General features: G+C 63.3%; 58 protein-coding genes and 1 pseudogene (1 of these 59 cut by a window edge). 23 read left to right on the forward strand and 36 right to left on the reverse strand.

Annotated elements, in window-relative coordinates:
• Positions 1 to 327 precede the first annotated feature (327 nt).
• Both V6M61_RS00160 and V6M61_RS00165 read left to right on the forward strand, forming a co-directional pair.
• Positions 328 to 1830 (forward strand): FAD-linked oxidase C-terminal domain-containing protein, encoded by a 1503-nt coding sequence (locus tag V6M61_RS00160; RefSeq protein WP_332774524.1) that lies wholly within the window; start codon positions 328 to 330, stop codon positions 1828 to 1830.
• A 198-nt stretch (positions 1831 to 2028) separates the two neighbouring features.
• Positions 2029 to 2385: a nuclear transport factor 2 family protein gene (locus tag V6M61_RS00165; RefSeq protein WP_332774525.1), complete on the forward strand. Its 357-nt coding sequence runs from the start codon at positions 2029 to 2031 to the stop codon at positions 2383 to 2385.
• 113 nt (positions 2386 to 2498) lie between these two features.
• Here the strand turns inward: V6M61_RS00165 and V6M61_RS00170 are convergent, their stop codons facing one another.
• Complete coding sequence (locus V6M61_RS00170) at positions 2499 to 3026, reverse strand: bactofilin family protein (protein ID WP_332774526.1); 528 nt, start codon at positions 3024 to 3026, stop codon at positions 2499 to 2501.
• Positions 3027 to 3350: 324 nt separating this feature from the next.
• Between V6M61_RS00170 and V6M61_RS00175 the strand changes: the two genes are divergently transcribed.
• From V6M61_RS00175 to V6M61_RS00185, 3 genes are all read left to right on the forward strand, one after another.
• The gene (locus V6M61_RS00175) at positions 3351 to 4223 is read left to right on the forward strand and encodes a pirin family protein (protein WP_332774527.1); all 873 of its coding nucleotides are present in this window, start codon (positions 3351 to 3353) and stop codon (positions 4221 to 4223) included.
• A gap of 73 nt (positions 4224 to 4296) precedes the next feature.
• Positions 4297 to 4707 (forward strand): OsmC family protein, encoded by a 411-nt coding sequence (locus V6M61_RS00180; protein WP_332774528.1) that lies wholly within the window; start codon positions 4297 to 4299, stop codon positions 4705 to 4707.
• Between the two features lie 114 nt (positions 4708 to 4821).
• Positions 4822 to 5190: an SPW repeat protein gene (locus V6M61_RS00185; RefSeq protein WP_332774529.1), complete on the forward strand. Its 369-nt coding sequence runs from the start codon at positions 4822 to 4824 to the stop codon at positions 5188 to 5190.
• 290 nt (positions 5191 to 5480) lie between these two features.
• On the opposite strand, the gene V6M61_RS00190 is transcribed toward V6M61_RS00185, so the two are convergent.
• From V6M61_RS00190 to V6M61_RS00210, 5 genes are all read right to left on the reverse strand, one after another.
• Positions 5481 to 5924 (reverse strand): host attachment protein, encoded by a 444-nt coding sequence (locus V6M61_RS00190; protein WP_332774530.1) that lies wholly within the window; start codon positions 5922 to 5924, stop codon positions 5481 to 5483.
• A 168-nt stretch (positions 5925 to 6092) separates the two neighbouring features.
• The gene (gene phnE / locus V6M61_RS00195) at positions 6093 to 6929 is read right to left on the reverse strand and encodes a phosphonate ABC transporter, permease protein PhnE (RefSeq protein WP_332774531.1); all 837 of its coding nucleotides are present in this window, start codon (positions 6927 to 6929) and stop codon (positions 6093 to 6095) included.
• Positions 6930 to 7019: 90 nt separating this feature from the next.
• On the reverse strand, positions 7020 to 7862 hold the full coding sequence (locus V6M61_RS00200; protein ID WP_332774532.1) for a PhnE/PtxC family ABC transporter permease: 843 nt from the start codon (positions 7860 to 7862) through the stop codon (positions 7020 to 7022).
• Between the two features lie 3 nt (positions 7863 to 7865).
• Positions 7866 to 8699: a phosphonate ABC transporter ATP-binding protein gene (locus tag V6M61_RS00205; RefSeq protein ID WP_332774533.1), complete on the reverse strand. Its 834-nt coding sequence runs from the start codon at positions 8697 to 8699 to the stop codon at positions 7866 to 7868.
• 62 nt (positions 8700 to 8761) lie between these two features.
• Positions 8762 to 9628, reverse strand: a complete 867-nt coding sequence (locus V6M61_RS00210; RefSeq protein ID WP_332774534.1) for a putative selenate ABC transporter substrate-binding protein — start codon at positions 9626 to 9628, stop codon at positions 8762 to 8764.
• A 168-nt stretch (positions 9629 to 9796) separates the two neighbouring features.
• On the opposite strand from V6M61_RS00210, the gene V6M61_RS00215 reads away from it, so the two are divergent.
• Positions 9797 to 10102, forward strand: coding sequence for a hypothetical protein (locus V6M61_RS00215; RefSeq protein WP_332774535.1), 306 nt, complete (start codon positions 9797 to 9799; stop codon positions 10100 to 10102).
• Between the two features lie 186 nt (positions 10103 to 10288).
• Here the strand turns inward: V6M61_RS00215 and V6M61_RS00220 are convergent, their stop codons facing one another.
• The 3 genes from V6M61_RS00220 to V6M61_RS00230 all read right to left on the reverse strand — a co-directional run bounded on the left by V6M61_RS00220 (position 10289) and on the right by V6M61_RS00230 (position 12241).
• Positions 10289 to 11092 (reverse strand): hypothetical protein, encoded by an 804-nt coding sequence (locus V6M61_RS00220; RefSeq protein ID WP_332774536.1) that lies wholly within the window; start codon positions 11090 to 11092, stop codon positions 10289 to 10291.
• Between the two features lie 155 nt (positions 11093 to 11247).
• Positions 11248 to 11595 (reverse strand): hypothetical protein, encoded by a 348-nt coding sequence (locus V6M61_RS00225; RefSeq protein WP_332774537.1) that lies wholly within the window; start codon positions 11593 to 11595, stop codon positions 11248 to 11250.
• Between the two features lie 91 nt (positions 11596 to 11686).
• Entirely contained in the window at positions 11687 to 12241 is a 555-nt protein-coding gene (locus tag V6M61_RS00230) for an AacA4 family aminoglycoside N(6')-acetyltransferase (RefSeq protein ID WP_332774538.1), read from the reverse strand.
• A 717-nt stretch (positions 12242 to 12958) separates the two neighbouring features.
• Here V6M61_RS00230 and V6M61_RS00235 point away from each other — a divergent pair.
• Positions 12959 to 14203 carry a NupC/NupG family nucleoside CNT transporter gene (locus V6M61_RS00235; RefSeq protein WP_332774539.1) on the forward strand — a complete coding sequence of 415 codons (1245 nt, stop codon included), beginning with the start codon at positions 12959 to 12961 and terminating at the stop codon, positions 14201 to 14203.
• A 181-nt stretch (positions 14204 to 14384) separates the two neighbouring features.
• On the opposite strand, the gene V6M61_RS00240 is transcribed toward V6M61_RS00235, so the two are convergent.
• Positions 14385 to 14870, reverse strand: coding sequence for an adenosine-specific kinase (locus V6M61_RS00240; protein WP_332774540.1), 486 nt, complete (start codon positions 14868 to 14870; stop codon positions 14385 to 14387).
• Between the two features lie 111 nt (positions 14871 to 14981).
• Positions 14982 to 15209, reverse strand: coding sequence for a hypothetical protein (locus V6M61_RS00245; protein ID WP_332774541.1), 228 nt, complete (start codon positions 15207 to 15209; stop codon positions 14982 to 14984).
• A gap of 230 nt (positions 15210 to 15439) precedes the next feature.
• Here V6M61_RS00245 and V6M61_RS00250 point away from each other — a divergent pair, with 230 nt between their 5' ends.
• Together V6M61_RS00250 and V6M61_RS00255 are read left to right on the forward strand one after the other, a co-directional pair.
• The gene (locus V6M61_RS00250; RefSeq protein WP_332774542.1) at positions 15440 to 15622 is read left to right on the forward strand and encodes a hypothetical protein; all 183 of its coding nucleotides are present in this window, start codon (positions 15440 to 15442) and stop codon (positions 15620 to 15622) included.
• A gap of 139 nt (positions 15623 to 15761) precedes the next feature.
• Entirely contained in the window at positions 15762 to 16049 is a 288-nt protein-coding gene (locus tag V6M61_RS00255; RefSeq protein ID WP_332774543.1) for a GYD domain-containing protein, read from the forward strand.
• Between the two features lie 97 nt (positions 16050 to 16146).
• Here the strand turns inward: V6M61_RS00255 and V6M61_RS00260 are convergent, their stop codons facing one another.
• A complete protein-coding gene (locus V6M61_RS00260) occupies positions 16147 to 16845 on the reverse strand; it encodes a dienelactone hydrolase family protein (RefSeq protein ID WP_332774544.1) in 699 nt (232 codons plus the stop codon).
• Positions 16846 to 16875: 30 nt separating this feature from the next.
• Positions 16876 to 17955, reverse strand: coding sequence for an AmmeMemoRadiSam system radical SAM enzyme (amrS, locus tag V6M61_RS00265; RefSeq protein WP_332774545.1), 1080 nt, complete (start codon positions 17953 to 17955; stop codon positions 16876 to 16878).
• Positions 17956 to 18575: 620 nt separating this feature from the next.
• Between amrS and V6M61_RS00270 the strand changes: the two genes are divergently transcribed.
• On the forward strand, positions 18576 to 19472 hold the full coding sequence (locus tag V6M61_RS00270; protein WP_332774546.1) for a recombination-associated protein RdgC: 897 nt from the start codon (positions 18576 to 18578) through the stop codon (positions 19470 to 19472).
• Positions 19473 to 19506: 34 nt separating this feature from the next.
• On the opposite strand, the gene V6M61_RS00275 is transcribed toward V6M61_RS00270, so the two are convergent.
• A complete protein-coding gene (locus V6M61_RS00275) occupies positions 19507 to 20370 on the reverse strand; it encodes a patatin-like phospholipase family protein (protein ID WP_332774547.1) in 864 nt (287 codons plus the stop codon).
• Positions 20371 to 20514: 144 nt separating this feature from the next.
• Here V6M61_RS00275 and V6M61_RS00280 point away from each other — a divergent pair, with 144 nt between their 5' ends.
• Complete coding sequence (locus V6M61_RS00280; protein WP_332774548.1) at positions 20515 to 21726, forward strand: NAD(P)/FAD-dependent oxidoreductase; 1212 nt, start codon at positions 20515 to 20517, stop codon at positions 21724 to 21726.
• 9 nt (positions 21727 to 21735) lie between these two features.
• Here the strand turns inward: V6M61_RS00280 and V6M61_RS00285 are convergent, their stop codons facing one another.
• From V6M61_RS00285 to V6M61_RS00320, 8 genes are all read right to left on the reverse strand, one after another.
• Positions 21736 to 24723 (reverse strand): L-glutamate gamma-semialdehyde dehydrogenase, encoded by a 2988-nt coding sequence (locus V6M61_RS00285; RefSeq protein WP_332774549.1) that lies wholly within the window; start codon positions 24721 to 24723, stop codon positions 21736 to 21738.
• Between the two features lie 121 nt (positions 24724 to 24844).
• Positions 24845 to 25450 carry a MarC family protein gene (locus V6M61_RS00290; protein WP_332774550.1) on the reverse strand — a complete coding sequence of 202 codons (606 nt, stop codon included), beginning with the start codon at positions 25448 to 25450 and terminating at the stop codon, positions 24845 to 24847.
• 106 nt (positions 25451 to 25556) lie between these two features.
• Positions 25557 to 26963 (reverse strand): DcaP family trimeric outer membrane transporter, encoded by a 1407-nt coding sequence (locus V6M61_RS00295; protein ID WP_332774551.1) that lies wholly within the window; start codon positions 26961 to 26963, stop codon positions 25557 to 25559.
• Between the two features lie 118 nt (positions 26964 to 27081).
• Complete coding sequence (locus tag V6M61_RS00300; protein WP_332774590.1) at positions 27082 to 27819, reverse strand: amino acid ABC transporter ATP-binding protein; 738 nt, start codon at positions 27817 to 27819, stop codon at positions 27082 to 27084.
• Between the two features lie 77 nt (positions 27820 to 27896).
• A complete protein-coding gene (locus tag V6M61_RS00305; RefSeq protein ID WP_332774552.1) occupies positions 27897 to 28685 on the reverse strand; it encodes an amino acid ABC transporter permease in 789 nt (262 codons plus the stop codon).
• Between the two features lie 37 nt (positions 28686 to 28722).
• Positions 28723 to 29487 carry an ABC transporter substrate-binding protein gene (locus V6M61_RS00310; RefSeq protein ID WP_332774553.1) on the reverse strand — a complete coding sequence of 255 codons (765 nt, stop codon included), beginning with the start codon at positions 29485 to 29487 and terminating at the stop codon, positions 28723 to 28725.
• Positions 29487 to 29699: a hypothetical protein gene (locus tag V6M61_RS00315; protein ID WP_332774554.1), complete on the reverse strand. Its 213-nt coding sequence runs from the start codon at positions 29697 to 29699 to the stop codon at positions 29487 to 29489. The genes V6M61_RS00310 and V6M61_RS00315 overlap by 1 nt, the downstream gene beginning before the upstream one ends.
• Positions 29700 to 29754: 55 nt before the next feature.
• The gene (locus tag V6M61_RS00320) at positions 29755 to 29943 is read right to left on the reverse strand and encodes a hypothetical protein (protein ID WP_332774555.1); all 189 of its coding nucleotides are present in this window, start codon (positions 29941 to 29943) and stop codon (positions 29755 to 29757) included.
• Between the two features lie 125 nt (positions 29944 to 30068).
• On the opposite strand from V6M61_RS00320, the gene V6M61_RS00325 reads away from it, so the two are divergent.
• The 3 genes from V6M61_RS00325 (at position 30069) to V6M61_RS00335 (ending at position 31686) form a co-directional block, all read left to right on the forward strand.
• On the forward strand, positions 30069 to 30494 hold the full coding sequence (locus V6M61_RS00325) for an Lrp/AsnC family transcriptional regulator (protein WP_332774556.1): 426 nt from the start codon (positions 30069 to 30071) through the stop codon (positions 30492 to 30494).
• A 55-nt stretch (positions 30495 to 30549) separates the two neighbouring features.
• Entirely contained in the window at positions 30550 to 31023 is a 474-nt protein-coding gene (locus tag V6M61_RS00330; RefSeq protein ID WP_332774557.1) for an Lrp/AsnC ligand binding domain-containing protein, read from the forward strand.
• Positions 31024 to 31125: 102 nt separating this feature from the next.
• A complete protein-coding gene (locus tag V6M61_RS00335) occupies positions 31126 to 31686 on the forward strand; it encodes a DUF3617 domain-containing protein (protein WP_332774558.1) in 561 nt (186 codons plus the stop codon).
• Between the two features lie 112 nt (positions 31687 to 31798).
• Here V6M61_RS00335 and V6M61_RS00340 read toward each other — a convergent pair whose 3' ends face one another.
• Entirely contained in the window at positions 31799 to 32506 is a 708-nt protein-coding gene (locus tag V6M61_RS00340) for a YggS family pyridoxal phosphate-dependent enzyme (protein WP_332774559.1), read from the reverse strand.
• Between the two features lie 65 nt (positions 32507 to 32571).
• Between V6M61_RS00340 and V6M61_RS00345 the strand changes: the two genes are divergently transcribed.
• From V6M61_RS00345 to V6M61_RS00355, 3 genes are all read left to right on the forward strand, one after another.
• A complete protein-coding gene (locus V6M61_RS00345; RefSeq protein WP_332774560.1) occupies positions 32572 to 33615 on the forward strand; it encodes a type IV pilus twitching motility protein PilT in 1044 nt (347 codons plus the stop codon).
• Positions 33616 to 33764: 149 nt separating this feature from the next.
• Positions 33765 to 34901 (forward strand): PilT/PilU family type 4a pilus ATPase, encoded by a 1137-nt coding sequence (locus tag V6M61_RS00350; protein ID WP_332774561.1) that lies wholly within the window; start codon positions 33765 to 33767, stop codon positions 34899 to 34901.
• Between the two features lie 146 nt (positions 34902 to 35047).
• A complete protein-coding gene (locus tag V6M61_RS00355; RefSeq protein ID WP_332774562.1) occupies positions 35048 to 35962 on the forward strand; it encodes an NAD(P)-dependent oxidoreductase in 915 nt (304 codons plus the stop codon).
• Between the two features lie 230 nt (positions 35963 to 36192).
• On the opposite strand, the gene V6M61_RS00360 is transcribed toward V6M61_RS00355, so the two are convergent.
• From V6M61_RS00360 to V6M61_RS00370, 3 genes are all read right to left on the reverse strand, one after another.
• Positions 36193 to 36855, reverse strand: a complete 663-nt coding sequence (locus tag V6M61_RS00360) for a BON domain-containing protein (RefSeq protein ID WP_332774563.1) — start codon at positions 36853 to 36855, stop codon at positions 36193 to 36195.
• Positions 36852 to 37451: a phosphoheptose isomerase gene (locus V6M61_RS00365; protein WP_332774564.1), complete on the reverse strand. Its 600-nt coding sequence runs from the start codon at positions 37449 to 37451 to the stop codon at positions 36852 to 36854. The genes V6M61_RS00360 and V6M61_RS00365 overlap by 4 nt, the downstream gene beginning before the upstream one ends.
• Before the next feature lie 100 nt (positions 37452 to 37551).
• Positions 37552 to 38001, reverse strand: a complete 450-nt coding sequence (locus V6M61_RS00370) for a YraN family protein (RefSeq protein ID WP_332774565.1) — start codon at positions 37999 to 38001, stop codon at positions 37552 to 37554.
• A 50-nt stretch (positions 38002 to 38051) separates the two neighbouring features.
• Here V6M61_RS00370 and rsmI point away from each other — a divergent pair, with 50 nt between their 5' ends.
• Both rsmI and V6M61_RS00380 read left to right on the forward strand, forming a co-directional pair.
• Complete coding sequence (gene rsmI / locus V6M61_RS00375; protein WP_332774591.1) at positions 38052 to 38891, forward strand: 16S rRNA (cytidine(1402)-2'-O)-methyltransferase; 840 nt, start codon at positions 38052 to 38054, stop codon at positions 38889 to 38891.
• Entirely contained in the window at positions 38888 to 40120 is a 1233-nt protein-coding gene (locus V6M61_RS00380; RefSeq protein WP_332774566.1) for a multidrug effflux MFS transporter, read from the forward strand. The genes rsmI and V6M61_RS00380 overlap by 4 nt, the downstream gene beginning before the upstream one ends.
• Positions 40121 to 40128: 8 nt before the next feature.
• On the opposite strand, the gene V6M61_RS00385 is transcribed toward V6M61_RS00380, so the two are convergent.
• The 10 genes and pseudogenes from V6M61_RS00385 to V6M61_RS20990 all read right to left on the reverse strand — a co-directional run.
• The gene (locus V6M61_RS00385; RefSeq protein ID WP_332774567.1) at positions 40129 to 40623 is read right to left on the reverse strand and encodes a hypothetical protein; all 495 of its coding nucleotides are present in this window, start codon (positions 40621 to 40623) and stop codon (positions 40129 to 40131) included.
• 86 nt (positions 40624 to 40709) lie between these two features.
• On the reverse strand, positions 40710 to 41795 hold the full coding sequence (locus tag V6M61_RS00390; RefSeq protein ID WP_332774568.1) for a 3'-5' exonuclease: 1086 nt from the start codon (positions 41793 to 41795) through the stop codon (positions 40710 to 40712).
• 271 nt (positions 41796 to 42066) lie between these two features.
• Entirely contained in the window at positions 42067 to 45183 is a 3117-nt protein-coding gene (locus V6M61_RS00395) for a pilus assembly protein (RefSeq protein ID WP_332774569.1), read from the reverse strand.
• Positions 45184 to 45226: 43 nt separating this feature from the next.
• Positions 45227 to 45694, reverse strand: coding sequence for a PilX N-terminal domain-containing pilus assembly protein (locus V6M61_RS00400; RefSeq protein WP_332774570.1), 468 nt, complete (start codon positions 45692 to 45694; stop codon positions 45227 to 45229).
• A gap of 2 nt (positions 45695 to 45696) precedes the next feature.
• The gene (locus V6M61_RS00405; protein WP_332774571.1) at positions 45697 to 46764 is read right to left on the reverse strand and encodes a PilW family protein; all 1068 of its coding nucleotides are present in this window, start codon (positions 46762 to 46764) and stop codon (positions 45697 to 45699) included.
• The gene (gene pilV / locus V6M61_RS00410; protein ID WP_442957710.1) at positions 46761 to 47351 is read right to left on the reverse strand and encodes a type IV pilus modification protein PilV; all 591 of its coding nucleotides are present in this window, start codon (positions 47349 to 47351) and stop codon (positions 46761 to 46763) included. The genes V6M61_RS00405 and pilV overlap by 4 nt, the downstream gene beginning before the upstream one ends.
• The gene (locus tag V6M61_RS00415; protein ID WP_332774573.1) at positions 47351 to 47836 is read right to left on the reverse strand and encodes a GspH/FimT family pseudopilin; all 486 of its coding nucleotides are present in this window, start codon (positions 47834 to 47836) and stop codon (positions 47351 to 47353) included. The genes pilV and V6M61_RS00415 overlap by 1 nt, the downstream gene beginning before the upstream one ends.
• A gap of 30 nt (positions 47837 to 47866) precedes the next feature.
• Positions 47867 to 48283 (reverse strand): type IV pilin protein, encoded by a 417-nt coding sequence (locus tag V6M61_RS00420; protein ID WP_332774574.1) that lies wholly within the window; start codon positions 48281 to 48283, stop codon positions 47867 to 47869.
• 305 nt (positions 48284 to 48588) lie between these two features.
• Positions 48589 to 49053: a PIN domain-containing protein gene (locus V6M61_RS00425; RefSeq protein ID WP_332774575.1), complete on the reverse strand. Its 465-nt coding sequence runs from the start codon at positions 49051 to 49053 to the stop codon at positions 48589 to 48591.
• Positions 49053 to 50159 (reverse strand): annotated as a pseudogene (locus V6M61_RS20990) (HAD-IC family P-type ATPase); the annotation flags it as partial. The gene V6M61_RS00425 and the pseudogene V6M61_RS20990, both read right to left, overlap by 1 nt.
• A 154-nt stretch (positions 50160 to 50313) precedes the next feature.
• Between V6M61_RS20990 and V6M61_RS00440 the strand changes: the two are divergent.
• From V6M61_RS00440 to V6M61_RS00455, 4 genes are all read left to right on the forward strand, one after another.
• On the forward strand, positions 50314 to 50532 hold the full coding sequence (locus tag V6M61_RS00440) for a cupin domain-containing protein (RefSeq protein WP_332774576.1): 219 nt from the start codon (positions 50314 to 50316) through the stop codon (positions 50530 to 50532).
• Between the two features lie 494 nt (positions 50533 to 51026).
• Complete coding sequence (locus V6M61_RS00445; RefSeq protein WP_332774577.1) at positions 51027 to 52466, forward strand: ABC transporter substrate-binding protein; 1440 nt, start codon at positions 51027 to 51029, stop codon at positions 52464 to 52466.
• 29 nt (positions 52467 to 52495) lie between these two features.
• The gene (locus tag V6M61_RS00450; RefSeq protein WP_332774578.1) at positions 52496 to 53473 is read left to right on the forward strand and encodes an ABC transporter permease; all 978 of its coding nucleotides are present in this window, start codon (positions 52496 to 52498) and stop codon (positions 53471 to 53473) included.
• Positions 53470 to 54157, forward strand: the 5' portion of a protein-coding gene (locus V6M61_RS00455; RefSeq protein ID WP_332774579.1) for an ABC transporter permease. The gene runs 161 nt beyond the window's last position; only the first 688 of its 849 coding nucleotides appear in the window; the start codon lies at positions 53470 to 53472; the stop codon falls past the right edge of the window. The genes V6M61_RS00450 and V6M61_RS00455 overlap by 4 nt, the downstream gene beginning before the upstream one ends.

A 54157-nucleotide genomic window follows, 5' to 3' on the forward strand; every position in this document is an offset into this window, starting at 1 on the left:
AGGCGCAAAACGCCGTCGGGGTGGCGTTGCGCAGCGTCCGTGCGCGAAGCTGTACAGCGCAGCAACGCCAATGCCGCCCTTCGCCTGGTTCGCTTCGCAGACCAACGGCTACGGGCGGCCCCCGACAAGGCTTTGCAACGCCGCGCATGGCCTTTTTGATCGCAACCCGAAGGGAAGGGGTCCCATCGGGCGCAACTCGGCGTTGCCCACCTTGCCCGCACATCAGTGCGGGCGGCGGCAGGCGCCTTGATTTGCGCCCGATGGAACCCCTTCGCACCTCCAGAATCAGTGTGAACAGACCCTAGATTCAGACATGGATTCAGACACATGAACGCACCCGTTTCCTCCCGGCAGCAGCATCAGCTTGAAAGAGCAGAACGACAGGCCCAGATCGTGCAGGCCCTCCAGGCTGTGCTGCCTTCGCACGCCCTGCTCTGGAACCGGGAAGACACCACGCCCTATGAGTGCGACGGCTTGACGGCCTACCGCGAGCGCCCCCTGGTCGTGGCCTTGCCGGAGTCTTATGCCCAGGTGCAGGCCGTTCTCCGGGCCTGCCATGCGCTGGACGTGCCCGTGGTGGCACGCGGCGCCGGCACGGGTCTGAGCGGTGGCGCCATGCCGCACAAGCTCGGCGTGACGCTGTCGCTGGCCAAGTTCAACAACATCCTCAAGGTCGACCCCCTCAGCCGCACCGCCCTCGTGCAGGGCGGCGTGCGCAACCTCGCGATCAGCGAGGCCGCTGCGCCGTATGGCCTGTATTACGCGCCCGACCCCTCCAGCCAGATCGCCTGCACGATTGGCGGCAATGTGGCGGAAAACTCCGGCGGCGTGCACTGCCTCAAGTACGGCCTGACCGTGCACAACGTGCTCAAGGTCAAGGGCTTCACCATCGAAGGGGAAGAGGTCGAGTTTGGCAGCGACGCGCTCGACGCCGCCGGTTACGACCTGCTCAGCCTCATCATTGGCAGCGAAGGCATGCTGGCCGTGACCACCGAGGTGACCGTCAAGCTGGTGCCCCAGCCGCTGCTGGCGCGCTGCATCATGGCCAGCTTTGACGACCTGCGCAAGGCCGGTGACGCCGTGGCGGCCGTGATTGCCGAAGGCATTATTCCGGCAGGACTGGAAATGATGGACAAGCCCATGACGGCTGCCGTCGAAGACTTTGTGCATGCAGGCTACGATCTGAGCGCCGAAGCCATCTTGCTGTGCGAAAGCGATGGCACGCCCGAAGAAGTCGAGGAAGAAATTGGCCGCATGAGCGCCGTGCTGCGCCGCTGCGGCGCCACCGCCCTTGCGGTGAGCCAGGACGAGGCCGAACGCCTCAAATTCTGGAGTGGCCGCAAGAACGCCTTCCCGGCGTCCGGGCGCATCAGCCCCGACTACATGTGCATGGACTCGACCATTCCGCGCAAACGCCTGGCCGATATTTTGCTGGCAATTGCCCAGATGGAAAAGAAGTACGGGCTGCGCTGCGCCAATGTGTTTCACGCCGGTGATGGCAACCTGCACCCGCTGATCCTGTTTGACGCCAACGATGCCGACCAGCTGCACCGCTGCGAACTGTTTGGCGCCGACATCCTGGAAACCAGCGTGGCCATGGGCGGCACGGTCACCGGCGAGCACGGCGTGGGCGTGGAAAAACTCAACTCCATGTGCGTGCAGTTTTCCGCCGAGGAAAACGAGCAGATGTTTGGCGTCAAGCGCGCATTTGATGCCCGGGGTTTGCTCAATCCCGGCAAGGTGATTCCCACGCTGCAGCGCTGCGCCGAGTACGGAAAAATGCTGGTGCGCGGCGGGCAGATGGCGCACCCCGAATTGCCCAGGTTCTGACGCCTGGCTGCGCAGGCGGCCTGCGCCAAAAACGTGTTGCAACGCTGCGCGACAGGGCGCGCGCCGGACACAAAATAAAACAAAACAGACCGCAATTTTGCGGCCTTGCCGCCGGTCCTGGAGGTTGCCACACCACTGCCACCGTGGCAGCATACGGTCATGCCATCAACCGTCAACCGTTAACTCAAGGAGACATTCATGACAACGCAAGAGCTGGCAGTCGCCTTCACCGACCTGTGCAAGAAAGGCGAATTCGAAGAGGCGGGCAAACGCTTCTGGTCCGACGAGGTGGTGTCGCGCGAGCCCATGGCGGGCGAGATGGCTGAACTGAAGGGCCGCGCCGCGGTGGAGGCCAAGGGCGCCTGGTGGTATGCCAACAACGAGGTGCACGGCGTCAAGGTCGAAGGCCCCTATGTGCATGGCAACCAGTTTGTGGTGCGCTTCACCATGGACGTGACGCCCAAGGGTCAGGCTCGCCTCACCATGGACGAAGTGGGCGTCTACACGCTGCAGAACGGCAAGATTGTTGAAGAGCGCTTCTTTTACGGCACCTGATGCCAGTGTCTGCGTGGCCCGGGCGCTGGCCAGACAGCATCAAACACCGCAAGGCTTGCCCTGCGGTGTTTGATGGTGGGGCGGACAGGTCGCTTGAGAGTCAAACCTGAGCGTCAGACCGCCTGCAACCCAGGCTTGACCGCTTTGGGGCTGGCCAGGGCGCCGAACAGGATTTCACCGGCCAGTTGGCCGCCCTCTTCGATCACCAGCTTGCCATAACGAATCGTGCCGGTGACTTTGCCCGTCGAGTAGATCACCAGCTTCTGGCGCACCGTGAGGTTGCCATTGAACTCGCCGTGAATTTCCGCCAGGTCGATTTCAGCCGAACCCTTGAAGGCCCCGCGCTCCGCAATATGGATCACTCGCGAGTCCATGGTCGCCTCCACCAGGCCCTCCACCACCAGCGTATCGCAATCGGTGATCTCAACGCCTTTGAGCTTGATGTTGGGCCCTACGGTGAGCTTGCTGCCGCCTTCCTTCGCAGCCACCGCTGCCGCAGGATTCGTCGTGGCCGGTGGATTGACGGCAGGCGTGCTGGCCTGCGCCTGACTGGATGCACCGTTTGCACCCAACTGGTTGGGACTGCTGTGGCGCAGGGGAGATGAATCAATGTCGCGTTTTCCGAAGAATGGTGTTGCCATGAGCTTTCCTTAAAAAAGTTCATGGTACGGGCGAGCACTCTCACAAGCTCCACTGCCAATGCAAGATGAGTAACGAAATTAATTCTTACATTCGGCCTTGCTTGGTCACGGCGTTGGCTCGCAGCGCTGTCTTCAGCGTCTTCTTTTTAATCTCCCGAAACGAAGACCCGGCCGCCCGGGTGGTTCATGGCATGGGACAGTGTTTCCTGATTTCACCCTCTAGCAAATCATCGTCCCAGTCAGTACATTGGGGTTAGGGCCTGTTAACGCTATTTCCGGGGGTGCGGAAATAGTGTTAACAGGCCCTAAACAAGGAACTACCCCATGAAAAAACTTTCTTTTATCCAGCGCAGCAGCGGTAGCCACTGGGTGGGCAACGGATTTCCCGTGCGCAGCATTTTTTCCTACAACGACATCCACGAGGAAATGTCGCCCTTCCTGCTGCTGGACTACGCCGGGCCGACCCACTTTCCACCCACCGAGATGCGGCGCGGCGTGGGCCAGCATCCGCACCGCGGCTTTGAAACCGTCACCATCGTCTATGACGGCGAGGTGGAACACCGCGACTCCGCGGGCGGTGGCGGCCTGATTGGCCCGGGCGATGTGCAGTGGATGACAGCAGCGTCCGGCATCGTGCACGAGGAATACCACGGCGCGGCATTTGCCCGGCGCGGCGGGCCTTTCGAGATGATCCAGCTGTGGGTCAACCTGCCGGCCAAGGACAAGATGGCGCCACCTGGCTACCAAGGCATTACCGATGCCCAGATTCCCAGAGTAGAGCTGCCTGCGGGTGCCGGCCTGGTGCGGGTGATCGCCGGCAATTACAACGGCACCCAGGGGCCGGCGCACACCTTCAGCCCCATGAATGTCTGGGATGTCCGCGTGAAGGCCGGGCAACGCGCCGAATTTGCATTGCCGGCGGGCCATACCAGCGCACTGTTCATTCTCAAAGGTCGCCTGCGGCTGGCCGGCGGCGAGACCGTGCAGGAAGCGGAGCTGGCCGTGATGGCGCGCGAAGGTGCAGAGCTGGCTTTCGAGGCCCTGGAAGACACGACGCTGATGCTGCTCGGCGGGCAGCCCACCTACGAGCCGATCGTGGGTCATGGGCCGTTTGTCATGAACACGGACGCCGAGATCGAGCAGGCCTTTGTCGACTTCCAGAGCGGCCGGATGGGGCAGATCGCGCCGGCGGCCTGAATCGGCCCAACGCAGGCGACCGGGCAGGCCCTCCGTTCCGGTATAAACACCGGATCTTTCGAAAGACTTCACGATGAGCATCCAGATCACCCGGGACCGGTCGGCCGCCATGCGGCACATCATCCACATCAACGGGCAAGCCATCGCGGCCGACGCGACACTGGCCGAGGGCGGCGAGGGTTCGGGCGCCAGCCCGCACGACCTTTACGATGCGGCGCTGGGGGCCTGCAAGGCGCTGACCGTGCTGTGGTACGCCCAAAAGCGCAACATTCCGGTGGAAGACATCGGCGTCACGGTCACGCGTGACGACTCCGGCGAGCGCGCCGGCATCTATCGCCTGGACACGCAGCTGACGGTATCGGGGGCCCTGAGTGAGGAGCAAACGGCTGAACTGCTGCGCGTTGCGCGAAAATGCCCGGTCCACAAGCTGATGACGGAAGTCAAAACCGAAATCACCACCTCGCTTTCGCTGTCGAGCCGTTAAAGCGGGCCCGGGCGCAGAGTTCAGTGGCTTTCGGGCCACAAATTACCCGACATTGCACATTTCACACGGAAGTCTATACTGGATTTCCCTTAGCTCTTGAAGACGGAGGTTCCTATGGACACCCTCAACCGTTGGCAGGACAGAATCGAGATCGGGGCCGGGCTCTGGTTATGCATCTCGCCCCTGGTTCTGGGACTGCCGGAGCCAGCGGCCTGGAGCGCTGTGGTGGTGGGCATTGGCGTCATCCTGCTGGCCACTGAAGACCTGCTTCTGCCGACCCAGATTGACGACTGGGGCAATACCCTGCTGGGCATAGGCCTGATGGTCTCGCCGTGGGCTTGGAGCTACACCGACCACCAGTACGCCATGATCAACGCCCTGGCCGTCGGCTTGCTGATCACCCTGATGTCGGGCTGGGCCCTGGAGCGCGTGCTGTACGCGAAATTCAAAGACTGGAAAGAACATCGCCACGCCCATGGCTAGGTGGCGGGTTCCCGGCTCTTTCGCCTTAATCGCAGCCTAAACCGCGCATTACTCAGCAGTCCGTAACGAAGGTGACGCCACCCATGCTGTCATTCTGAGCAAGGCGAAGAATCTTGCCAGCAGACCGAGATCCTTCGCTGCGCTCAGGATGACAAAGTATGTCGCACTACTTTCGGACCGCTGAGTAACGACGGCGCGACCGTGAACTGGTCGCAGGCCGGATGGCCTGTTTCAACACCCGCAGCCTGAGGCTTTTCGGCCACGGGTTGCGGGGCATCCCGCCAGTTCGTTTAAAGGTAGAGGCAGGACTCCAGATGTCCGGCGAGCTCTTTTTCGCTCGCCTTGGTGTAATCCTTTTCAAAGTGGTCGCTGACCAGGCTGGCGGTCTGGCCGTCCAGCTTGTCGTTGATCAGGCCCATGAAAGAGGGCGGGGCGATCAGGATGGCGCGTGCGAACTGATTGGTGGTGCGACCATGGTTGAACTCGCGCGCCAGTTCCTGGGCGAAATGCCGCGCGGCGTTGAGCTTGGGGTCGGTCTGAGGCTGGAAGGCACCGTGGCCGTTGCCGACGCTCTGCATGTGCCCGGGGCGGTCGGTGACCAGATCGGCATTTTTTTGCCGGCTCTGCGGGTGTTCGATCTCCTTCAAAACTTCGAGCCCCTTCCTGGGGCCGTGGTTGGCATAGATTTTGGCGAGGCTTGCGTTGGCGACCAAAATCCAGGTGGTATTGGCCATGTGTGTCCTCCTTTGAAGTAAACAGGCAACCAGTCACGTTGATTTATTACTTTACGCCCGGCGCTGCTGAATGCAAGCGGGCTGACAAATCAAGCCCCATGCCCATCTTCCCAATGGGGCCGCAGGCCCATCCGGCAAGGGCCGGAGGCCGGATTACGTGCCCGAAACCTAGGCTGCCATCCGGCGTCTGGCGATATAGCTGACCGCATCGACCATCCCCACCAGCACAATCATCGCGGCCAGCACCGAGCTGGTCTCGGCCATCTGGAACAGGCCGAGGTGAAAGGCCAGCATCTGGCCCAGACCGCCCGCGCCCACCACGCCCAGCACGGCGGCGGCGCGGATGTTGTTCTCCCAGCGGTACAGCGCATAGCTCATGAGCTGCGGCAGCACCTGGGACAGCGTCGCGTAGAGGAACACCCGCGTTTCGTCCACGCCGCGCAGACGCAGCGCGAAGGCGGACTCCTGGGGCGCGTTTTCCAGGCTTTCCGCGAACAGCCGACCCAGCACGCCGCTGGTGTGCGCGGCCAAGGCCAGCGTGCCGGCCAGGGGGCCCAGCCCCGCAGCGATCAGCAGCAGGGCCGCCCATATGAGTTCGGGCACGCTGCGCAGCGCATTGAGCAACCAACGGGTGGCACGACGCCAGCGCGCCGGATCGGCGCTGTGGGTCTTGCTGGCCGGCAGCGCCAGCAACAGGCCGAACAGCGTGGCGAGCAAGGTGCCGACCACCGACATCGCCAGCGTCTCCAGCGTGGCCGGCAGCAGCTTACTCAGGAACGCAGCCTCGGCGTTGGGCGCCAGCAGTTCGCCGACAAACCTGCCCATGCGCTGCAGCGAATCGACCGAGACAAAGCGCGCCCACTGCAGGTCCAGCGACCAGAAGCTCAAGCCCACCAGCACCAGCACGGCCACAACGAACCAGCAGGCGCGGCAGCGCGCGTCGAACAGCGGCGGCGGCAGGCGGAAGACCTCGTTGGCGGCGGTTTTGGGCGGCGCGCGGTTCATCCCGCCTCCCGCCGAGCCGCCTCAAGGGAGGCGGCGGCCCCCTCGGGGGGCAGCGAACGAATGTGAGCGTGGGGGCTCATGGTTTGTTCCTCAGGCCAGCACGCGGCGCAGCCAGGCGCTCAGACGGTCGGTGGCCGCGACCAGGGCCACGAAGACCAGCAGCATGGTGCTGACCTCCGAGCCGTTGAACATCTTCATCGACGAGTCGATCTGCTGGCCCAGGCCCCCGGCCCCGACAAAACCGAGCACTGCGGAGGAGCGGATCGCGCATTCCCAGCGGTAGACGGTGTAGCTGATGAGCTCGCCGGCGTTCTGCGGCAGCAGGCCGTAGAAAAAGGCCTGGATGCGGCCCGCGCCGTTGCGCAGCAGGGCCGTGGTGGCATGGGTTTCGCCGCTGTCCAGGATTTCGCCGTAGACCTTGCCCAGCATGCCGGCGTAGGTCAGCGCGATGGCCAGCACGCCCGCCGTGGCGCCCAGCCCCACGACACGCACGAAGACCAGGGCCCAGACCAGCTCGGGCACGCTGCGCAGCACCACCAGCATTGCGCGCACCGCAAAATGCAGCGCTGCCGGCAGCGCCGCCATCCGGCCCGCCAGGCCGGAAATCGACAGCGCGCGCACCGACAGCAGGGTCAGCGGCAGCGCCAGCACCAGGGCCAGCGTGAGGCCGGCGGTGGCGATCGCCACGGTGCGCCAGGTCTCGCGCGCCACCAGGCTCAGGAATTCAAGGTCCAGGCGCGGCGGCACAAAGCCCGCGAGGAACTGCAGCGTCGGCTTGAGGCTTTGCGGCGCCAGCAGCACCCAGGGCTTGAACTCGGCCAGCACCAGCAGCGGCCACAGCACGACCAGCGCGGCCAAGGCCCAGAACACCCGGCCCGCCCAAGCGGGGTCGCGCCGCGCGGGCAGGGTCGAGGCGGCGACCAAAGCTTGCATGGCTCAGCGGCAGGAAATGGGCACCGGGCGCGGCGCGGGTGTGGGTTGCGGCTCGGCGGCGGCGCCCGAGCCTTCCAGTTCCGCCGGGCTCTGCGCATACAGCTCGCGCAGCAGCGAGGGTGTTACGGCTTGGGCCGGCAGGTCGAACAGCAGCTGCCCCTGGCGCAGGCCCACGATGCGCGGGAAATGCTGCAAGGCCATGGCCACGTCGTGCAGCGTGGTGACCAGCGTGGCGCCGCTTTCGCGCGCGGCCTCGGTCAAGGATTCCACGGCCTGGCCGGCACGCGCCGGGTCCAGCGCCGACAGCGGCTCGTCCACCAGCAGCAGCCGCGCCTGAGCCAGCAGGGCGCGCGCCAGGCCCACGCGCTGGCGCTCGCCGCCCGACAGGCGGTCCACCCGCGCGAACAGCTTGTCGCTCAGGTCGAAGCGGGCCAGCGCGGCATCGGCCTGGGCAATGCCAGTCGGATAGAACAGGCTGCGCAGGCTGTGCAGCAGGCCGATGTGCGGCAGGCGGCCCGCCAGCACGGCTGTCACCACGCGCTGGCGCGGCGGCAGCGGCGGCACCTGGGGAGCCAGAAACAGCTCGCCGCGCAGGCGCTGCAGCTGCTGCATGGACAGCCGCCACGGATCGCGCCCGTCGAGCTTCAGGCCGCCCGCGGCAGGCTTGAGCGCGCAGGCCAGCAGGTGCAGCAGGGTCGTCTTGCCCGCGCCCGAGGGGCCGATCACCGCCAGCTGCTCGCCGCTATCAATCTCCAGGCTCAGGCGCTGCAGCGCGGCCGGCGTGGCGCTGAGCGCCGCCGGGTGCCGGCCCGAGATCGCCTCCAGCTCGACTCTCATGACGAAATATGCCTCCAGTCCATGTGATACGGGCGCTATGCGCTATTATTTTTATAGCAAAATCACTTCAGCAGCCCGGCGCTGCGGGCCGCCGCCTCGATGCCCTTGTAATTCTCGGCCCGGGTCGGCACGAAGCGGGTGGCGCGCTGCAGTTCCAGTATCTCGCGGCCCTCGGGTGTGGCCCTGCTCAGATCCAGGAAGGCCTTGGTGAGCTTGTCGCGCTGGGCCGCCGGCATGTCGGCGTGCACCGTCCAGTTGTAGTCATAGTAGGGTGGCGTGGTGTAGAAGATGCGCACTTTCGTGGTATCGACCTTCTTGTCGGCCACCAGCTTGTCCCACACCGAAATGTTGAGCGCGCCGGCGTCGACCTTGCCCGAGGCCACGGCGGCCACCGTGGCGTCGTGCGCGCCCGAGTAGGCCACGCGCCTGAAATCGCGGTCGGGGTCGATGCCGGCGGCCAGCAGGAAGCTGCGCGGCATCAGGTGGCCCGAGGTGCTGGACTGCGAGCCGAAGCTCACGTTGCGGCCCTTGAGGTCGGCCAGCGACCTGATGGTGGTGTCGGTCGTGATGAAGACCGAGCGGAACTTCTCGTCCTCCTCGCGCTGCACCAGCGGCACGGCCTTGCCGCCCGAGCGCTGGCTGGCCTGCACATAGGTGAATCCGCCGAACCAGGCCAGGTCCACCTGCTTGTGGGCCAGAGCCTCCACGGCGGCGGCGTAGTCGGTGACGGGTGTGAATTCGACCTTGGTGCCGAGCTTTTGCTCCAGGTACTTCACCAGCGGCGCGGCCTTGCGCGCCAGCTCGGTGGGCGACTCGTCGGGAATCGCGGTGAGGCGAAACACGGACTGGGCCGGGGCCTGGGCGGCCAGGACCAGCAGCGCACAGGCGGCCAGCGCCTTGAGGGTGCGTGAAATAGACAGACTGAACATGGGGCATCTTCCTCGGGAACGACAGACACCCCGGATTAGACCCGAAGAAGCCGATGCCCGCCACGCGGCCTGCGTTCGTTCGCGCTCTGTTGCACTCGGGCCGCCTGCACGGCTTGAACCGGAGGAGCTATCCCGTTAAGCTGGCAATAGAGTCGAAAGTGACCGTCGATGGAACTCCCTTTCCACGCGCTGCTGTACCGGTATTTCTTCTTCGCCTGGCTGTTCAAGGACCTCAACCAGCGCGACCTGCTCGCGCGCGCGGCCGCCTGGCGCTACAACAAGGGCCAGGCTCATTGGCTGCCGCTCTACATACGGCGCTACCTGGTCAGCGGCGCCCTGCTCTTCGCGCTCGGCTGGCTGATCGAACAGGCCAGCCCCCTGCTTTCCGCCTTCTTCTACCTGCCCAGCGTGATGTCGGTCCCCTTGGCAGCCGTCGCGGGCGTGGCGTGGATTGGGTTTCAGGTCTGGGATTGAGGGCGCCGGGCCATCAGGAGGGCGGTATCGCGCCTCTGGGGCAGTGTGCGGTGCTCCGCAAGGCCAAATCGGCCCCGCAATGCATGGGCGCTATCGGCCAGCTGCGGTCATTCGACCTTCTCGATAGCAGTCGTTTAACGTCTGAATTAAGGGGCGCGCTTTAGCGCGTCCCGCTTGAATGATGGGTTAGCGGGAGGCAAGTCGGCGAAATACACTGTCGTCTATCTCGAACGACTCAAGAAAATCGGAAAAAGCCTCAGCGTTCACAACGAACACCGTATGCTCTTTGGCGCGCACTAGATGGCTTAATCCATCTGAAAAGTTGGGCTTCAATGGTTGGGTTGAAAGTTGTTTCCTGAACCTGACATACGGGACGTCTTGGAAGGACGACGCGGAGACCTTTCCGTCAAATAGGGAAATTTCTTTTGGATCAAAGGTGCAAAGCTTAAGGCGGGCGGTTGTAACAATAACGCTGAAATACATGCGAATAGAATCTTGGCGGCGAGCGTGATAGGGGTTTTCTTCTTCCGCTACTCCTTCGGTTGCGAAAACTAACTCGGCGCCGACCCGCTCAAGCATAGGCTTTGACTTCGCATCCTGCCCAAAAATCACGCAATACTGCGACTCTGGACAGCTAGGCTCAAGGGTTAAATCTGTCCAACCGAAGCAGCCAGTACTGCCGGATATGTAACAGGTAACCCATGCCTTGGCTTGCCTCCGATTCTTTACGCCTGTGTCTGCATTCAAGAATACCCACGAGGATTCCAAGACGCGCTTGCATTCCACGATCATCACCGATGTACCGTGCTCATCCTCTAAAACGATATCGATGAATCCGTCAGTGTTACTTGCAGCGTTCTTCCATGAGTGCTCCGTGTAAAGCACCTTCCATCCATGATTCGCGCTGGTTTCCCGAACGTGGTGCGCGACCCCAATTTGAAGCGGAAAACCAGATTGGTTAACGATGTCAGATAACTTGTGTTCGTTCATGTCGGTAGTAGAGATGGTGGCCTCTAACGACAAAGGTGGGGAAGCCCTTGTAGTGAAGATGACCGGACCACCAACACCAGCGGCGAAGCCGCCTTCTGCTGTTGCGGGTCCGCGTCGATTGACATGTTAGAGCTCACTTTGAAATGCGTAGCGTGTCAGCCGCGCAGAGTGCGCATGGTTCCGACGATGTCGAGGGCGTACTGCCCGATCTTCTTCGGGTCGTACTGCATCTTGACGCGTGTGCCCAGGTTGCTGAGGAAGATGCCAACCATCTCTTCGCGCTGCTCCGGTGAGGCCGCTTCCATCGCCGCGTGAACATCTTTTTCCAACGAAACTGCAACGTGAGTTCCGACGTGATGGGGATCTGCGTTCCCTTCGATGGGACCTCGAAACAGCAATCCGCCATCTTCTGACTGAAAGGGTTTCACGGTCGCCGCAAACGTGCCTCGCAGTTCGTCTGCCATCCGGCGATTGAAGTCGCCGAGGTTTTCTGTCAGGTTCATGTGTGACCTCTCGCGTGAGCTCTAACGTTTGAGTTCACCCGCGGACGGAAGCGGGCGAAGCCCGCTGTAGGCCGTCGGGTGCAACGAAGGGTTAGGCAGCACTGTTTGGACTTTCGAAGGCCTGACGTGTTTGAACCATGTAGACGGCCGGTCCGTCCGGAGTGGTGATGATCTTCTGCTGCACAAACCCGGCCTTCTCGTAGCAGCGGATCGCGCGATGGTTGTTCGGCTCCGGGTCGGTCTGAATCTTCGTCACCTGCGGGTCTGAGAAGAGCAACTCAACGAGCGCACGGACGAGCTTGGTGCCAAGGCCTTTGCCCAACTGCGTGGGATTGGCAAGCGACTGATCGATTCCGCGAACTCCAGGGTCGGTCTCGTCCTCCCACCAACCGTCTCCGCTTCCAAGAGCGACGTACGACTGGGCATACCCAATCGGTTCGTCACCAAGCATGGCGATGTAAGGCGTGACGGACCCTCTTGCGAGAACTCCGGGCAGGTAGTGCTCCCGCACTTCAGCAAGTGTTGGTCGTGCTTGTTCGCCGCCCCACCACTCGACGATATGGGGCCGGTTCAGCCAATCGTGGAGCATGGGTAGGTCGTGCTCGGACATGAGGCGCAGGCTGACGGTTTGGGTGGTTCCGGGCACGGCAGTCGTTCCTGTGCTGCCTAACGTAATTTATACCGCAAGGTGCTGCGGTATAACGTGGCGACATCAACTACAAAAACTGGCATTTAGGCTTGCCCCGCATGGATAGTTTGCTCCATTAAAAATAGCGACAAACCCGGCAACTTGTAAGAAATGGCTCGTTCCGCATTTGGAGCGATTCTCGACTAAACGTTGTGGTTTGACCATCCCCCATGTGAGGGAGGCTGCCGAAAGACCGCTGCTGCAATCCAGTCCTTCATATCTGAATCATCGATGACTGCAACGGGTCGTAACCCGCCGATGACCAGCCTCAGGCAAAGGCCAGCCGCGACGGGGCGGTTGCCGGCCACGGGGATCACGCCGCATCCATCCGTGCACTCAAAGCGTCATGCCTGTCGTGGCTCGCTGCTTGCCGCGCACCCCGGATCTCGTCCATGCTGTGGACATACCCCACAGACAAGACTCGTTCTTGCCAGATCAATGCCTGCTGTTGTACCCTTGCTGTCGAACGCTCCTGTCTGTTCAAGTGGCAAGTGCTTGCTACGCAGCGCCACTGTGGCGCATCGCGATGCCATTGAGGGTGGGGCGTCCATCCGATTGCTTACCTTCTACTTTGCACGAAGGGGACATTGCGACGTTGCGCTGACAGGCGCGTCGCGGCGCTTGCCGCACCGCGACGACTGATGCACAGTGCCGCGGTTCCCGGGGGAGCCGGTCATGCAGTTGCTGCATCAGGCGGTGGGGCTCGGCGGGTTGCTGCTGCTGGCGTGGCTCGCGTCGGAGAACCGGCGCGCGATCGCGTGGCGGCCGGTGGTGGCCGGCTTGGCACTGGGTTTCGTGCTCGCCGCCGCGCTGCTGAAACTGCCGCCGCTGCAGCGCGCGCTGGACGCGCTGAACGACGCGGCCAACCAGCTCGCGGTCGCCACCATCGCCGGCACATCGTTCGTGTTCGGCTACCTCGGCGGCGCGCCGCTGCCGTTCGCTGAAACCGGGCCCGGCTCGAGTTTTGTGCTGGCGACGCGCGCGCTGCCGCTGGTGCTGGTGGTGGCGGCGCTGTCGGCGCTGCTGTTTCACTGGCGCATCCTGCCGGCCATCGTGCGCGCGTTCGCCTGGCTGCTGCAGCGGACGATGGGCATCGGCGGCGCGGTCGGCGTGTCGGCGGCGGTCAACGTGTTCGTCGGCATGGTCGAGGCGCCGCTGTTTGTCAAGCCCTACATCGCCCGTATGTCGCGCGGCGAACTGTTCATCGTGATGAACTGCGGCATGGCCACCATCGCCGGCACGGTGCTCGTGCTGTACGCGACCGTGCTGGGCCCCGTGGTGCCGGGGGCGCTGTCGCACCTGCTGGTGGCCTCGTTTGCCGCCACGCCGGTGGCGATCGCGGTCGCGGCGTTGATGGTGCCGGGGCCGCTGGCCGACGACGGGCGCGTGGAGCTGCCGCGCGAGGACCCCAACAGCGTGGCCGCGCTCACGCGCGGCGCGCAGGAAGGACTGCAGTTGCTGCTGTCGATCGTCACGCTGCTGGTGGTGTTCGTTGCGGTGGTGGCGCTGGCCAACGCGCTGCTGGGCACGCTGCCCGCGATCGCCGGCGCACCGCTGGCGCTGGAGCGCATCTTCGGCTGGCTGTTCGCGCCGCTCGCGTGGCTGGTCGGCGTGCCGTGGAGCGAGGCGGTCGCCGCCGGCAGCCTGCTCGGCAAGAAGGTCGTGCTCAACGAACTGCTGGCCTACCTCGACATGGCACGGATGCCGCCCGAGGCGCTGGCGCCGCGCAGCCGGCTGCTGCTCACCTACGCGATGTGCGGCTTCGCCAACTTCGGAAGCCTGGGCATCATGCTCGGCGGCATGGGCGCGATGGTGGCGCCGCAGCGGCGCGGCGAAGTCGCGCAGCTGGGCCTGAAGTCGATCGGCGCGGGCTTGCTCGCCACCTGCATCACGGCGGCGATGGTCGGGCTGCTGGTCTGATTCTTTCGCGGCGCGGTCGCGGCGCCGGCGCCCCGCACCCCAGACCACTTCCATGCTGTGGGCATACACCCCACGCTGGACCGCGATCTCGCGCTCGGCCATGATCAGGGCATCTCCGCTCCCCAGTCACGAACTCAAGCCCGTCGGGTGGGGCCAGGGCTTGGGTGCGGCTGTTCTTCAATCAAAGCTTGTAGCCGATTTGTCGCAACAGATTCTTGCGCCACGCGATGTCGCCCTCGTCCTCGATCCCTTGGGGAGGAAAGCCGTCCACCACGCCCAGGATGCCGCGCCCCTGCTCCGTCTCTGCAAGAATCACTTCGGTTGGGTTGGCTGTTGCGCAGAAAATACGGCAGACCTCCGGCACCATCTTGACGGTGTTCAACACGTTCAGCGGGTAGAAGCCGTCCCCGAGGAAAATGATGAAGCTATGGCCGGCAGACAGGGCTTTTGCGTTGCTTTGGGCCAGTTCGATCATGGCGGGATCGGTGCCCGACCATCGCACCAGGCATTTGCCGGAGGCTTCGCAAAAGGCCAGCCCAAACTTGATGCCCGGCACGGCGGCCACCAGCGCTTCGTGGATGTCCTCGACCGACTTGATGAAGTGCGTCTGGCCCAGAATGAAGTTGGTCGCTTCCGGCTTGTCGATTTTCACAGTGATGAGTTGCATGGCGAACTCCTGCTTTGCCTGAGTGCAAGTATCGTAGCCCTTGGCCCATCCGGCAAGCGCCGATTCCCGTTTGCGAAACCTGGTTTTCTGCGGAGCGGCTTGCAGACAGCGTCACAGGCCCCGCGCGCTGTACATCGTCATCTCCCACTCGCCCGATGCTTCATCGTGGCGCAGGATGTAGGTGTTGCCGTCATCCCCCTGTACCTTGAAGTAGCGGTGGTCCGGCGCAAGCCACCGGTCCAGGATGGCCTTCACCTCGATGCGACGCTCGCCGAGATGAAAGGCGCGCGGCTCTTGTTCGCCGCGGTAGCCGGCATAGCACTCCACACGAATCCCCATCGCTTCATAATAAACGCATACCGTTTCAGGCTGCATTACTCAGCAGTCCGAAAGTAGTGCGACATACCTTGTCATCCTGAGCGCAGCGAAGGATCTCGGTATGCTGGCAAGATTCTTCGCTGCGCTCAGAATGACAGCATGGCTTTATTTGGGGTCGCGTTGCCGACGCTGGCCTTGCCCAGCGTGGCCGCCAACTTCATGAGCCATCCACGTTCCATACCGCCCCCGCAGTGCCCGCAGCGAACCAGACGTCGGACCTGGCCGCGTTGACCGGGCGATTGCAGGCCCACGTTCGCCATCTGGCGGGCGAGATCGGCGAACGCAACGTGTTCCAGGCAGCCCTGGCGCGAGTCGTGATGGGACTGCAGGCTGCGCTGACCGCCATGGCGTCGCGGCCGGACCGTTCCCAGTGAATGGCGAAAAACTGACCTCATTTTGGCGAGCGCTTCCTATAATGAAATTTACGGGGCCCATCCCCGTTTGCCGGGATGGCTCCCGTGCCCTGCGCACGGTCCTGCGAGTGCGCTCACCACAGCACAACGGAGGTGTTCCATGGCAAGTTACGTGATTCTCAGCCGTTTCTCTCCGGACGCATTCCGCGATCCGGGCGAATTCAAACAGTTGGCCGCGACAGTGGCCGAGAAAATCAAGAGCGGATGCCCCGGCGTCACCTGGAAGGAAAGCTACGCCACGCTGGGGCGCTTCGATGTGGTCGATATCGTGGAGGCGAGTGACATCAAGCAGGTTGAGAAAGCCGCCATGATCATCCGCGCTTACGGGCATTCGACGACCGAAACCCTGCAAGGCACACCGTGGAACGAGTTCCTCGGTACGCTGTAGCAGGCAAACCCTCATCCTCCTTGGGAAGACGAAACATCACCGGAGCCTGAATCGAGGCCAGGGAGCGGGCATGGCGGAGGGGGAAACGAGGAGCTGATCAGCCTGCTGAGCGGGGATCCTGGGGCGCCGTCCGACCGAACCAGCGGTTGAACCAATGCACGGCGTGGTGCGCCGCTTGCTCGAGCGTGCCGGGCTCCTCGAACAGATGGGAGGCGCCGGGCACGATGGCGAGCTCTTTCTCGCAGCCGCCTGGCCGGCCGTTTTCACTGCCGATCAGCGCGTACGCCTGGCGGTTGAGCTGCAGCACCACGTGGTCGTCGCCGCCGACGATCAGCAGCGTCGGGCTGACCAGGCGCCCCAGCGACTCGGGGCCGGCGAGATCAGGACGGCCGCCACGCGAGACGATGGCGCGAACCTCGTCGCCCAGCTCGGCCGCCGCGCAGATGCAGGCCGCCGCGCCGGTGCTGGCACCGTAGTAAGCGAGTGCCAGGCCCGCGCATTCCGGCCGTTCCTTGAGCCAGGCAGTGGCCACCAGCAGGCGCTGCGCGAGCAGCTCGATATTGAAACGCGCGTCGGGGTGCTGGTCTTCCTGGCTCGTCAGCAGGTCGAACAGCAGGGTGGCGATGCCCTCGCGCTGCAGCAGGCCGGCAACATAGGTGTTGCGCGCGGAGAGGCGATTGCTGCCGCTGCCATGCGCGACCGCGACCACGCCGCGGGGATTGTCCGGTAGGGTCAGCGTGCCCGGCAGCCGCGCCTGGCCGGCCGGGATGTTTGCCGTGATCTCTTGTTGCCGCATGTTTTCACTCGGAATATTGAGCCACCGGCCTCACGCCTTGTGCGCATGCACGCGCACCGGGATCCGCCGCCGGCCGAACTGACCCGGGGAAGCCGCGTAGCGGCCGGGGATCGCCGTGCCGCAATGGCCGCAGCAGCCGCCGGCGGTCACTTCGTAGGCGCGGATCTCGTGCCAGTCGCGCACAATCAGCGGTTCGCCGCAGCCGTGGCAGAAGGTGGTGCCGCCCTCGCGGTCGTGCAGCACGTTGCCGGTGTAGACGTACTGCAGGCCGTTGGCGAGTGCGATCTCGCGCGCCCGCGTCAAGGTCGCCGGCGGTGTCGGCGGCGTGTCCAACATCTTGTAATCCGGATGGAAGGCGGTGAAGTGCAGCGGCACGTCGGTGCCGAGCTCGCGCGCTATCCAGCGGCATTCGGCCTCGATCTCCGGGTCCGAATCGTTCTTGCCGGGGATCAGCAGGGTCGTGATCTCGAACCAGACCTCGGTCTCGTGCCTGAGATAGACCAGCGTGTCGAGCACCGGCTGCAGCCTGGCCCCGCACAGGCGGAAGTAGAAATCGTCGGTGAAGCCCTTCAGATCGACGTTGGCCGCGTCCATCTTGGCGTAGAACTCGCGTCGCGGCTGGTCGTGGATGTAACCGGCGGTGACCGCGACGGCGGCGAGTCCCTGCTCGTGGCAGGCGTCGGCCGCGTCCATCGCGTACTCGGCGAAGATCACCGGGTCGTTGTAGGTGAAGGCGACGCTCTTGCAGCCGAGCCGGGCGGCGGTGCGCGCGATCGTCTCGGGGCTCGCCCGGTCCATCAGCGTGTCCATCTCGCGCGACTTGGAGATATCCCAGTTCTGGCAGAACTTGCAGGCGAGGTTGCAGCCCGCGGTGCCGAAGGAAAATACGCTCGATCCCGGATAGAAGTGGTTGAGCGGTTTTTTCTCGATCGGGTCGATGCAAAAGCCCGAGCTGCGGCCGTAGGTGGTGAGTACCATGCGGTCGCCGGTGCGCTGGCGCACGAAACAGGCGCCGCGCTGGCCCTCGTGCAGCCGGCAGTCGCGCGGACAGAGGTCGCACTGGATGCGGCCATCGTCGAGCATGTGCCAATAGCGTCCCGGGTAGTCCATTGCATTCCTCTCCTTGTGGCCACCACGGATAGGAAATTCAACCTAGAAACCGCAGTTGGACGCGCCCGAGTGGGCCGCCATGGGGTGGGCTGGCAAGGCGTGACGACGCTGCGGACTCCTGTCCGCAAGGAGGAGCAACGCCGCCAGCGCGCGCCAGGGCGGCTCAATCGGGTGCGTAGCGCTGTCACCCACAAGATGAACTCGCGCGTGAGCGAATAAGTGTGTGTTCATGCGATCTTGCCAGCGGTTAATGAGCGGTCAACTGCGGTTTCTAGGTTCAACCGTCTAAGTGTAAATATCGTAGCCCTTGGCCCATCCGGCAAGCGCCGATTCCCGTTTTCGAAACATGGTTTGTGCGAGACAGCGGCAAGCCCTGCAGCCCCATGGCCCGCGGGTGATGGTTTGTAAAGTTGTGTGAGCGGCGCGGCGGTGGTTTGCGGCCGGGTTCGGAGCCAAATCGGCACTGCGCCCACGATTATCAAGCGTCATTAGCTATCAAAACAATAGCATTTCTCAGCTTGACCTGAAGCCCGGGTGGCGCAGGCCGTGGCGGCGGCGAAGATACAGGCCGGCTTGCGCCGACAATCAGCAGCCCAATCAACAATCAGCAAAGGGTGTTCGTGTTCAAGAACGTGATGGTGTATCGCATCGGGGCCGCTTGGGCCCCTTCCGTGGCGCAGGTGGAAGACGGCCTGGCCCAGGCCCGCTTCGTCGAATGTGGGGCCACCCAGGAAAAATCGGTGGGCTGGATCGCGCCGCGCGGCGAAGCCCATGGCGCCCTGGTCGAGGCGGTCGGCGGGCATTGGATTTTGAAGCTCATGATCGAGAGCAAGGCCGTGCCCGCGGGCGTGGTCAAGCGCAAAGTCCAGGAGCGGCTGGCCCAGATCGAAGCCACCGAGGGCCGCAAGCCCGGCAAGAAGGAAACCCGGGAAATCAAGGAAGACGCCAAACTGGTGCTGCTGCCTATGGCCTTCAGCAAGCAGGCCTCGGTCACCGTCTGGATAGCCCCGGCGGCCCAACTGCTGGTGATCGACGCCGCCAGCCAGGCCAAGGCCGACGAAGTGGTGACCTGCCTGGTGAAGTCGCTGGACGGCATGGCCGTGACCCCACTGCAAACCACCAGTTCGGCCGCGGCCGCCATGTCGCAGTGGTTGACCAGCCAGGAACCGCCCGCAGGCTTCAGCGTGGACCGCGAGTGCGAGCTCAAGGCGAGCGACGAGTCCAAGGCGGCCGTGAAGTATTCGAAGCACCCGCTCGACATCGACGAGGTGCGGCAACACATTGCAGCGGGCAAGCTGCCGACCAAGCTGGCCATGACCTGGAACGACCGCGTGTCCTTCCTGCTGACCGAGAGCATGCAGCTCAAGAAGCTCGCGTTTCTGGACGTGGTATTCGAAGGCGCTGCGGCCCAGGAAGACGATGGATTCGATGCCGATGCCGCGATTGCGACCGGGGAGATGAGCCGGCTGATTCCCGAGTTGATGGAGGCCTTGGGCGGTGAGGTGGTGCTGGGGTGAGGTCCTGGTTGAGCAGGGGGCCAGAGGGCTGGATTCAATGGCTGTGCGCCAGTAGCGCAGAGGGGATCCGCTGGCGCGTGAGGCCGCCGCGTTCGAGCCAGTGCTGCGTCTGGTCGGCCGCACGCTCGATCAGCTCGCCGGCCCGGGAGAAGTCGTAGGGCGAGGACGCCAGCGGGCACAGCGGCGGCACGGTGATGATCTCGGCTTGCTCGCGGTAGCGCTCGACCTCCATGACCAGCTGATGCGCGATCAGCAGGGTGACCGCGTGCAGCGCGCTGGCGATGGCGCCGCGCGGCGGTGACTCAAGCGCGCAGGCGAAGCCCGTGGGCAGCACGATCACGCGCCTCGCGCCAAGTTCAACCGCGACGCTGACCGGCGTGTTGCTGGCGATCGCCCCGTCGATCAGGTAGCGCTCGCCGATGCGTACCGGAGAGAACACAGCGGGAATCGCGCAACTCGCGAGCACCGCGTCGACCACCGGGCCGCTGGACAGCCGTACCGTGCCGCCGTCGAGCAGATCGGTGGCCACCACATGCAGGGGCACGGTGGCGCGTTCGAAGGTCTGGTACGGCAGGCATTGTTCAAGAATGCGGCGCAGCCCTGAGGAATCGACGGCACCGCTGCCGTTAGCCAGCAGTCGCAAGACGCCGCGCCAGGCGATAGGGAAGACCTCGCTGCGGCGCAGGCCGCGCCAGATCGCTTCGAGCCGCGCGACGCCGTCCGCGTTGGGCGCGCCGGCGAAGTAGGCGCCGTTGATCGCGCCCACGGAGGAGCCGATCACCAGATCGGGCGCGATGCCGTGCGCGACCAGCGCGCGCAGCATGCCGACCTGCACAGCACCGAAGCTGCCGCCGCCGGCCAGCACCAGGGCTGTGGCTTGGTTCGTGCTCTTGTCCATGGGGCTATGTGAACGGGTAGGAAATTCAAGCGCCTGAATGCAAGTATCGTAGCCCCGAACGGACCATTCGGGCTACCATTGAACTCGAAGCCCAACGTAAAGCGGTCAAGCGCAGATCCTGAATCTTTGACGGGAGGCAACGAGGTGAATTCCGATCACGCGGCGCAAGTCCTGGTCATAGGCGCCGGCCCGGCCGGCTGCGCTGCGGCGATGACGCTGGCGCGGGCGGGAATCGACACGGTCCTGGTGGACCAATCCCGCTTCCCGCGCGACAAGGTGTGCGGCGACGCGCTCATCCCCGACGCGCTGCGGGCGCTGGACAGGCTGGGCTTGGCACGCGAGGTGCTGTCGGCAGCGCGGCCGCTGCAACGCGTGCGCATTTTCGCGCCCAACGGCAGCCATGTGGAACTCGACGGCCAACTCGCCAGCCTGCCGCGGCTGCGGCTCGACGATGCGCTGCGCGCTGCCGCGGTGGCGGCCGGGGCGAGGTTTCTTGCACCCTTGCGCCTTGCCCGCTTCATGGAGTCGGACGGCGCCCTGCACGGCGCCTGCTTCAAGGCGCCCGGGGACCGCACCGAGACCACCATTCGCGCCGAGCTCTTGCTGCTCGCCACCGGCGCCGCCAGTGCGCCGCTGGAACTCGCCGGCGTCTGCGAGCGCAAGGAAGCGAGCGGGATCGCCGTGCGCGGCTATTTCCACAGCGAGACGCTGGCGCGCGAACTCGACGCCCTGTGCATTTCCTTCGACCGCAGCATCTGCCCCGGCTACGGCTGGATTTTTCCCGGCCCCAACGGCGTGTTCAATGTCGGCGCCGGCTATTTCTTCGATGCGCCACGCCGCCCCGCCGTCGGGAACGTGCGGCAGGTGTTTGCATCCTTCGTGGAGCGCTTCCCGCTGGCGCGCCGGCTGCTCGCCGAGGCAGCACCGCTGGGAGAGCTCAAGGGGGCGCCGCTGCGCACAGCGCTGAAGGGCGCGCGCCTGGCACGCCCCGGCCTGCTGGTCGCGGGCGAGGCGGCGGGCAGCACCTACTCGTTCAGCGGCGAAGGCATTGGCAAGGCATTGGAAACCGGGATGCTCGCCGCCGAGCACGCCTTGGACTTCTTTGGCGGCAAGTTCACCGCCACGACACTGGTCCCGGCTTACCAGCAATCGCTGACCGAGACCCTGGCGCCCCGCTTCGCGGCCTATGAGACGGCGCAGCGGTGGCTGTCCCACCCGGCGGCCTGCGATTTCATCGCCGCCCGCGCGCGCCGCGGACGCTACGCCAAGGCGCAGCTGGAGGGACTGTTGGCCGAGTCAGGCGAGCCCGGCGAGCTTTTTTCGTGGCGCGGGCTGCTCAAGGCGCTGGTGGCCTAGGCCTGCGCCTTACGCCAGCAAGGCCACATTGCCACCGGCCGCCGTGGTGTTGACCGTGACGGTTTGCTCCGCGCAGAAGCGGTAGAGGTAGTGCGGCCCGCCGGCTTTGGGGCCGGTGCCGGAGAGGCCTTCGCCGCCAAACGGCTGCACGCCGACCACCGCGCCTATCATGTTGCGGTTGATGTAGATGTTGCCCACATGCGCCCCCGCCGCCAGCGCCTGGGCACGCGAGTCGATGCGGGTCTGGATGCCCAGCGTGAGGCCGTAGCCGAGGGCGTTGATCTGCCCAATCACCGCTTCCGGCTCCTTCAGCGCGCCGCTGCCCCAGCGCACGATTTGCAGCACCGGACCAAAGATTTCCTCCTTGACGCCGGCCAGGCTGGCTACTTCAAAGGCACTCGGCGGAACGATATTTGCTACCGATTTAATAGCTGTCGGCGCAGATTTGGTACCGGCCAGCAGTGCTTTTGACTCTGTAGTCAGGCGCTGAACGTGTTGCCGGATGTTGTCAAAGGCTTCGCGGTCAATCACCGGGCCGACGTCGGTGCTCAGCTCGGAAGGCTGGCCGGCCACCAGTTCCTGCGCGGCGCCCTGGATCATTTCAATCACGCCGTCGGCGATGGCCTCATGCACGCACAGCAGGCGCAGCGCCGAGCAGCGCTGGCCGGCAGAGCGGAAGGCGCTTTGCACCACGGCGTCGGCCACCTGCTCGGGCAGCGCAGTGGAGTCGACCAGCATGGCGTTGATGCCGCCGGTCTCGGCAATCAGCGGCACGATGGGGCCGTCCTTGGCGGCCAGCGCGCGCTGGATGATCTTGGCGACCTGGGTGGAGCCGGTGAACACCACGCCGGCCACCTGCTTTGCTGCCACCAGTGCGGCGCCCACGGTCTCGCCAGGGCCGTGCAGCAGTTGCAGCGCCTCGGGCGGCACGCCGGCCTCATGCAGCAGTTTCACGGCCTCCCAGGCCACGCCGGGCGTCTGCTCGGCCGGCTTGGCCAGCACCGTGTTGCCGGTGGCCAGCGCGGCGGCGACCTGGCCGGTAAAAATCGCCAGCGGGAAATTCCAGGGGCTGATGCAGACCCAGACGCCGCGCGCGGTCAGGCGTAGCTCGTTGGTTTCGCCGGTGGGCCCGGGCAGGCTGATGGGCGCCATGATGCGCTCGGCCTCGAGCGCGTAGTAGCGCAAAAAATCCACCGCCTCGCGCACTTCGGCCACCGCGTCGCCCCAGGTCTTGAAGGCTTCCTTGACCAGCAGCGCGCAGAACTTCGGCATCTGCTGCTCCAGCGCATCGGCCGCCCGGCGCAGGATGGCGGCGCGCTCGGCCACCGGCTGCTTGCTCCATTTTTGATAGCTGCTCACGCCAATTTGTATAGCTTCAGCGGCCAATTTGGCATCAAACTCCGGCACCACCGGCACCCGGACCGTTTCCAGGGCCGCCAGCAGCGGCGCGCGCATGGCGTGCACCGTCAGGTCCAGCCCCGCGCTGTTTTGGCGGCTCGCGCCGTAAAGCGCCAGCGGCAAGGGCAGCGAGGGCTGGGGCTCCAGCCGCAGCGGCGATATCAAGAGTTCGTCCATGCCCACCGATTCGTCGGCCAGCTGGTGCACAAACGAGGAGTTGGCACCGTTTTCCAGCAGGCGCCGCACCAGGTAGGCCAGCAGGTCGCGGTGCGCACCGACGGGCGCATAGACGCGGCAGCTGATCAGCGGGTTTTTGAGCACCTCGCGGTAAATGCCTTCGCCCATGCCGTGCAGGCGCTGCAACTCAAAGCTCGAACCATTGCGCGCCGCCATCTGCAAAATCGCGGCAATGGTGCCCGCGTTGTGCGTGGCGAACTGCGGGTAGATCGCGTCGGGTGCGTCCAGCAGCGCGCGCGCGCAGGCCAGGTAAGACACATCGGTGTGGTGCTTGTGCGTGAACACCGGGTAGTGCGGCAGGCCCAGCTCCTGCGCGCGCTTGATTTCCGAATCCCAGTAAGCGCCCTTGACCAGCCGGCACATCAGGCGCAAGCGGTATTTGCGGGCGATCGCGGTGATGTGGGCAATCAGCTCCAGCGCACGCGTCTGGTAGGCCTGCAGGGCCAGGCCAAAGCCCTGCCACTGCGGGTAGTGCCGCGCCACCTGGGCGGCCAGCGCCTCGAACACATCGAGCGAGAGCTCGAGCCGGTCCACCTCTTCGGCGTCAATCGTCAGGTTGATATTGGCCTGGGCGGCCAGTTCGCACAGCCCCCAGACGCGCGGCACCAGCTCGGCCATCACGCGCGCATGCTGCGCGTCTTCGTAGCGCGGGTGCAAGGCGCTGAGCTTGATGGAGATACCATCGTTTTGCTCGGTAGTCGCCGTCACATTTGCACGAGAAGCTATTGATTTGATAGCATTCATGTAGCTGTCGAGATAGCGCAGCGCGTCGGCATCGGTGCGTGCGCCCTCGCCCAGCATGTCATAGCTGAAACGCAGATTGGCAATTTTCTTGCGGGCGTCATCGGCCTCGGCCATGGCATCGCCAATCGTCTGCCCCAGCACAAACTGCCGGCCCAGCAGCTGCACGGCGCGCAGCGTCGCGGCCACCACGGTGCGTGCGCCCAGCTTGGCCATCAGACCGGGCTCATGGTCAGCTTGTCCCGAGCCTGCCGAAGGGGGCAAAAACTTCTTGGACATGGCAATCGCCGACGAGGACAGGCGCTGCAGCACGCCATCGCCGGCCGCGTCGAAATCGGCGCGCCCCAGTTGGTCGGCGGTCAGGGCAATCGCGGTCTCGGCGTCCGGCACGCGCAGCAGGGCTTCGGCCAGCCGCATCAGGGCCAGGCCTTCGGCGCTGGAGATGGGGTACTCCTTGAGCAGGCTTTCCATGGCCCAGAACGGCGGCGGGTTGTCGCGCACGGCCTGCACCCAGGGACGGGCGGCATGGGCGGCAGCGGCCCAGTCGAGCGCGCCTTCCAGCGATTTCAGGCGGCTGGAAACGACCTGGTCTTCGGGCCGGTAAGGAAAAGGCAAACGCATGATGATCTCCATGTATTAAAGACAATACATCTATGATTAATTAAGCAATATAGATTTATTCACTATATTTTGTTGATTTATCAGATAAAAATTAGCCCCATCCAACCACCAGGCACCCTGTTCACCCCGCCACGCCCGGAAAGGCACGGCGCAGTCCGGAAATCAGCATGTCCACGGCCATCGCCGACAGCAGCAGACCCATGAGGCGTTCCAGCGCGACCAGGCCCGACTTCCCGAGCCGCCGCGCCAGGGTGCTGGCCGACAGCAGGACCAGCCAGACCAGCCCCATCGACAGGCCGATCGCGGCCGCCCAGGTCCAGCCCCGGTCGGGCTGGCGGGCGGCCAGCAGCAGCACGGTGGCCAGCGCCGACGGGCCGGCGATCATGGGAATGGCCAGCGGCACCAGCAGCGGCTCCCCGCCCTGATCAGGGTCGGAAAAGCTCACACCCATGCCTGGGAAGGCCATGCCCATCGCAATCAGGAACAGGATCACTCCGCCAGCGATCTCCAGCGACGCATCGGTCAATCGCATGGCGTGCAGCAGCCGATCGCCGGTCACCATGAAGACCAGCAGGACCAGCATGGCAAACAGGCACTCGCGCGTGATGATGCGGACACGGCGGTGCCCCGGCACATCGCGCAACAGACTCAGCACCACCGGCACGTTGCCCAGCGGGTCAAGCACGATCAGCAGGACGATCAAGGCCGAGAAGAAGTCATGTTGCACGGCAGGCTCCGTTCAGGATGGGGTCGGAATCTAGTACCGCAACCCGCGCAGCAGGACCGGCGCGCCGCCCGTCCCACCGGGCGGGCGCGCACGGCCCGCGTTCCGCTCAGTTGAAGTAGTACTTCGCAGACAGGTTCACACGCGACAAATCACCCTTTTGGCCGCTCAGCGTCTTGCGCTGGCCAAACACATACTCGGCGCCGAAGTCCACGTTCTTGATCGGGTTGTAGATAAAGCCCAGGTGCGCCTGATAAACGCTGCGATTGATGCCGAACTGCCCCGTGTCCAGGCCGTTGGCACGGGCAAAGGCGGTGTAGGCGTTGTCGTAGTTCTTCTGCCAGCCCAGCACGAAATTGGCGCGCAAGGTGTCACTCGCCTTGTACTGGTAGCCCACCACCACACCCAGCGCCTTTTCCAGCAGAATGTCGTTCGCCGCCGGGTCGTGGATGGCGCCTTCGATGTAGTTGAGATAACGCCCGATGCCTTTGCCATAGGTCAGCGCAAAGCTCGCGAAGTCCTTGGCGTCACGCATCTTGACCAGGGCCGTCGCGCCCAAGCCGCTGCCACGCCGGGACACATTGACCCCGGCGCCGTCGTTGATGCGCAGCTCATGGCTCACCCCGCGCAGGCTCATCGCGCCCCAGCCGAAGCTCTTGTCCCAGCGGGCGATGAAGTCCGGCACCCGGGAAAAGCCGGCCGGTGTCACCACACCCGTGTTGTCAAGCACGTAGCTCGCCGAATTTTCGGCCGCCACCGTGAACGTGCCCATGTCCTTGGTGTTGTAGGCATAGCGGACCTGTGGCTGGCGAATGAAGGTCGAGCCGATCGGGCCATTGAAATCCACCGTCTCCGGCGAGTTGTCGACGTCCATGAACGTCGACCAGGTCTGCCCGACCAGCAGCCCGCCAAACTGGCCGTAGGCGTGGCGCAGGCGGAAGTTGTAGGAGTTGGACGCCTGCTGGGTATAGATGTTGCCGACCGTTCCATACACGGCACTGTTGCCGGTGCGGGGTTCATTGTTGAAGTCCCCCTCGACCTTCACCGCCAGCGGACCGTAGGGGGTCGGGGTGGAGGCTTCGATGCCGATGCGGGACGTGCGTGCATGCAGGTAGGTCTGGCCGGTGCGTGTGGTCGATCCATTGATAGGCGCGTACGGGGCAAATGTCGAGTAGTCGTTGCCCGAGTTGTCGCCCTTGAACTCATGCACGCCGTTGAGTTCTGCAAAACCATACAGGCGCAGCGAAGTGTCCGAACCCGGCAGCCGGAAGCTGCCGGGAATGTCACCCAGCACCACCGCATCCTTTTGCTTGAGCTCCAATTGCTCGATGCGCTCGGTGGTGGCGCTGCTGGCCGTGGGCGCGGCGGGCGGCTGGGCCTTGAGTTGGTTGAGTTCCTGCCGCAAGCGCAGGAGGTCCTGGCGCAGTTCCTCGAAATCCTTCGGGGTCTGGGCCAGGGCCGGCAGGCTGAGGGTGCCGGACGCCAGCAGCATCAGGGTGATTGCAGATCTTTTCATGTTGTCTCCTGTTAAAAAATCAGATGAAGTTGACCAGCGGGTTCGCGCGGCGCGCGCCCGATGGGAGTCGATCGGAGTCGATCGGAGTCGATGGGGGTCGAGGGGCTCGGTGCCCCGGCTAGCGGATCACTTGCCCCAGAAAGGCCCGGATGCGGGGGTTCGCCTGCGCGCCAAAGAACTCGGCCGGCGGCGCGTCCTGCGCCACCTGCCCCTGGTCGATGAACAGCACGCGATCGGCCACTTCGCGGGCAAAGCCCATCTCGTGCGTGACGATGATCATGGTCATGCCCGACTGGGCCAGCTGTTTCATGACATCCAGTACTTCCTTGACCATTTCCGGGTCCAGCGCCGAGGTGGGCTCGTCGAACAGCATCACCTTGGGCTGCATGGCCAGCGCCCGCGCAATCGCCACGCGTTGCTGCTGGCCGCCGGACAGCGCAAACGGGTACTTGTGCGCATGTGCTTCCATGCCGACCCGCCTGAGCAGCTCCATCGCCTGGGCACTGGCCTCGCTGCGCGGCGTCTTGCGCACCCGCCGCGGCGCCAACGCCACGTTGTCGAGCACGGTCAGGTGCGGGAACAGGTTGAACTGCTGGAACACCATGCCGAGTTCGCGGCGCAAGGCGTCCAGGTGCGTGAGGTCGTCATCCACCTCGATGCCATCGACCCGGATGCGGCCCGAGTCGTGCCGCTCCAGCCGGTTGAGCATGCGCAGCAGCGTGCTCTTGCCCGAACCGGAGGCGCCGACGATCACGGTGACCTGGCCGGCCTCGAAATGCGTGGAGACGTCGCGCAGCACATGGTGGGCGCCAAACCGCTTGTTAACCTTCTCCACGGTGATCAGGCTGGCGCTCATGTGGCCCCCACGCCCGACGATGTCGGGCTGCCCCCCAAGGAGGCGCGAGCTTGCTTGAAGCGGTTCTGCGCGGGCGCTCATGGCTGGCGTCCTTCCACGTCGTAGCGGCGTTCCACCGCGCCCGAGATCTGGGTCAACACGGTGGTGAGCACCAGGTAGATGATCGCCGTGGTCACCAGCGTGGGCAGCGGCTGGAAGGTGGCGGCCTGAATGCGGTTGCCCACATTGGTCAGTTCCACCACGCCGATCGCATAAGCCAGCGACGAATCCTTGAGCAGGGCCACCGTGTTGTTGACCAGCGGCGGCAGCGAGATCTTGAAAGCCTGCGGAAAAGTCACGTCGATGAAGGTGTACCAGCTCGACAGCCCCAGGGAGCGGGCGGCTTCGATCTGCCCCCTGGGCACGGCAAGAAGGCCGCTGCGGATGGCCTCGGCGTTGTAGGCCCCGGCGTTGAAGGCCAGCGCCACACAGGCCGATGCGAAATCGCTCAGCTGCAGCGCCGGCACCAGCGTCGGCAAGGCCAGAAAGACGAACAGCACCTGCACCAGCAGCGGTGTGCCGCGCACCACCCAGATGTAGAGCGAGGCAATCCAGCGCAGGGGCGGCACCCGTGATATCTTGCCCAGGGCCGCCAGCACACCGATGACAATGCCGACCAGCCCGGCGATCACGGTGAGCTGGACCGTGACGCGAGTGCCTTCGGCGAAGGACTGCGCGTTCGCGCCTATGGGTTCGGGCGCGAGGGCCAGCGGGATGGCCATCAGCCACAGCACCACCATCAGCACCACGGTGGCCAGCACCATGGTCGCGCTGCTGCGCTGCTGTCGGCTCCAGTCACCGGGCCATTGGGGAAACACAAACTTCATGGGGTTCTCCGGCAACCAGCTGAGCGACCGCATGCGCTTACTTGCAACGCACGTCTTCATTGAAGTACTTCTTCGACAGCACGGTGTAACTGCCATCGGCCAGCACGTCCGCCAGCGCCTTGTTGTAGCCTTGCGCCAATGACGCATTGCCCTTGCCGACGGCGGCCGCGATGCGCTCGATGAAGACAAAGTCGCCCAGCTTCATGCCGGCACCGGGGTTGGCGGCAATCGCGATAGCCGCGACAAACTTGTCGGTCACCCAGGCGTCGACGCGGCGTGACACCAGGGCGCTGCGCGCATCGGTGTCCTGCGGGAAGTTCTTGACCTCCTTCACGCCTGTCAGCTTCTTGACGTTCTCGAGGTAGGTGGTCCCGGTCTGGACCGAGATCACCTTGCCGTTCAAATCGGCGGCGGTGCGAATCGCGGGGTCGAGCGACACAATGGATCCGCCCGAACAGTAATGGGGGTCCGCAAACGTCACCGCCCGGGCCCGTTCGTCGGTGACACCGTGGGACGCGATCACCAAGTCCCAGCGGTCCTGGCGCAGACCCGCCAGCAGCGCATCGAAGCCCAGGGCTTTCCATTCGACGCTGACTCCCATCTTTTTGGCCACCAGTTCAGCCAGCTCGACCTCAAATCCCGACAATTTTGAGCCCTGAAAGTAATTAAAGGGCGCGAACTGCCCTTCGGTGGCAATGATGATCTTGCCCTCCTTCTTCACCTCATCGAGGCTGCGTGCCTGTGCCGTGATTGCCGCCAGCAGCGTCAGGCCGAGCAGCGCCCACATCTTGAATCGTTTCATCAAAGTCTCCTTTTATGGTTAAAACAGTCGAAATTCATTTTTAAAAAGTGGCGCTGGCGCCGCTGTGCTTTCCGGTCTGTAAGCCCGCCGCCCAAGGTCGTGCGGACGTGGGCCACGATGTCGGAGGTCGAGAAATCGCCATCGAGACGGAGGCGCCCATCGGTTGGCGCACCGCTCAGGCAGACACCCTGCACCGTGGCGCGGGCGCTCATTGGGCAACCTCCGCGCTATGCGCTGCGGTATTCGCCTTGGGAACGGCCCGGCGGCTCATGCGGCCAGCGGCAGGAAGGGGGTGGCTAGGGCAAAGTCATCGCAGACCCTGCGCCGGGACAGGTGTTGCGCCAGACCCATCCGCTGCACATCGCTTTTGATCCGGATCTGCGGTTCGTAGTCAACGACACGGGCGGCATCTTGCGCACTCAGGAATTGGGTTTCGGGGGTCGAGGGACGTTTCATGAAGCGCTTGCTCTGTTGGAATGAAAGCAGTGTCCCAAGGCGGCATTTCAATAGAAATCGTCAACATTGATAGTTTTTTGTCATATTTCTATCAATTCGCCATCAAAAAATGGCAAAATAGCAGAATGGATGCACTCGATCAGCAATTGCTTTCTCTTTTGCGCAAGGATGCGCGCATGAACGTGGCCACGCTGGCCCAGAAGTTGGGGGTGTCGCGTGGCACGGTCACCAATCGCATCACCAAGCTGGAAGACGCCGGCATCATCGTCGGCTACACCGTGCGCCTGCGACCGGATGCGCAACCCAATGAGATCAAGGCCTGGATGAGCATTGCCGTGGAAGGCAATGAAGCACGCAAAGTGATCGCCAGCCTGCTCGGTGAGCCCGGGATCGCCATCCTGCATGACACCAATGGCCGCTGGGACCTGCTGGCCGAACTCCGGGCCCAAAATCTGTCCGAGCTGTCCAAGGTGCTGGAGCGGATTCGCCTCATCCGGGGCATCAGCAACACGGAATCCAGCATCCACCTCGAAACCTACCGGCTGTCGTGAAAGTGGCTGCAACGGGTCCGCGAATCCGGCGCCAGGGCTGCCTTGATTGAATTGCATGAGCGAACCAAGCATTGACATCGACCGCATTGACCTGAAAATCCTGAATGTTTTGCAGCAGGACGGGCGCGTCTCCAACCTCAAACTGGCCGAAAGCGTGGCGCTGTCGCCCACGGCCGTGCTGGCCCGCGTGCAGCGCCTCACGCGCGATGGCTACATCCTGGGCTACGAGGCCCGGCTGAACCCGCTAAAGCTGGGCGCCGGCATGATGGTGTTTGTGGAGGTGCTGCTGGATCGCACCACGCCGAATGTCTTTGAAGCCTTCAAGGCGGCCGTGCAGGTTCACCACGAAATCATGGAATGCCACATGGTGGCCGGCGGCTTTGACTACCTGCTCAAGACCCGCATGGCCGACATGGCCGCCTACCGCCACTTTGCCGGCACGGTGCTGTGGCAACTGCCCGGCGTGCGCGAAACCCGCACCTATGCGGTGATGGAAGAAGTCAAAAACACCACGCAACTGCCTTTGTAACTGTCTCGCAAGGAAGTCAAAAAGCTTTATCTGCCGGCCGTTTGACATCACAATGTGGCACCACAACTTGGCACCCCCCATCATATTTTTGAGGAGCTTTCCATGAACCCGAACATCACATTGACGGCTGCCGCGCTCACGCTGGCCATGGCCGCTGGCGCTAGCGCGCAAACCATGAAGCCCGGTTTGTGGGAGATCCACAACAAAATGCAATCGGGCTCGGGCGAGATGGAAAAAGCCATGGCCGACATGCAAAAGCAGATGGCCGGCATGCCGCCTGAACAGCGCAAGCAGATGCAGGACATGATGGGCAAACAAGGCATGGCCATGGGCCAAGGCGGCGCCGGCGGCATGAGCGTGAAGATGTGCATGACCAAGGAAATGGCCGAGCGCAACGAAATGCCCGCGCAACAGCAAGGCGACTGCAAAACCACGCATTCACCGCGCAGCGGCAACACCATGAAGTTTGCCTACACCTGCGCCCAGCCACCGTCCAGCGGCGAGGGCCAGATCACCTATGTGAGCGACACCGCCTACACGATGAAGATGGTGACCACCACCACGGTCAAGGGCAAGGCCGAAAAGATGAACATGGACGCTTCGGGCAAATGGCTGTCGGCGGACTGCGGCAACGTCAAACCCATCGCCTCTCCGAAAAAATAGACCGAAGAGCTCTCTTCACCAGCAGGGGCCGCGGAACCGGCTTTGCCGGGCCGCAGGCGCAGCGGCCCCCTCGGGGGGTAGGGAGCTACACGCAGTGAGCGACCGTGGGGGCCTATCTCTTTCCGAAGATCGCGGTGCCCACGCGAACCATGGTGCTGCCGGCATGGATCGCCGCCTCCAGGTCGGCCGTCATGCCCATCGAGAGCGTGTCCATCGCCTGCGGCAACACACCCGCTGCATTGATCTGGTCAAACAGGGCCTTGGCCCGGGCGTGGACTGCGCAGGCAGCTACAAAATCGATAGCAGGCTCCGGAATGGACATCAGGCCGCGCAGCCGCAGCCGCGGCAGGCCCGCGACTTCGGCGGCCAGCGCCAGCGCCTCGTCGGGGGCGACGCCGGACTTGTTGGCGCCACCGTCGATATTGACCTGCAGGCAGACCTGCAGCGGCGGCAAATGCGCCGGGCGCTGCTCGCTGAGCCGCTGCGCGATTTTCAGGCGATCCACCGACTGCACCCAGTCAAAATGCTCGGCCACCTGCCGGGTCTTGTTGCTTTGCACCGGGCCGATGCAATGCCATTCCAAAGGTCCGGACAGTCCAGTCACATGGTTACGCACTGCAACAATCTTCTCAACACCTTCCTGAATGTAGTTTTCGCCAAACAGCCGCTGGCCATCCGACACGGCGGCCATCACCGCCTCCGGGCCAAAAGTTTTGGACACCGCCAGCAGGCGCACGCTGGCAGGGTTGCGCCCGGCGGCCACGCAGGCCGTGGTAATGCGGTCACGGACAAGCTGGAGATTGCGCACAATCATGGTCATAATCGAACTGTAAACCCAGACTCAAACCCTCAGGCTTTTAACCTCGACTTCCAAGGATTCCCGGGATGGACATTACCCAGCTGCTGGCTTTTAGCGTCAAGAACAAGGCTTCTGATTTGCATTTGTCGGCAGGCTTGCCGCCCATGATCCGGGTGCACGGCGATGTCCGCCGCATCAATGTCGAACCGCTGGACCACAAGCAGGTGCATGCCATGGTGTATGACATCATGAACGACACCCAGCGCAAGGCCTACGAAGAGTTTCTGGAAGTCGACTTCTCGTTCGAGATTGACGGCCTGGCGCGTTTTCGCGTCAATGCCTTCAACCACAACCGTGGCGCCGGCGCGGTGCTGCGAACCATCCCGTCCAAAATCCTGACGCTGGAGCAGCTCAACGCACCCAAGATTTTCGGCGACCTGGCCCTGAAACCGCGCGGCATGGTGCTGGTCACCGGCCCCACCGGCTCGGGCAAGTCCACCACGCTGGCGGCCATGGTCAACTTTTTGAACGAAACCGAGTACGGCCACATCCTGACGGTGGAGGACCCGATCGAGTTTGTGCACGAGTCCAAGAAATGCCTGATCAACCAGCGCGAAGTCGGGCCGCACACCCTGAGCTTTAACGCCGCGCTGAAGTCCGCGCTGCGCGAAGACCCGGACGCGATTTTGGTGGGCGAGATGCGCGACCTCGAAACCATTCGCCTGGCCATGTCGGCCGCCGAGACCGGCCACCTGGTGTTCGGCACTCTGCACACCTCCAGCGCCGCCAAAACGGTGGACCGGATCATTGACGTGTTCCCGGCCGAAGAGAAGGAAATGATCCGCGCCATGCTGTCGGAATCGCTGCAGGCGGTGATCTCGCAAACCCTGTGCAAGACCAAGGACGGCCAGGGCCGCGTGGCGGCGCACGAGATCATGCTGGGCACCAGCGCCATTCGCAACCTGATCCGCGAAGCCAAGGTGGCGCAGATGTACTCATCGATCCAGACCGGCAACAGCGTGGGCATGCAAACCCTGGACCAGAACCTGACGGACCTGGTCAAGCGCAACGTGATCTCTGCCGCCGAAGCGCGCGGCAAGGCCAAGATCCCTGAGAACTTCCCGGGGTAGAAATGGGCGACACTCGCAACACGGGCTTGCTCCCAGCAAGCAGGGGCCGCGGAACCGGCTTCGCCGGGCCGCAGGCGCAGCGGCCCCTCGGGGGCAGCGCAGTACACGAAGTGACAAGCGTGGGGCATCAATGATTAAAGGAGCCGTTCATGGAACGCGACCAGGCCAGTAAATTCATCAATGACCTTTTAAAGCTGATGCTCACCCGCAATGGCAGCGACCTGTTCATCACCGGGGATTTTCCGCCGGCCATGAAGGTGGACGGCAAGGTCACGAAGGTGTCGCCGCAGCCGCTCAACGCCGGGCACACCCTGGCGCTGGCCCGCGCCATCATGAACGACAAGCAGGCTGCCGAATTTGAGCGCACCAAGGAGTGCAACTTTGCCATTTCGCCGCCGGGCGTGGGGCGCTTTCGCGTCAATGCATTCGTTCAGCAGGGCAAGGTTGGCATGGTGCTGCGGGTCATCCCCGCCGTGCTGCCCACCATTGACGGCCTGGGCGTGCCGCAGGTGCTCAAGGATGTGGTGATGTCCAAGCGCGGGCTGTGCATCCTGGTGGGCGCCACGGGCTCGGGCAAATCCACCACGCTGGCCGCCATGGTGGACTGGCGCAACGAGCAGTCTTATGGCCACATCATCACGATTGAAGACCCGGTGGAGTTTGTGCACCCGCACAAGAACTGCGTGGTGACGCAGCGCGAAGTCGGGCTGGACACCGACAGCTGGGAAGCCGCCCTCAAAAACACGCTGCGCCAGGCGCCCGATGTGATTTTGATGGGCGAGATCCGCGACCGCGAGACCATGGAGCACGCGATTGCCTTTGCCGAAACCGGCCACCTGTGCCTGGCCACCCTGCACGCCAACAGCGCCAACCAGGCGCTGGACCGCGTGATCAACTTCTTCCCCGAAGAGCGCCGCGCCCAGCTGCTGATGGACCTGTCCCTCAACCTCAAGGCCATGATCTCGCAGCGACTGGTGCCCAAGCAGGATGGCAAGGGCCGCGCCGCGGCCGTCGAGGTCATGCTCAACTCGCCGCTGATTTCCGACCTGATCTTCAAGGGCGAGGTCTCCGAGATCAAGGAGATCATGAAGAAAAGCCGCAACCTGGGCATGCAGACCTTTGACCAGGCGCTGTTTGATGCCTATGAAAGCCACGTGATCAGCTACGAAGACGCACTGCGCAATGCCGACTCGGTCAATGACCTGCGACTGCAGATCAAGCTCAATTCGCAGCGGGCCAAGTCGACGGACTTGGCCGCCGGTACCGAACACTTCGCCATCGTTTAGAGGGCTGCTGCGCGGGCTTGATGCGTCGTTGGGCGGTGCTCGCAATCCTCACGTACCTGAAAGTACGTTCCGGTTGCTGCGCTCCGTCCGCCTAGCCTGAAGCCCGCTCGCTACGCCCCGACACCTCTCTTTTCGCCCTGAACATCATGCGCAATACCAACCCCAAAACCTACGAGCCCACCCCTTCCCGAAAAGTCGCTTTTCTCGGCCTTGGCGTCATGGGCTACCCCATGGCCGGCCACCTGGCGCTGGCCGGGCACCGGGTCACGGCCTACAACCGGACTGCTAGCAAATCAATAGCATGGTGCGCAGAATTTCCGGGCGCTGGAAGCTCAAACCATGCGGACACCCCGCGCCTGGCCGCTCAAGACGCCGACGTCGTGTTTTGCTGCGTCGGCAATGACGATGACCTGCGCAGCGTCACCCTGGGTGCCGACGGTGCGTTTGCCGGCATGAAACCGGGTGCCGTGTTTGTCGATCACAGCACGGTATCGGCCCACGTCGCGCGCGAGCTCTACGCCGTCGCCAAAAACCTGGGGCTGCAGTTTGTCGACGCCCCGGTCTCGGGCGGTCAGGCCGGGGCCCAGAACGGCGCGCTCACGGTCATGTGCGGCGGCGACGCGGCGTCCTTTGAGGCCGTCAAGCCTGTGGGCATGGCCTTTTCGAAGGCGTTCACGCTGATGGGCGCCAGCGGTGCCGGCCAGCTCACCAAAATGGTCAACCAGATCTGCATTGCCGGCCTGGTGCAGGGCTTGAGTGAAGCGGTGGCGTTTGGCCAGAAAGCAGGTCTTGATGTCCGCCAGGTGCTGGACGTCATCGGCAAGGGCGCCGCGCAAAGCTGGCAGCTCGACAACCGCGGCAAGACCATGCTGGCCGACCAGTTTGATTTTGGCTTCGCGGTGGACTGGATGCGCAAGGATCTGGGCCTGGTGCTCGATGAAGCCAAGCGCAACGGCGCACGCCTGCCCGTGACCGCGCTGGTGGACCAGTTTTACGCCGACATACAAGCCATGGGCGGGCAGCGCTGGGACACGTCCAGCCTGATCAAACGGCTTAGATAATCAGGCCCCCACGCTCGTCACTGCGTGTACTTCGCTGCCCCCCCGAGGGGGCTGTGCTTGCTTGGGGCGGCCCTGCGCTGCGCACGGCCTTCTACACACTTTTCATATCTCCGCTCGCCCTGAGCTTGTCGAAGGGTCGTCCTGAGGTATTCCCGTTCGTCCTGAGGTATCGAAGGATGCCCCCTGAGGGGGTTGTGCTTGCTTGGGGGGGCGTCGAAAAATGGCGCCTATCAATTCGCTGGCGATTTGGCGGCATCGGGCTGCGGTTTGGCCGGTGAGGGCAGCATGCGTGTCAGCTCTTCCTCGCTGATGATTTCAAAAATCCGCACGACTTTCTGAACCCCCGGCGTGCCCCGCACCACCTCGGTCCCGCGGTCCGCTTCGCGCTGGGTCACGCGCCCCATCAGGTAGGTCGTTCCGCGCTCGGTCACCACCTTGAACGAGTTGGCCTGCAGATCCCGGGCGTCGATCAGCATGGCCTTGACGCGGCCGGTCACCAGCACGTCGGAGGAGCGCTGGGTCAGCGTGGAGTTGCCGCTCACGACCAGCTCATTGACGGTGGACGCCACGTTTTCAACCCGCGACACGACCTGCTCGACCAGCTGCTTGTCCTGGGCGCTGGGGACTTCACCCGTCAGCAGCACTTGCCGGTTGTAGCTGGTGACATTGATATGGCCACGCTCGCCCACATTGTCGCGAAGACGGCTGGCGGCGCGCAATTCAATGCCTTCATCTTCCAGCTGCATGCCGGAGGTGCGGCGATCGGTCGCAATCAGCACGGAGCCCCCTGCCGCACCGCCCACCACGAGGGGCACGCAGGCCGTCAGGGCGCCGGTCAGGGCCGCGGCGGCACAGGCCGCCCAGGTCAGTCGTTTCATCACGCCATGTTTCATGCAGAGGTCTCCTGATCACCCAGTAACTGGGCATCCACACCATCACAAATACAGTGGAGCACCAGCAGGTGCACCTCCTGAATACGGGCCGTGCGCTCATGCGGCACACAGATATGCACATCGGTTTCGCGCAGCGCATGGGTCATCTTGCCGCCACCCCGGCCGGTCAGGGCGACCACGGTCATCTCGCGCTCGTGCGCCGCTTCAATCGCCGCCAGCACGTTGGCGGAGTTGCCGCTGGTGCTGATGGCCAGCAGCACGTCGCCGGCGCCCCCCAAGGCACGCACCTGCTTGGAAAAAATCACGTTGAAGTCGTAATCGTTGGCGATCGCCGTGAGGATGGAGCTGTCGGTGGTCAGGGCAATCGCCCCGAGCTCGGGACGCTCGCGCTCATAGCGCCCGACAAACTCGGCCGCAAAGTGCTGGGCATCGGCGGCCGAGCCCCCATTGCCGCAGGCCAGTACCTTGCCGCCACTGGTCACACTGGCCAAAATGGCCTGCACGGCCGCCGCAATGGGCTTGGATAAAACCTGCGCCGACTGGTATTTGAGGTCGGCGCTGTCGATAAAGTGCTGTTCAATGCGTTGTTCAAGCATGGGCCAATGATAGCGGGTCAGGGTTTCCGATAGCCGCAAAAGGGGCTTGCACCCCTTGATACGCCATACATCGTTACAAATTCCAGACTGAAAACCGTCCTCAGGACGCATCAAATGCGGCGCGCAGCCATTCCAGACTGACGCCCCCGGGCTGCGCCGGCGAGCCCTGCACCAGCACCACATCAAACCGGCAGGGCGGCGGGCTGGCAAAGCGCATCAGGTAATGCCGGGCCGCCAGCACAATGCGCTGCTGCTTGGCGGCGCTGATGCTGGCTGCGGCACCGCCATGCGACTGGCCGCTGCGCTGGCGCACCTCGACAAACACCAGCGTGCCATCCGGCGCGCCCATGATCAGGTCAATCTCGCCGCCGCCGCGCCCGGGTGTCCGATAATTGCTCGCGATCGGCTTCAAACCGGCCCTGACCAGGTAGTCGCGCGCAGCCCGCTCGGCCGCATCGCCCAACCGCTTGGTGGTAACCTGCTCCTTCCCTGCGGCGCTGGCGCTACTTGGCGGCGGCGATTGCGCAACCTGTTTTCTGGAAAACCACATTGAACGCTTCTTTCGACTTGGCACTGGCTGCGGCACGGGCCGCAGCAGGCATGCAGCATTATCCGGAAAGCGCGCTGTATGTGGTGGCCACACCGATTGGCAACCTGGCCGACATCAGCCTGCGGGCGCTGCATGTGCTGCAGCTGGTGCAGGCCATCGCCTGCGAAGACACACGCCACACCCAAACCCTGCTGCGCCAGTACGGCATTGAAAAACCGCTGCTGGCCGTGCATGAACACAACGAAGCGCAGGCCGCCGGGCTGGTCATCGAACGCCTGCAGCGCGGCGAGCGCGTGGCCTACGTCAGCGATGCCGGCACCCCCGCCGTCAGCGACCCCGGCGCCCGTCTGGTGGCGGCCGTGCGCGCGGCAGGGCTGGCCATCATGCCCCTGCCGGGCGCCAGCAGCGTGACCACGGTCCTCAGTGTGGCGGGCATCACGGGCGGCCCCGGTTTTGTGTTTGCAGGCTTTTTGCCCAGCAAGGCTGGCGAGCGCGATCAGGCCGTGGCAGCGCTGCACACCGAGCCGCGCGCCGTCATCCTGCTCGAAGCGCCGCACCGCATTGAAGCGCTGGCGCGTGCGCTGGCGGTGCTGGCGACCCGGCCCGTCACCGTTGGCCGCGAGCTGACCAAGCAGTTTGAAGAAATCGCCACCGTCGCCGCCGCGGACCTGCCGGCCTGGCTGGCCGCCAACCCCCAGCGCACCCGCGGCGAATTTGCGCTGGTGCTGCATGCCGTCACGCAAGCCGGCCCCCGGGAAGACGGCGTTCATGTGCTGCAACTGCTGCTGGGCGAGCTGCCCTTGAAAACGGCCGTGAAGCTGGCGGCCGAAATCACCGGAGCGCCCCGCAACGACCTCTATGAAGCCGCCCTGAAGCTCAAGAAAGAATGAACCCCAACGCCGCACAACTCTGGCGCGCACCGCGCTGGGCCCTGGCCGCCCTGCTGGCCGTGCTCGGCATGCTCGGGCCGTTTTCGATCGACACCTACATCCCGGCGTTTTCCGGTATCGCCCAGGCGCTGGGCGCCGCCCCGGTGGAGATGCAGCAAACGCTGTCCGCCTACCTGTTCGGCTTTGCCTTCATGAATTTGTTTCACGGTGCGCTGGCCGATAGCTTTGGCCGGCGCCCGGTGGTGCTGTGCGGGCTGGCCATGTTCACGCTCGCTTCGGCCGGGTGCGCGCTGTCGCAAAGCATCAGCCAGCTGGTTTTCTTCAGGGCTTTGCAGGGCTTGTCCACCGGCGCCGGCATTGTGGTGTCGCGCGCCGTGATCCGCGACATGTTTCCACCCGCCCAGGCCCAGCAGGTAATGAGCCAGGTCACCATTTATTTCGGCGTAGCCCCGGCCATTGCGCCCATCATCGGCGGCTGGCTGTTTGTGCACGCCGGCTGGCACAGCGTTTTCTGGTTTCTGACGGCGGTGGGCGTGGCGCTCTGGGTCGCCAACTACCGGCTGCTGCCCGAAACCCTGCACACCAGCCAGCGCCAGCCCTTTGAGGTCAGGCACCTGATGCGCGGTTATTGGGAGCTGGGGTTCAGCCCCCGGTTTTTGCTGCTGGCGCTGGCCAGCGGCGTGCCTTTCAACGGCATGTTTTTGTATGTGCTGGCGGCCCCGGCTTTTCTGGGCAATCATTTGTCCTTGCAGCCGACCGAGTTCTTCTGGTTTTTCATCCTGACCATCAGCGGCATCATGGCCGGCGCCTGGCTCAGTGGCCGGCTGGCGGGCAAGATCGCCCCCAAGCAGCAGATCCGCCACGGCTTCGTCATCATGCTGGTGGTGTCGGTCATCAACCTGATGGCCAATCTGTTTTTCACGCCGCACGTGTCATGGGCTTTGTTTCCGATTGCCGTGTTTGCGTTTGGCTGGGCCCTGATGGTGCCGGTCATCACGCTGCTGGTGCTGGACCTGAACCCCGAGCGGCGCGGCATGGCATCGTCCCTGCAGGCCTTCATCGGCTCCACGGCCAATGGCCTCGTGGCCGGCGTGATCGCGCCGCTCATCATGCAGTCCACGGTCGGGTTGGCAGTGGGCTCGCTGGCCATGATGTGTGTCGGCCTGCTTGCCTGGCTTTACCTGCACCATCGCTGGCCGGAAATCGGCCGCGCAGTGTCGCGGGAATAGCGGTCCGCTCAGTTGTCGTCCTTCCTTCTGATGCGAATCTCACGAAACTCAAATCCTTGGCCAGTGCGCTGCACCACATTGCCCGCATCCAGATAGACCCAAAAGAGCTTGTCGGCGCCCGCATCATGCCAGCGGTAGTTCATGATGTCGCCAGACCACGATGCCACGCGATCTATACGGGCCGGGCGGCCGAACTCGCGCTCCACGTCGGCGCGCGTCCACTTGCCGACTTCAATTTTCGAGAATTCTGCCAGCGTCAATACCTCGCGCGCCCGCACCACCTTACCGGCAGCGTCCAGATCAACCATCACAGCGGTCTGGCCCGCGGGTTGCCCGGAATATTGCAGGCGGGTTCCCGCCCCCAGCGGCAGCACGCGCGATGGCGCGCCAAAACGGGAAATGACGTCTTCGCGTGACATGCCGGGCTGCGCCATCTGCACAGCACAGGCGGTTGTAAGCAGCACGGAAACAAGAACACCGGCAGCAGCTTGAAGGGCTTGCATGGCGCACTCCTGTGAAATTGACGGCCTCGATACCCTTCGACACTGTTTGCCCCGCAACGTTCCCGCCATGTAGCGTCGGCTGCGTCTTACAACTGCGCCCAACCGATCGTTCCCGCACGGCTAGAGTAGCGGCTTTTCGCATCGTGCCGCTCCCACTGAAGCCGCACAGCCCGCCCGGCGTACACAGCCTCTTTGAGCCACGCGCATTCCGCCTGCAAGGCCTCGTCACTGCCCAGCCGCGTGTGCCAGAACTTGCCTGTCGCATCCCAGCGATAGCCGCGGGTTTTGAGCAGGTCTTTGGCATCAAAAGGCGCGCCCGTGGCCTGCAGGCGATAGCTCGGGGTTTGGGTAGAGGCGAGCAGGCGCGCCAGTCCGCTCTGCCCCAGGCCGGGCAGCTCGGCCATCAGCACCGTCAACAGCGCATGGCAGTCCACTTCAGCCCGGTGCGCGTCATAAAACCAGCCCAGTTCGTTGGCCAGGTAGCTCAGCTTGGCAGAACCACGCCCTTCCGACTTCCAGTCAATGTCTGCAAACGAACAGGCCCAGTTCACGTTGGCAAACTGCGGCAGGCGGGCTTCGACAAACGGCCGGTCAAAACCGGCGTTGTGCGCCACCACCAGGTCAATCCCCTCGAGCATGGCCGCAATCCTGGCTTCATCGAGCTGCTGGCCTTTGACCATCTCGTCAGTGATGCCCGTGATCTCGCGCGCTTCTTTGGGAATGGATAACCCCGGGTCCTGCAGGCCATCGTAAACCGTCACCGCGCCGGTGGGCAGCCCCGTCGCGGTGTCAACGTCCACACGCAGCAGCGCCAGCTCGATGATTTTGTCGCGGCCGTGGTCCAGCCCGGTGGTTTCGGTATCCAGGATCAGCAGGCGCGCCACCGGGCCCAGCGCCTGATGCGCAAACGCCTGCACCGGCACCAGGCGGCGCAGCACGCGGTAATCGGGGTGCTGTTCCAGCTGCCGCGCCATGCCCTCGGCATCCTGGCTGGCCACGCCGGCGGGGACCGGCGAAGCCGGCGCAAAGACGCCAAGATCAAGCATGGGAGTGGCAAGAGGAGCAGGCGGCAACGTGGATTTGGTTTTGCGTCGTTTCGGCGCAGCTGCCGGAGCTCCTTCAATCGGGTCGTCAAAACCAAAGCCAAGCTGGCTGGCCATCGAATTACTCATGTGATGTTTTCTTCCTGAAGCTGGCCTGCCAGCCAGAAAAAACCGCCACCCGAAGCATCTCGCCGGTGGCAGTGGCTGTCAAGTTTGGCCAAGACACCTGATGCCTTCAGCGCAAACGGGCATGAAACGCGAGTCAATAGGCGATTCAGCGAGCCAACTTCCAGAGAGTTTAACCGGCGAAAACCCGGGCGGAGAGTGCCACGGGTTTCATATCAACCCGTAACACTCTGTTGTTCGGCACGACTGCCAGCAGGTGGTCGCGCGAGGTCGGTTAATTCTTGTCAATCAGCCGTTGCCAAAAAGTCCGATACCGGCGGCCCAGGGTCGGAGCCGGTGGATTAAGCACTTGGGTTCCGGTAATGGCGCCCTGGTAGTTGCGGCCATTGATGACCACTGAAATGGGCACCGGTGTAGGTGGATAGCCACCGCCGGCTCGCGTGTAAGAGCGATCCACCGAGGTCAATATACCGTTTTGATTCTGGTCAATCGTAGCGGAAGCGTTGAGATAATTGAGACCGTAGATACGGGCTTCTCCCAGGTTGCCCACACAAGCATTGGCCGCCACTGAAGTGGGTGTATTGGTGCCGAAAAAGACGGTGCCCGCCAGCGTGGTCGAGCCTCCCACAATCTTCTCGCCACTGCCCAATGTGACATACCATCCGCTGGCAATGGAGAAGGCTGTTTTGGCAGCCCCAATTTGCGCCGATGTTCCTACTTGAACGAGATTAGAGGTAGCGTCGTACAGGGTCCCTGCAACGCCAGTCGTCGATCCGGCTGCCCCCTCGATGATCGGTGTCACTCGGGTCGCTGTCAGGCCATGATCGTCCTTGATCATGTAGTAGCGATTCTGGATGCTGGTGTCGAACGGATGCTCCCTGTCACCCGAGCCGATCAACAGCGAGTCGAAATTATTGGTCGGATCCGCCGGAATGATGTCCGGTGGAAAGAGAAACTTGCGCGCATTGGCACCCGTACCGCCTAGCAATGCCAGCTGGTTCACCGTCCAGTTGGTCGGATCGGCGTCGTTGACATTGATGCGCCAGACATTGGCACCGGTATCTCCGGTGTAAATGCGGTCTATGTTGCCGTCCCCGTCGGAATCGTACAGTGAAACTGCAGCGGGAATGGCATAGGCCATGCCGGCGACCGTCTTGTTATAAGTGGCGCCTGCGGGCGCTGGGCCGGCCTGCCAGATCGGACTGCCGGTCGTGGCATCGAGCACCATCACGCCGCGGCCCATGGTGGCTGCGCCTTGAATGGTCGGGTCGTTGGCACCGGCGTCATAGCCCAGGCCGAAGATCAGCACCGGATTGGCTTGATAGCGCAATTTGGCCACCCGCATATCCGACCAACTCTGGCCCAGCTCACCGAATCCGGTGTCGGCATTGCTGCGTTTCCAGAGCAATTTGGGCGTCAGGGGATCACTCACATCCAGGGCGTACACAAAGCGGCCACCACGGCGCATGGTGATGAAAAGATAGGCTTTGTCGCCGCGAGTTGAATCGATCTTGCCATCGTTGACGGTCGAATAGGTGTAGACCGTCGGCGAGCCATCCATGAAATACGGTTTGGTATTGCTGGACGAGATGGTCGGTGCATGATCACGCATCCGTTTGAACTGCGGAAAATGTTCCGCCGCAACAAACCCCCAGAGCTCATTGCCGTCCCCGTTGGCCAGCGTCTGGCCGCCCTTGACGGCATGCAGGATGCCATCGTTGGCGCCGTAATAAACCACGATATCGTCAGCGTTTCGGTTGTAGTTGATCACCGCAGGACGGGAGTGCAACACATCGCCGTGCAAGAAGCCGCGCACATTGGTTGTCGCGGACGAGGCGTTGGCCGGATTGTCGAGGTTGACATTGCCGCCGCGCACCCAGTTGATGATGGCGTCCCGCTCTGTCGTACTGGCCGCGCCCAGGGAGGCGCTTGTGATCGAAGTATTGGTGGTGCTGAATGGGGTGGACGAGAGGGGCGAGCCGCTCGCGCAGGTTCCCGTGCAGCTGTAGAGGTTGCGCGCTGCCTGGCTGGTGGCGAAGGTCGTGCGTATGTATTGCGCGGCGCCACCCTTTTCCACCAGGTCACCGTCCGGCGAGTCTGAACTACCCCCGATACCCTGAGACGAGACGTAGTACAACGGATCCCAGAAAGTGGAAGCCTGCGTCCAGTAGCTGATGGCGCCTGGGTTGACGAAACCCGTGCTTGGGTTTTCCGCCGGTGCGCCCGTGCTGTCCGCCAGGAACAGGGTGGGCGGGGTCACCGTGGTGTCGACGCCGAGTTTGTACTGCTTGAGGTTGCCCACCCAATTGGGCTGGGCGACAGGGTCCGGCCGGAACACGCCCAGATAGACCTGGTTCAGGTAGGTGCCGCGCACGCTGACCGACACCGGCAGCGAAGCGGATGCGAAAACCGAGTTCACCGCCTGGATTTGATCCAGGATATTCCTCAGGGCCGCCTCCAAATCGGTATCGCTTCCTGCCTGGTAGTACCGACCGCCTCCGCTCAGGGCCATATTCTTCAAAATATTCGTGTAACTCAGCGTCTGCTGGCGGTTGTAAGCATCAATGGTGAAGGTCGTCACAGAGCCATTCGCGGCTGCAACACTGCCTAGCGGCAGGTCTGGCCGCAAACGAAGAAACCGGGCCCACGCCGATTGAACGTCAGGCGTCGAGGGATAACTATAGGTTGAGAGCGTCGTAACGGCGGGGTCTGTGGCGGCCGGTCCAGCGAACGACGCATTGGGGCCGTTGTTGCCGATGAAAATAATGTATGTTTTGGCGCAGTCGACGCCAAGAGGACTGTTGTATAGGGAGCCGGCACTTGCCCCTTGATAGGCGAAGCCGCTGGTTAATCCCTGGTTCGCGGCGGTGAGGGAGGCCGTATTGCCTGCGTAGTCGGCCTTCGCATCCATGCCTGCCCAACTGCTGCTGCCGTTCAGATAGCGCCATGTTTCGTAAAAGGTGTTAGCAGCGTTGCCGCTGGACGCGTTGACTTTCTCGGCGCTATCGGTCACGGTAATCGAGGCGACAATATTTTGCAGCGCCGTATTATTTGCGGCCACGCTCATGCTGCGAATCCCGTAACGCACATAACCCCCGGTATGTCCCTGGACTGTGTACATCATCAGCCCGACATTGGCCGGTTTGGTCAAACCAGCGACGAAGTTCTTGATTGCTTTAAGTTCCGCAATCCCTTGTTTTTCGGATCCCACCCATTGCTGCGAGGCCCGATCCCAATTCGCTGTGTTGTCCAGAATGAACAAAATATTCGGCGCCGGCATGGTGGCGCCCGGCGGCTGGTTGAAAAGGTCCGTGTCGTCTGCGCGGGCCAACGCAGCAACGAGCACCAGGCCTGACAGAAACACCATGTGCAGCCATTTGGATAGTTTCATTTCGTACCCCTGAGGATGTGTGCGACACGGGAAGTAAGAATTTTTAACAGGTGGCCGTTGAATCCATGCGGACCCTGACACCCTGATGCAGGGTGGCGGAGGCGCCGGTGCGGTTGTCGGTCACCACGGCCTTGATGTCCCAGTAGGTGTCCTTGGGAGCGGACGCAGCGAATTCGACGCTATAGCCAGGAACAGCAACCAGTTTGAGGCATTCGGCCGCCGATGTGGCGACCGTGTAATCCGCCACAGCATCGCCGTTCACGTCGACCGAGACAGTGCTTGCGGCGGGCGTATAGAAGTTGTTCACGTTACTCATGACTTGCTCAATAGCCTGCTGCGCAGCGGCAGTGGCTTCATACTTGACCTGCATGTTGCCCACCGTTTTGAGATTGGTGTTGCTCATGCGGATGGCCGAAACAACCAGCAAGGTCAGCACCACCAGCATCACCAGACTCAGCAGCAAACTACTGCCTTGTTGTCGGCACACGGAGTTCACATAAGGATGTTTCACGCTCACTCCCTCTGTCCGCTGGGGTTGATGACGCGCACATTGGCGCTGTAAACGTGGCGCTTGTAGGGGCTGGCAGAAAAGGGCCCAACGGTTCCCCCTGCGCCCATGTTGTAGATCTTCGTGCCGTCATCATGGCCGCTTGAAGGTTCGGTGTTGCGCGCCAGCAAGGTGACTTGAACTGACATGACATTGGGCCAGTTGGCAATGGTCGGTGCCGTGATATACGGCGTGGCAGGTGTGCCATCTCCGGTGGCATCAATACCGTAGTCGAGTTGCAGGTTTTCAATGCCCTCCACCAACGGCACGGTGATCAATGCCGTAGCGCCTGCAGTCACTGACATCTCCAGACGCTTGAGGGTCGGAATGGGGCGGCCATTGTCTGCCGCCGAGGTGCAGGCAGTAGCGCCAGAGGCGTAGACATTGCAGGGACTCAGAAAGTAAATATGTTCGACGAATCGGCGCAACTGGGCTGGTGTCGTCGCATCCTTCTGCTTCAAGGTATAGACGGAAGGAGTGGCGGGCGTTGGGTCGGGCCCGAGCGCCGTCACTTTGTCACTGGGGGTCGTCTGCACATAAATCTGGCCAGCAACCAAGGTAGCGATCGTTGGCAATGCATCAGTGGCCTCCAGGCGCCGGATCACGAGGATGTCAGTGCCAGGGATGTGGTTCGCGTCGGGCAGGCAGGTTGACAGCGGCGCAGGCACCGAAGCCGGTGCATCGTAGCCTTGCAGGAGCATGGCGAGTGCCGCATCGATGTCCGCGGCGCTTGTGGAACAAGGGTCTGGCAATGCCGCCAACGCCGGGAGCGCCCCGATGTATTGGCCGTAAAACCCGGCATGCTGGATATCTTCCTGCAGCAGCGTCAGCGCATAGCGGCCGTTTTCAATTTGGCGGTTGGTTTTTTCGAGCTCGGCACGGCTGCTGCTTTGGCGGGCAATCAGTGTCGCGATGCCAGCAACGAGAATAAGCCCGATGGCCATGGAGATCATCAGCTCAACCAGGGTCAAACCAGCCTGGCGACGGCGGGCTGCGACAGGTGGCGTTTGCAAGAAGTGCATGATGTCGGTCATTCCAGATTTGCGATCTGCACGGGCAAACTCACAACACGACGCAGTTGCTCGTCTCCATACAGATTCTTGCCGCATGTCAGACCAGAAACTGGCGCCGTAGTGGGTGCGATACCCTGCCAGGCAACGGTTACCAGATAAACGCCCGTCACGGCGTCGACGCTGACGCAGCCGCGGGCTCCGACCATGGCGCCGGCATTTGATCCACTAACTGTTTCCGTTGTCCCGAGGAGCAAATTGTTCCAGGCGGTTAAATCGCTGTTGGCGAGTGTGTAGGCTTGTACCGTTCCCAATCCGCACGCGGGCACGACAGTTGAGCCCGTGCCCATGGAGGGCGCCCCATTCGCGGTATCGGTAGTAATGGCATAACACGAGGCCACGCGCCGGTTGGCATTGATGCGTCCCACCATGTCCTGGAGCAGCAGCAGTGCCTGGGAGCGTTGATAAGACTCCGTCTCGGCGCGCTGACTGGCCACGATCAAGCCTACCAAGCCAAGCAGCCCCACCAGCAGGATCAACAGGCTGACCATGACTTCAATCATGCTGAACCCGGCTTGGCGGGCGCCAAAGGAGTCGCTGCGGCGCTTCATCAGCATGCTCCCGCCTTGCTGGAGGGCAAGCCGCTCAGATCGACCAGGACGCAGCGAGGCGCCGCGCCGGCACTTACGCTGCTACTGATCGCGAAGGGAGCCACGGCTGCCGCCAAGCGACCACTGCTGTTGTAGGTGAGGCCGGCGGCCGGGCCGGTGATTGTCAAATCAACAAATGGCTCGTGTTGCGCGATAGTGGTGGCGCCCGTCGTGACGGTCCAGCCATTTTGCCAATTGCCACTGACCGGTGCCAAGACAACATTGAGGTTGCGCTTGATGGCCTCACTGCGTGCACCGGTCAAGGCGTAGGAAATATCGTAGGAGGCTGTTTTGATGCGTTGGCCCGCGATGAAGTCGCGGAATGAGGGGGCGGCCATGGCCGCAAAAATGGCAGCGATCGCAATGACAAACAACAATTCAATCAGCGAAAATCCAAAGTCCTGCGTCTCCAGGAGTTGCCGCGAGGTTGTTGGGTGCCGCTTCATTTTTTGGCCACTCGCTACATGTGTGTGGGCCTACCAGCATGTGCTCACAGTGCCTGTGCCACTGATACTTTTCACCCCTATCTGATTGATGCTCAGAGTCCCACACTGGGTGTCCTGCGTCAACTGGGTGCCAATCGGGGTGGCGGTGATGGCGTAAGTGGGGGGAGCTACGGTGTTGTCCGCCGTCACAGCCACGGTGTAGTGGTTCGACACCTCGGTTGGTATCGTGGCCGCTCCCAGCGATGACAGCAGATTTGTGTACCGACGCGCGTCAAGGTTGTACTGCTCCTGTTTACTGGCCAGGTTCATGACGAAGCTGATAGCTGCCGCGCGGTTGGAGCGGACGACGTACCGTGTATAGGAGGGATAAGCCACAGATGCCAAGATAGCCACGACGGCGACCGTGATCATCAGTTCGATCAAAGTGAAGCCGCTATCTTGTTTCATTTCACCCCCGACCTTTCAATCCACCATCTGGGCAGATATGAAGCATCCAGGCTAAATTAGAAAACCATCTTGACTAACCATATCAATACAGCCGTCAAAATTTTCATCGATCGCGTGCATGAGTAGCGTTTTCTGAATGCTCCCCACGCAAGATTAGATTACGCTTAAAAAAGTAGTTTTTTGAGCTATCCCGATGAACGATAGGTTTTTACCGACAAGTGGTCAAGCATGTTGAATTGCGCTGAAGTCTGACCCATAACTGGATCAGTTTTCGACGGAATTCAACAGACAAGACTTCGACCTCTTTAGAAGGTCCAGTCTTCTTTTTCCATGAATCCTTCGAGATCAAGATAAGGCACCCTGAAATGCTCGCAGATGTTCGGGATCTTCACGGCATTGGGCTTGAGCTTTTCTTTGGTCACGACCGTTCCGCCTACAACAAAGGCACGAGCGATGATGAAGGCATCCGCGTTGCGCCCACCCCGCATGATTTTCTGCCTTTCGATGTTGGCTTGGAAGTGCGGCACCGAGTAAATCTTGGTGACGAACGCGCCCTCTTTCGCATCAGGTGTAGCAAAAAGCTTGGCGTTGGCCTTAGCCCAATCAGTGTCAGCACCCGCACCATCGTGAAGCTCGTTGTAAGCCTCGCGTGTTGAAGTGACCTTGCCAGCTGCCACAAGCTCATCAAAGTTTTTCCACAAGGACACGAAGCGCGAGCGGTAGTAGTGCTTATGCAGGTGCGAAATTACGTTGGTGTCTAGGACATACATCAAAGTCCACCTCCAGCGAACTTCTCTGCGAACGTCTGTAGATTCTTCGGCTTAAGGTTCAGGTAGTCGGCCAGCTGCAGTTCGTCGAAACGTTGCTGGTAGTAACGAGTGAAAGCGAGATCGATGTAGCGCGACCCGAGATAGGCATACCGGCTGTTGTAGAAATTGCCGCTCGACTCCTTGGCAGGCTTGACCTGGCTTTCCCAGAGCTTGGCAGCCGCGCTGTACTCTGCCGCATCGATCAGGTTGCGATCGAGCAACTTGCGGTAAATCACTTCGCGACTGACGCTGAAATATGCGGCCAATTCGGCTGCCGTGTCGCGATCAGCCTTCCTGCTTTTCAAAAGTTTGTCGAAGACATCGTCGGGAACCAGCAACCGAGCCGCTAGGCCATTACAAATAACTTCAATCTTCTGCTCGTTCTCCGGCAGGTGCTTAATGAAGTCGTCATCGAGAACGTCGATGCCGCTCGTGTGGAACAGCAGATGTCCCAGCTCGTGGAAAAGCGTGAATATCTGACGCGATTTAGGGCAACTGTTGTTGACATAAATGATTGGGAACTCATCGTCATAAAGGCAGAAACCAAAGTAGGTCTTGGTGTGGAAGGCGTCTTTGAAGACGTAAATGCCCACTTGCGCGAATGCGTCACGCCAAGCTTCCATCGCCTTGCCCTGGGTCAAGGTGCCGGTCTTGTCGAGCGCCAGCACCTTGAGCCGGTACGCCTGTTCCATGTACAGACCGCCCTTGACCAGAATGCCGCGCCGTGCCGCTGCCGTCATGCCGGACACCACCGAAATCGGGGTCGACAGCACCAGCGCGCAGGGGCATGCAATGACGAGCAGCACCAGGGCGCGGTACGCCCAGGTCAGCCAGTCGGCGCCGGTTGCCAGGGGAGGCAGGATGGCCAAGCCGATGGCGAGCGCAAACACGGCGGGGGTGTAGATCCTGGCGAATGCATCAATGAATCGCTGCGTCGGCGCCCGGGTGCTTTGCGCCTCATGAACCGCCTTGATAATGCGCGCCAAGGTGGAATGGCTGGCGCTCGCGGTCACGCGGTACTGCGATTCGCCGTTCTGGTTCAGCGTGCCCGCAAACAAGGGGTCACCTGCCGCGTGCACACACCGACCAACTTGGCGAGCCGCGCGAATACCGACCACCGGCGGATCGTGTCATCGAGGGCGATGTCGTATGCTGCAACTGGGACGTCAATAGTGCGAAAGACGGCAAAGTCCGCGCGGGGTTTTCGAGTCCACGGTGGGTGTGAACCACTCCATCAAAGGCGAAACGTGGGAGTTCTGCCTGATCCTTTCCAGCGTGGCGGAGGTTACGGAGCAAGGTCAACCGACCTTGACCTACAGGGCTGGCGGCTGCTTCATCATGAAGCCCGGCTACATCGGCACTTGGCGCACCATCGAAACCGTGCGCAAGGTGTTGGGGGGGGCGCCGGTGGGAAGGGGCACGAGCGGCTGCGCGATTTGACCCGCTCCTTACTCCCTCAATTTCCCGACAAGTTAAGCGACTGACGCGCCGCGCTGGCACCTCCGGCGCGTTTTTCATTTCGGGCGAACTGCGGACGGCTTACCTGGTTCCTGGTTCAGCTCTCCAAGCCCTCCATTCGAATGCTGGCCCCCCATGGACGGACCTGGGCTGGCCTGCCAGCGCACCAAGTCTTGGTGCGCGCATACCGCCTAGCGCGACGCCGTTGTCAAGCGGCGTCTGGCGCGGCACTATTGCTCTTCGCGCAGATCAAGTTCGAGACTTTGTGTTGCCGTCATCTTCCGCAACAGCACTAAATAACGCAGCACGTCCTTACTATTGCCTTACGGCCCGCGATGTCTCGCGGGTCGGATCACTCATTACAACGAAGGAGACAAAACATGAAGGCTTGTGCATACCTGCGTCTCGCCATGGCTGGCGCGACTGCGTTAGCGGGCCACGTCGCCTGGGCTCAGTCCCAAGGCCCAGATCGGACCTTGTCCGTCGTCGCGCCCTGGGAGATTTCCAACCTCGATCCGTCGAAGGCCGGCTACGTCTTCACGCGGCTGGAGATCGCCGAGACGCTCGTGTCCGTGAACAACGCCGGCGCACTGGCTGGCGGATTGGCGGCGAGTTGGGAGACCTCGCCGGACCAGCTCAAGTGGCAGTTCAAGCTGCGGCCTGGTGCCAAGTTCCACGACGGAACCCCCGTCACGGCCGAGGCGGCAGTCAAGTCGCTCGAGCGGGCCCTGACCCAGCCGGGCGTGCTGAAAAGCGCGAACATCAAGAAGATCTCCGCTGCGGCGGGCAGCGTCGTCATCGAGCTGGACAAGCCCTTCGCGCCATTGCTGGCCTACCTCGCGCACAGCAGCGCCCAGATCCTGGCTCCTGCTTCCTATGGAGCCGACGGCTCGATGAAGGCCGTGATCGGCTCCGGTCCGTACAAGATCAGCAAGCTGCAGATCCCGCAACGGATGGATACCGAGCGCTTCGCGCAGTACGACGGCAAGGCGCCGGCCATCGAGAAGGTCAGCTATCTCGCCGCCAGCCGGGGCGAGACGCGCGGCATGATGGCCGAGAGCGGCAAAGCCGATCTCGTGTTCACGCACGACGCCGTCACGATCGACCGCTTGAAGGGCAAGTCGAGCGTGCAGTTCCACACCATTTCGATGCCGCGCACTGTCTCCCTGAAGGTGAACGCCGGAAATCCCAAGTTCGCCGACGTTCGGGTGAGGCAGGCGCTCAGCCTGGCGATGGATCGCGAAGGCATTGCCAAGGCGATCCTGCGTGAGCCCACGGCCCAGGCGACGCAGATGTTCCCGCCGTCCCTCGGCGATTGGCACGTCAAGGGCCTCAAGCCGCTGGAGCACAACCTGGCGCAAGCGCGCGAGCTGCTGAAGGCGGCGGGCTGGCAACCGGATGCCAGCGGCATCCTCCACAAGGACGGGCAGCCTTTCAAGGCGACGATCCGCACGTTCTCCGACCGGCCGGAGTTGCCCCGCATAGCCACCGTGCTGCAGGCACAGTTCAGGCAGGCCGGCATCGATGCCGCCGTCGCCATCGTCAACGCGGGCGAGATCCCCGCGGGGCACAACGACGGGACGCTGGAGCTCGCGGTGGTGGCGCGCAGCTACGCGCTGGTGCCCGATCCGATCGCCACGCTCCAGCAGGACTACGGCCCGAAGGGCGGCGACTGGGGCGCGATGGGATGGAGCAGTCCGAAGCTGCTGGCGGCCCTCGATTCCCTGATGACCGGGTCGGACGAGAAGGCCCGCCCGCAGCTGCGCTCGACCATCACCTCGGTGCTGCAGACCGAGCTGCCGGTGATCCCGATCGCCTGGATCCAGCAGACCTCGAGCGCGAGCGGGCGCATTGCAAACCTGAGCTTCGACCCCTACGAGACGTCGTATCGCATCAGCCAGCTGGCCTGGAAGTGATGCCCCAGGCTCAACCCTAAGGACTCGCCATGTTTCGAATTCTATTTTCCGGTGGCTTGCGTGCATTGACCCAGGCAGGCTTCGTCGCCGTCGTGGTCGGCATCCTGAGCTTCTTTCTCACGCGCTCACTTCCCGGCGATGCAGCCTTTCGCGTCGCCGCGGGGCGCTACGGCTATGACAACGTCAACGCCGCGGCCGCCGCCGCAGTGCGCGCCGAACTGGGCCTGGACCTGCCGGCCTGGCAGCAATTGCTGATATGGATCGGCGACCTGGCCCGCTTCCGCCTGGGCACGTCCATGGTCTCCGGCGAGTCGGTGTTCGAGCACCTGACCCCTACGCTGGGCGCCACGCTCCATCTGTCGCTGGCTGCCTGGGTGCTGGCGGTCGTGCTGGGCGTGGTGCTCGGCACGATCGCGGAGGTGCGTCGCGGCTGGATCGCGCATGCGATCGACAAGGTGTGCACCGTCCTGCGCGGCAGCCCGCCGTTCCTGATCGGCCTGTTGCTCATGCTGGGCCTGGCCGTGCATCTGAAATGGCTGCCGGTGGCAGGCTATGGTGACACTGAGAACGTCGTGCTGCCGGCGCTCACGCTCGCGCTGGCGCTGTGCGGCGGCATCGCGCAGGTCGTGCGCTCGCGGCTGGAGCAGGTGCTCGCGTCCGACGCGTTCGAGTTCGCGCAGATCAAAGGCCTGCCGCTCGGCGCCGCACTGTGGCGCCATGCCGCGCCGGCCGTGGCGCTGCCCACCCTGGCCTATTCGGGGGTGCAGCTGATCCTGCTGATCGAAGGTGTGGTGGTCGTCGAGACCCTGTTCGCCTGGCCGGGCGTCGGCCACGCGCTGGTGCATTCGGTCGTCGAGCGCGACGTGCCGGTGATTCAAGGGGCGGCGTTGCTCATGGGGCTTCTGTTCGTGGTGCTCAACACCCTGGTCGACACCATCGTCAAGCTGCTCGACCCCCGGCAGCGTGAGGGCAACGGCGCCGTGGCGTCAGAAGGAGAATTCGCATGAGCCATGTTCTGTCTACGGCTAACAGCGCGCAGCCCCCGGTGCTCGCGTCGGCCCCTCGACCCGCAAGTCCGTGGCGGCCAGCGGCCATCCTGCTGGCGCTCGCGGCTTGGGCGGTGGCCAGCATCTGGCTGGCCCAGAACCCGCACAACCAGGATCTCACGGGCATCCTGTCCAGCCCGGGAGCCAGCCACTGGCTGGGGACCGACCATCTCGGTCGCGACGTACTGGCCAGGCTGGCCGAGGCCGCGCGCGTCTCGCTCGGCCTGGCCGTTGCCTCGGCCTCGCTGGCAGTGTGCGTCGGCGCGGCCCTGGGTCTGCTGGCCGCCTGGTGGGGCGGCTGGGTCGACCGTGCCTGCAACTTGCTGGCCGACGCGATCGCCGCCATTCCGGGGCTGCTGTGGGTGCTGTTGATCGGCGCCCTCGCACCCGGACAGAAGTGGGCCCTGTACAGCGGCCTGGTGCTGACCGCCTGGGTCGAGTTCTTCCGCTTCATCCGGCCCACCGCGCGTGGGCTGCTGATGGGCGACCAGGTCCAGGCGACGCGCATGCTGGGCTTCAACAGCATGTATGTCCTGCGCTGGCACATCTGGCCGCCGCTGTCTGGCAGCTTGCTCAAGCTGTGGAGCTATGCCGTCGCCAACGCGGTGCTGGCGCTGGCGGCACTGGGCTTCATCAACGTCGGCG

This window comes from Polaromonas sp., from assembly GCF_036676035.1.
In the GTDB taxonomy this organism is placed as follows: domain Bacteria; phylum Pseudomonadota; class Gammaproteobacteria; order Burkholderiales; family Burkholderiaceae_C; genus Polaromonas.

Excerpts from the sequence above, each read along its gene's own strand:
- V6M61_RS00160 (WP_332774524.1), top strand. The coding sequence starts at position 328 with ATGAACGCACCCGTTTCCTCCCGGCAGCAGCATCAGCTTGAAAGAGCA.
- V6M61_RS00165 (WP_332774525.1), top strand. The coding sequence starts at position 2,029 with ATGACAACGCAAGAGCTGGCAGTCGCCTTCACCGACCTGTGCAAGAAA.
- V6M61_RS00170 (WP_332774526.1), bottom strand. The coding sequence starts at position 3,026 with ATGGCAACACCATTCTTCGGAAAACGCGACATTGATTCATCTCCCCTG.
- V6M61_RS00175 (WP_332774527.1), top strand. The coding sequence starts at position 3,351 with ATGAAAAAACTTTCTTTTATCCAGCGCAGCAGCGGTAGCCACTGGGTG.
- V6M61_RS00180 (WP_332774528.1), top strand. The coding sequence starts at position 4,297 with ATGAGCATCCAGATCACCCGGGACCGGTCGGCCGCCATGCGGCACATC.
- V6M61_RS00185 (WP_332774529.1), top strand. The coding sequence starts at position 4,822 with ATGGACACCCTCAACCGTTGGCAGGACAGAATCGAGATCGGGGCCGGG.
- V6M61_RS00190 (WP_332774530.1), bottom strand. The coding sequence starts at position 5,924 with ATGGCCAATACCACCTGGATTTTGGTCGCCAACGCAAGCCTCGCCAAA.
- phnE (WP_332774531.1), bottom strand. The coding sequence starts at position 6,929 with ATGAACCGCGCGCCGCCCAAAACCGCCGCCAACGAGGTCTTCCGCCTG.
- V6M61_RS00200 (WP_332774532.1), bottom strand. The coding sequence starts at position 7,862 with ATGCAAGCTTTGGTCGCCGCCTCGACCCTGCCCGCGCGGCGCGACCCC.
- V6M61_RS00205 (WP_332774533.1), bottom strand. The coding sequence starts at position 8,699 with ATGAGAGTCGAGCTGGAGGCGATCTCGGGCCGGCACCCGGCGGCGCTC.
- V6M61_RS00210 (WP_332774534.1), bottom strand. The coding sequence starts at position 9,628 with ATGTTCAGTCTGTCTATTTCACGCACCCTCAAGGCGCTGGCCGCCTGT.
- V6M61_RS00215 (WP_332774535.1), top strand. The coding sequence starts at position 9,797 with ATGGAACTCCCTTTCCACGCGCTGCTGTACCGGTATTTCTTCTTCGCC.
- V6M61_RS00220 (WP_332774536.1), bottom strand. The coding sequence starts at position 11,092 with ATGAACGAACACAAGTTATCTGACATCGTTAACCAATCTGGTTTTCCG.
- V6M61_RS00225 (WP_332774537.1), bottom strand. The coding sequence starts at position 11,595 with ATGAACCTGACAGAAAACCTCGGCGACTTCAATCGCCGGATGGCAGAC.
- V6M61_RS00235 (WP_332774539.1), top strand. The coding sequence starts at position 12,959 with ATGCAGTTGCTGCATCAGGCGGTGGGGCTCGGCGGGTTGCTGCTGCTG.
- V6M61_RS00240 (WP_332774540.1), bottom strand. The coding sequence starts at position 14,870 with ATGCAACTCATCACTGTGAAAATCGACAAGCCGGAAGCGACCAACTTC.
- V6M61_RS00245 (WP_332774541.1), bottom strand. The coding sequence starts at position 15,209 with ATGGGGATTCGTGTGGAGTGCTATGCCGGCTACCGCGGCGAACAAGAG.
- V6M61_RS00255 (WP_332774543.1), top strand. The coding sequence starts at position 15,762 with ATGGCAAGTTACGTGATTCTCAGCCGTTTCTCTCCGGACGCATTCCGC.
- V6M61_RS00260 (WP_332774544.1), bottom strand. The coding sequence starts at position 16,845 with ATGCGGCAACAAGAGATCACGGCAAACATCCCGGCCGGCCAGGCGCGG.
- amrS (WP_332774545.1), bottom strand. The coding sequence starts at position 17,955 with ATGGACTACCCGGGACGCTATTGGCACATGCTCGACGATGGCCGCATC.
- V6M61_RS00275 (WP_332774547.1), bottom strand. The coding sequence starts at position 20,370 with ATGGACAAGAGCACGAACCAAGCCACAGCCCTGGTGCTGGCCGGCGGC.
- V6M61_RS00285 (WP_332774549.1), bottom strand. The coding sequence starts at position 24,723 with ATGCGTTTGCCTTTTCCTTACCGGCCCGAAGACCAGGTCGTTTCCAGC.
- V6M61_RS00295 (WP_332774551.1), bottom strand. The coding sequence starts at position 26,963 with ATGAAAAGATCTGCAATCACCCTGATGCTGCTGGCGTCCGGCACCCTC.
- V6M61_RS00300 (WP_332774590.1), bottom strand. The coding sequence starts at position 27,819 with ATGAGCGCCAGCCTGATCACCGTGGAGAAGGTTAACAAGCGGTTTGGC.
- V6M61_RS00305 (WP_332774552.1), bottom strand. The coding sequence starts at position 28,685 with ATGAAGTTTGTGTTTCCCCAATGGCCCGGTGACTGGAGCCGACAGCAG.
- V6M61_RS00310 (WP_332774553.1), bottom strand. The coding sequence starts at position 29,487 with ATGAAACGATTCAAGATGTGGGCGCTGCTCGGCCTGACGCTGCTGGCG.
- V6M61_RS00315 (WP_332774554.1), bottom strand. The coding sequence starts at position 29,699 with ATGAGCGCCCGCGCCACGGTGCAGGGTGTCTGCCTGAGCGGTGCGCCA.
- V6M61_RS00320 (WP_332774555.1), bottom strand. The coding sequence starts at position 29,943 with ATGAAACGTCCCTCGACCCCCGAAACCCAATTCCTGAGTGCGCAAGAT.
- V6M61_RS00325 (WP_332774556.1), top strand. The coding sequence starts at position 30,069 with ATGGATGCACTCGATCAGCAATTGCTTTCTCTTTTGCGCAAGGATGCG.
- V6M61_RS00330 (WP_332774557.1), top strand. The coding sequence starts at position 30,550 with ATGAGCGAACCAAGCATTGACATCGACCGCATTGACCTGAAAATCCTG.
- V6M61_RS00335 (WP_332774558.1), top strand. The coding sequence starts at position 31,126 with ATGAACCCGAACATCACATTGACGGCTGCCGCGCTCACGCTGGCCATG.
- V6M61_RS00340 (WP_332774559.1), bottom strand. The coding sequence starts at position 32,506 with ATGACCATGATTGTGCGCAATCTCCAGCTTGTCCGTGACCGCATTACC.
- V6M61_RS00345 (WP_332774560.1), top strand. The coding sequence starts at position 32,572 with ATGGACATTACCCAGCTGCTGGCTTTTAGCGTCAAGAACAAGGCTTCT.
- V6M61_RS00350 (WP_332774561.1), top strand. The coding sequence starts at position 33,765 with ATGGAACGCGACCAGGCCAGTAAATTCATCAATGACCTTTTAAAGCTG.
- V6M61_RS00355 (WP_332774562.1), top strand. The coding sequence starts at position 35,048 with ATGCGCAATACCAACCCCAAAACCTACGAGCCCACCCCTTCCCGAAAA.
- V6M61_RS00360 (WP_332774563.1), bottom strand. The coding sequence starts at position 36,855 with ATGAAACATGGCGTGATGAAACGACTGACCTGGGCGGCCTGTGCCGCC.
- V6M61_RS00365 (WP_332774564.1), bottom strand. The coding sequence starts at position 37,451 with ATGCTTGAACAACGCATTGAACAGCACTTTATCGACAGCGCCGACCTC.
- V6M61_RS00370 (WP_332774565.1), bottom strand. The coding sequence starts at position 38,001 with ATGTGGTTTTCCAGAAAACAGGTTGCGCAATCGCCGCCGCCAAGTAGC.
- rsmI (WP_332774591.1), top strand. The coding sequence starts at position 38,052 with ATGCAGCATTATCCGGAAAGCGCGCTGTATGTGGTGGCCACACCGATT.
- V6M61_RS00380 (WP_332774566.1), top strand. The coding sequence starts at position 38,888 with ATGAACCCCAACGCCGCACAACTCTGGCGCGCACCGCGCTGGGCCCTG.
- V6M61_RS00385 (WP_332774567.1), bottom strand. The coding sequence starts at position 40,623 with ATGCAAGCCCTTCAAGCTGCTGCCGGTGTTCTTGTTTCCGTGCTGCTT.
- V6M61_RS00390 (WP_332774568.1), bottom strand. The coding sequence starts at position 41,795 with ATGAGTAATTCGATGGCCAGCCAGCTTGGCTTTGGTTTTGACGACCCG.
- V6M61_RS00395 (WP_332774569.1), bottom strand. The coding sequence starts at position 45,183 with ATGAAACTATCCAAATGGCTGCACATGGTGTTTCTGTCAGGCCTGGTG.
- V6M61_RS00405 (WP_332774571.1), bottom strand. The coding sequence starts at position 46,764 with ATGACCGACATCATGCACTTCTTGCAAACGCCACCTGTCGCAGCCCGC.
- pilV (WP_442957710.1), bottom strand. The coding sequence starts at position 47,351 with ATGAAGCGCCGCAGCGACTCCTTTGGCGCCCGCCAAGCCGGGTTCAGC.
- V6M61_RS00415 (WP_332774573.1), bottom strand. The coding sequence starts at position 47,836 with ATGAAGCGGCACCCAACAACCTCGCGGCAACTCCTGGAGACGCAGGAC.
- V6M61_RS00420 (WP_332774574.1), bottom strand. The coding sequence starts at position 48,283 with ATGAAACAAGATAGCGGCTTCACTTTGATCGAACTGATGATCACGGTC.
- V6M61_RS00425 (WP_332774575.1), bottom strand. The coding sequence starts at position 49,053 with ATGTATGTCCTAGACACCAACGTAATTTCGCACCTGCATAAGCACTAC.
- V6M61_RS00450 (WP_332774578.1), top strand. The coding sequence starts at position 52,496 with ATGTTTCGAATTCTATTTTCCGGTGGCTTGCGTGCATTGACCCAGGCA.